General features: G+C 69.1%; 50 protein-coding genes, 1 tRNA gene and 1 pseudogene (1 of these 52 only partly in view). 25 read left to right on the top strand and 27 right to left on the bottom strand.

Annotated features, from left to right (window positions below; genetic code table 11):
* On the top strand, positions 1-1,914 hold the 3' portion of the coding sequence (locus HUA74_RS34715; RefSeq protein WP_174457976.1) for a hypothetical protein. The gene continues 6 nt to the left of window position 1, outside the view; 1,914 of the gene's 1,920 nt are visible here — the last part of the coding sequence; its start codon lies off the left edge, out of view; it ends in the stop codon at positions 1,912-1,914.
* Positions 1,915-2,822: 908 nt separating this feature from the next.
* On the opposite strand, the gene HUA74_RS34710 is transcribed toward HUA74_RS34715, so the two are convergent.
* The 4 genes from HUA74_RS34710 to HUA74_RS34695 all read right to left on the bottom strand — a co-directional run bounded on the left by HUA74_RS34710 (position 2,823) and on the right by HUA74_RS34695 (position 6,176).
* On the bottom strand, positions 2,823-3,560 hold the full coding sequence (locus HUA74_RS34710; RefSeq protein ID WP_174457975.1) for an immunity 49 family protein: 738 nt from the start codon (positions 3,558-3,560) through the stop codon (positions 2,823-2,825).
* 12 nt (positions 3,561-3,572) lie between these two features.
* Positions 3,573-4,160 carry an imm11 family protein gene (locus HUA74_RS34705; RefSeq protein ID WP_174457974.1) on the bottom strand — a complete coding sequence of 196 codons (588 nt, stop codon included), beginning with the start codon at positions 4,158-4,160 and terminating at the stop codon, positions 3,573-3,575.
* Positions 4,161-4,170: 10 nt separating this feature from the next.
* Positions 4,171-4,875, bottom strand: a complete 705-nt coding sequence (locus HUA74_RS34700) for a hypothetical protein (RefSeq protein WP_254625374.1) — start codon at positions 4,873-4,875, stop codon at positions 4,171-4,173.
* A gap of 221 nt (positions 4,876-5,096) precedes the next feature.
* On the bottom strand, positions 5,097-6,176 hold the full coding sequence (locus HUA74_RS34695) for a hypothetical protein (protein WP_174457972.1): 1,080 nt from the start codon (positions 6,174-6,176) through the stop codon (positions 5,097-5,099).
* Positions 6,177-6,651: 475 nt separating this feature from the next.
* Between HUA74_RS34695 and HUA74_RS34690 the strand changes: the two genes are divergently transcribed.
* Complete coding sequence (locus tag HUA74_RS34690) at positions 6,652-6,987, top strand: IS66 family insertion sequence element accessory protein TnpB (protein ID WP_174457971.1); 336 nt, start codon at positions 6,652-6,654, stop codon at positions 6,985-6,987.
* A 31-nt stretch (positions 6,988-7,018) separates the two neighbouring features.
* A pseudogene (locus HUA74_RS46925) lies at positions 7,019-7,213 on the top strand (hypothetical protein); the annotation flags it as partial.
* 1,277 nt (positions 7,214-8,490) lie between these two features.
* Here HUA74_RS46925 and HUA74_RS34685 read toward each other — a convergent pair.
* Together HUA74_RS34685 and HUA74_RS34680 are read right to left on the bottom strand one after the other, a co-directional pair.
* On the bottom strand, positions 8,491-10,146 hold the full coding sequence (locus tag HUA74_RS34685; RefSeq protein WP_174457970.1) for a hypothetical protein: 1,656 nt from the start codon (positions 10,144-10,146) through the stop codon (positions 8,491-8,493).
* A 178-nt stretch (positions 10,147-10,324) separates the two neighbouring features.
* Positions 10,325-10,401, bottom strand: a tRNA-Pro gene (locus HUA74_RS34680).
* 266 nt (positions 10,402-10,667) lie between these two features.
* On the opposite strand from HUA74_RS34680, the gene HUA74_RS34675 reads away from it, so the two are divergent.
* A complete protein-coding gene (locus HUA74_RS34675; protein WP_141646077.1) occupies positions 10,668-11,048 on the top strand; it encodes a two-component system response regulator in 381 nt (126 codons plus the stop codon).
* Positions 11,049-11,055: 7 nt separating this feature from the next.
* Here the strand turns inward: HUA74_RS34675 and rpe are convergent, their stop codons facing one another.
* Positions 11,056-11,712 carry a ribulose-phosphate 3-epimerase gene (gene rpe / locus HUA74_RS34670; protein ID WP_141646078.1) on the bottom strand — a complete coding sequence of 219 codons (657 nt, stop codon included), beginning with the start codon at positions 11,710-11,712 and terminating at the stop codon, positions 11,056-11,058.
* A 170-nt stretch (positions 11,713-11,882) separates the two neighbouring features.
* On the opposite strand from rpe, the gene HUA74_RS34665 reads away from it, so the two are divergent.
* Complete coding sequence (locus HUA74_RS34665) at positions 11,883-13,406, top strand: GAF and HD-GYP domain-containing protein (RefSeq protein WP_371745513.1); 1,524 nt, start codon at positions 11,883-11,885, stop codon at positions 13,404-13,406.
* 96 nt (positions 13,407-13,502) lie between these two features.
* On the opposite strand, the gene pyk is transcribed toward HUA74_RS34665, so the two are convergent.
* From pyk to HUA74_RS34645, 4 genes are all read right to left on the bottom strand, one after another.
* Entirely contained in the window at positions 13,503-14,933 is a 1,431-nt protein-coding gene (gene pyk, locus HUA74_RS34660; RefSeq protein WP_141646079.1) for a pyruvate kinase, read from the bottom strand.
* A 101-nt stretch (positions 14,934-15,034) separates the two neighbouring features.
* Positions 15,035-15,907, bottom strand: coding sequence for a hypothetical protein (locus tag HUA74_RS34655; RefSeq protein WP_141646080.1), 873 nt, complete (start codon positions 15,905-15,907; stop codon positions 15,035-15,037).
* Between the two features lie 153 nt (positions 15,908-16,060).
* Entirely contained in the window at positions 16,061-17,518 is a 1,458-nt protein-coding gene (locus tag HUA74_RS34650; RefSeq protein ID WP_174457969.1) for an NFACT RNA binding domain-containing protein, read from the bottom strand.
* Between the two features lie 98 nt (positions 17,519-17,616).
* Positions 17,617-17,814 carry an excinuclease ABC subunit A gene (locus HUA74_RS34645; protein ID WP_141646082.1) on the bottom strand — a complete coding sequence of 66 codons (198 nt, stop codon included), beginning with the start codon at positions 17,812-17,814 and terminating at the stop codon, positions 17,617-17,619.
* A gap of 363 nt (positions 17,815-18,177) precedes the next feature.
* On the opposite strand from HUA74_RS34645, the gene HUA74_RS34640 reads away from it, so the two are divergent.
* Positions 18,178-19,473, top strand: a complete 1,296-nt coding sequence (locus HUA74_RS34640) for a glycoside hydrolase family 1 protein (RefSeq protein ID WP_174457968.1) — start codon at positions 18,178-18,180, stop codon at positions 19,471-19,473.
* A gap of 45 nt (positions 19,474-19,518) precedes the next feature.
* Here HUA74_RS34640 and dusB read toward each other — a convergent pair whose 3' ends face one another.
* On the bottom strand, positions 19,519-20,535 hold the full coding sequence (gene dusB, locus HUA74_RS34635; RefSeq protein ID WP_174457967.1) for a tRNA dihydrouridine synthase DusB: 1,017 nt from the start codon (positions 20,533-20,535) through the stop codon (positions 19,519-19,521).
* A 96-nt stretch (positions 20,536-20,631) separates the two neighbouring features.
* On the opposite strand from dusB, the gene HUA74_RS34630 reads away from it, so the two are divergent.
* The 6 genes from HUA74_RS34630 (at position 20,632) to HUA74_RS34605 (ending at position 27,550) form a co-directional block, all read left to right on the top strand.
* Entirely contained in the window at positions 20,632-22,074 is a 1,443-nt protein-coding gene (locus HUA74_RS34630; RefSeq protein ID WP_174457966.1) for a site-2 protease family protein, read from the top strand.
* Between the two features lie 84 nt (positions 22,075-22,158).
* Entirely contained in the window at positions 22,159-23,187 is a 1,029-nt protein-coding gene (locus HUA74_RS34625; protein ID WP_174457965.1) for an acyl-CoA desaturase, read from the top strand.
* Positions 23,188-23,309: 122 nt separating this feature from the next.
* Positions 23,310-23,876, top strand: coding sequence for an RNA polymerase sigma factor (locus tag HUA74_RS34620; protein ID WP_371817353.1), 567 nt, complete (start codon positions 23,310-23,312; stop codon positions 23,874-23,876).
* Positions 23,873-24,691: a DUF1109 domain-containing protein gene (locus tag HUA74_RS34615; RefSeq protein ID WP_174457964.1), complete on the top strand. Its 819-nt coding sequence runs from the start codon at positions 23,873-23,875 to the stop codon at positions 24,689-24,691. Before HUA74_RS34620 ends, HUA74_RS34615 begins: the two co-directional genes overlap by 4 nt.
* A gap of 197 nt (positions 24,692-24,888) precedes the next feature.
* Positions 24,889-26,925: a chloride channel protein gene (locus HUA74_RS34610; RefSeq protein WP_174457963.1), complete on the top strand. Its 2,037-nt coding sequence runs from the start codon at positions 24,889-24,891 to the stop codon at positions 26,923-26,925.
* A 100-nt stretch (positions 26,926-27,025) separates the two neighbouring features.
* The gene (locus tag HUA74_RS34605) at positions 27,026-27,550 is read left to right on the top strand and encodes a GNAT family N-acetyltransferase (RefSeq protein WP_141646089.1); all 525 of its coding nucleotides are present in this window, start codon (positions 27,026-27,028) and stop codon (positions 27,548-27,550) included.
* Between the two features lie 11 nt (positions 27,551-27,561).
* On the opposite strand, the gene HUA74_RS34600 is transcribed toward HUA74_RS34605, so the two are convergent.
* Positions 27,562-28,104, bottom strand: a complete 543-nt coding sequence (locus tag HUA74_RS34600) for a peroxiredoxin (RefSeq protein ID WP_174457962.1) — start codon at positions 28,102-28,104, stop codon at positions 27,562-27,564.
* A gap of 48 nt (positions 28,105-28,152) precedes the next feature.
* Complete coding sequence (locus HUA74_RS34595; RefSeq protein WP_174457989.1) at positions 28,153-29,436, bottom strand: amidohydrolase family protein; 1,284 nt, start codon at positions 29,434-29,436, stop codon at positions 28,153-28,155.
* 518 nt (positions 29,437-29,954) lie between these two features.
* Here HUA74_RS34595 and HUA74_RS34590 point away from each other — a divergent pair.
* The 3 genes from HUA74_RS34590 to HUA74_RS34580 are packed head-to-tail and all read left to right on the top strand — an operon-like array spanning position 29,955 to position 33,933.
* Complete coding sequence (locus HUA74_RS34590; protein WP_254614233.1) at positions 29,955-32,144, top strand: protein kinase; 2,190 nt, start codon at positions 29,955-29,957, stop codon at positions 32,142-32,144.
* Positions 32,145-32,154: 10 nt separating this feature from the next.
* Positions 32,155-33,165, top strand: a complete 1,011-nt coding sequence (locus tag HUA74_RS34585; RefSeq protein WP_174457961.1) for a PHB depolymerase family esterase — start codon at positions 32,155-32,157, stop codon at positions 33,163-33,165.
* Positions 33,166-33,183: 18 nt separating this feature from the next.
* A complete protein-coding gene (locus tag HUA74_RS34580; protein ID WP_174457960.1) occupies positions 33,184-33,933 on the top strand; it encodes a ChbG/HpnK family deacetylase in 750 nt (249 codons plus the stop codon).
* A 21-nt stretch (positions 33,934-33,954) separates the two neighbouring features.
* Here the strand turns inward: HUA74_RS34580 and HUA74_RS34575 are convergent, their stop codons facing one another.
* On the bottom strand, positions 33,955-35,877 hold the full coding sequence (locus HUA74_RS34575; protein ID WP_174457959.1) for a hybrid sensor histidine kinase/response regulator: 1,923 nt from the start codon (positions 35,875-35,877) through the stop codon (positions 33,955-33,957).
* A gap of 196 nt (positions 35,878-36,073) precedes the next feature.
* Between HUA74_RS34575 and queF the strand changes: the two genes are divergently transcribed.
* Entirely contained in the window at positions 36,074-36,430 is a 357-nt protein-coding gene (gene queF / locus HUA74_RS34570) for a preQ(1) synthase (protein WP_141646096.1), read from the top strand.
* A gap of 43 nt (positions 36,431-36,473) precedes the next feature.
* Here queF and HUA74_RS34565 read toward each other — a convergent pair whose 3' ends face one another.
* The gene (locus HUA74_RS34565; protein WP_141646097.1) at positions 36,474-36,668 is read right to left on the bottom strand and encodes a hypothetical protein; all 195 of its coding nucleotides are present in this window, start codon (positions 36,666-36,668) and stop codon (positions 36,474-36,476) included.
* Positions 36,669-36,686: 18 nt separating this feature from the next.
* Complete coding sequence (locus HUA74_RS34560) at positions 36,687-37,697, bottom strand: serine/threonine-protein kinase (protein ID WP_246137526.1); 1,011 nt, start codon at positions 37,695-37,697, stop codon at positions 36,687-36,689.
* 187 nt (positions 37,698-37,884) lie between these two features.
* Between HUA74_RS34560 and HUA74_RS34555 the strand changes: the two genes are divergently transcribed.
* The 4 genes from HUA74_RS34555 to HUA74_RS34540 all read left to right on the top strand — a co-directional run bounded on the left by HUA74_RS34555 (position 37,885) and on the right by HUA74_RS34540 (position 42,329).
* Positions 37,885-38,094 carry a hypothetical protein gene (locus HUA74_RS34555; RefSeq protein WP_141649499.1) on the top strand — a complete coding sequence of 70 codons (210 nt, stop codon included), beginning with the start codon at positions 37,885-37,887 and terminating at the stop codon, positions 38,092-38,094.
* 81 nt (positions 38,095-38,175) lie between these two features.
* Positions 38,176-39,312: a phosphatidylserine/phosphatidylglycerophosphate/cardiolipin synthase family protein gene (locus tag HUA74_RS34550; protein ID WP_141649498.1), complete on the top strand. Its 1,137-nt coding sequence runs from the start codon at positions 38,176-38,178 to the stop codon at positions 39,310-39,312.
* Between the two features lie 113 nt (positions 39,313-39,425).
* On the top strand, positions 39,426-40,952 hold the full coding sequence (locus tag HUA74_RS34545; RefSeq protein ID WP_174457957.1) for a Ppx/GppA phosphatase family protein: 1,527 nt from the start codon (positions 39,426-39,428) through the stop codon (positions 40,950-40,952).
* Positions 40,953-41,108: 156 nt separating this feature from the next.
* Positions 41,109-42,329, top strand: coding sequence for a zinc-dependent alcohol dehydrogenase (locus HUA74_RS34540; RefSeq protein WP_174457956.1), 1,221 nt, complete (start codon positions 41,109-41,111; stop codon positions 42,327-42,329).
* Between the two features lie 4 nt (positions 42,330-42,333).
* Here HUA74_RS34540 and HUA74_RS34535 read toward each other — a convergent pair whose 3' ends face one another.
* Together HUA74_RS34535 and HUA74_RS34530 are read right to left on the bottom strand one after the other, a co-directional pair.
* Positions 42,334-43,359, bottom strand: coding sequence for an S-adenosylmethionine:tRNA ribosyltransferase-isomerase (locus HUA74_RS34535; RefSeq protein ID WP_174457955.1), 1,026 nt, complete (start codon positions 43,357-43,359; stop codon positions 42,334-42,336).
* Positions 43,356-44,084, bottom strand: a complete 729-nt coding sequence (locus HUA74_RS34530) for an SDR family oxidoreductase (protein ID WP_174457954.1) — start codon at positions 44,082-44,084, stop codon at positions 43,356-43,358. The genes HUA74_RS34535 and HUA74_RS34530 overlap by 4 nt, the downstream gene beginning before the upstream one ends.
* Positions 44,085-44,175: 91 nt before the next feature.
* Here HUA74_RS34530 and HUA74_RS34525 point away from each other — a divergent pair, with 91 nt between their 5' ends.
* Entirely contained in the window at positions 44,176-44,733 is a 558-nt protein-coding gene (locus tag HUA74_RS34525; protein WP_141649036.1) for a helix-turn-helix domain-containing protein, read from the top strand.
* A gap of 7 nt (positions 44,734-44,740) precedes the next feature.
* Here the strand turns inward: HUA74_RS34525 and HUA74_RS34520 are convergent, their stop codons facing one another.
* Complete coding sequence (locus HUA74_RS34520; RefSeq protein ID WP_174457953.1) at positions 44,741-45,343, bottom strand: 2OG-Fe(II) oxygenase; 603 nt, start codon at positions 45,341-45,343, stop codon at positions 44,741-44,743.
* Positions 45,344-45,427: 84 nt separating this feature from the next.
* Between HUA74_RS34520 and HUA74_RS34515 the strand changes: the two genes are divergently transcribed.
* Entirely contained in the window at positions 45,428-46,042 is a 615-nt protein-coding gene (locus tag HUA74_RS34515; RefSeq protein WP_141649033.1) for a DUF4230 domain-containing protein, read from the top strand.
* 17 nt (positions 46,043-46,059) lie between these two features.
* Here the strand turns inward: HUA74_RS34515 and HUA74_RS34510 are convergent, their stop codons facing one another.
* The 4 genes from HUA74_RS34510 to HUA74_RS34495 form a co-directional block, all read right to left on the bottom strand.
* A complete protein-coding gene (locus HUA74_RS34510) occupies positions 46,060-46,305 on the bottom strand; it encodes a hypothetical protein (protein WP_174457952.1) in 246 nt (81 codons plus the stop codon).
* A 71-nt stretch (positions 46,306-46,376) separates the two neighbouring features.
* Positions 46,377-46,718: a hypothetical protein gene (locus HUA74_RS34505; RefSeq protein WP_174457951.1), complete on the bottom strand. Its 342-nt coding sequence runs from the start codon at positions 46,716-46,718 to the stop codon at positions 46,377-46,379.
* Positions 46,719-46,864: 146 nt separating this feature from the next.
* Positions 46,865-48,139, bottom strand: a complete 1,275-nt coding sequence (locus tag HUA74_RS34500; protein ID WP_371817352.1) for a tetratricopeptide repeat protein — start codon at positions 48,137-48,139, stop codon at positions 46,865-46,867.
* A 478-nt stretch (positions 48,140-48,617) separates the two neighbouring features.
* On the bottom strand, positions 48,618-50,738 hold the full coding sequence (locus HUA74_RS34495; protein ID WP_254614156.1) for a hybrid sensor histidine kinase/response regulator: 2,121 nt from the start codon (positions 50,736-50,738) through the stop codon (positions 48,618-48,620).
* Between the two features lie 175 nt (positions 50,739-50,913).
* Between HUA74_RS34495 and HUA74_RS34490 the strand changes: the two genes are divergently transcribed.
* Positions 50,914-51,690, top strand: a complete 777-nt coding sequence (locus tag HUA74_RS34490; RefSeq protein WP_141648885.1) for a DUF2270 domain-containing protein — start codon at positions 50,914-50,916, stop codon at positions 51,688-51,690.
* 135 nt (positions 51,691-51,825) lie between these two features.
* A complete protein-coding gene (locus HUA74_RS34485; RefSeq protein ID WP_141648884.1) occupies positions 51,826-52,830 on the top strand; it encodes an isocitrate dehydrogenase (NAD(+)) in 1,005 nt (334 codons plus the stop codon).
* Between the two features lie 74 nt (positions 52,831-52,904).
* On the opposite strand, the gene HUA74_RS34480 is transcribed toward HUA74_RS34485, so the two are convergent.
* From HUA74_RS34480 to HUA74_RS34470, 3 genes are read right to left on the bottom strand one after another with little or no spacing between them, the layout of a single operon-like run.
* Complete coding sequence (locus tag HUA74_RS34480) at positions 52,905-53,291, bottom strand: translation initiation factor (protein WP_141648883.1); 387 nt, start codon at positions 53,289-53,291, stop codon at positions 52,905-52,907.
* Between the two features lie 21 nt (positions 53,292-53,312).
* Positions 53,313-54,677, bottom strand: coding sequence for a thioredoxin domain-containing protein (locus tag HUA74_RS34475; RefSeq protein ID WP_174457949.1), 1,365 nt, complete (start codon positions 54,675-54,677; stop codon positions 53,313-53,315).
* On the bottom strand, positions 54,674-55,000 hold the full coding sequence (locus tag HUA74_RS34470) for a cupin domain-containing protein (protein ID WP_174457948.1): 327 nt from the start codon (positions 54,998-55,000) through the stop codon (positions 54,674-54,676). The genes HUA74_RS34475 and HUA74_RS34470 overlap by 4 nt, the downstream gene beginning before the upstream one ends.
* A 38-nt stretch (positions 55,001-55,038) precedes the next feature.
* Between HUA74_RS34470 and HUA74_RS34465 the strand changes: the two genes are divergently transcribed.
* Positions 55,039-56,097, top strand: a complete 1,059-nt coding sequence (locus HUA74_RS34465) for a folate-binding protein YgfZ (protein WP_174457947.1) — start codon at positions 55,039-55,041, stop codon at positions 56,095-56,097.
* Positions 56,098-56,225: the final 128 nt, after the last annotated feature.

The following is a 56,225-nucleotide window of genomic DNA, read 5'->3' as shown; positions in this document are numbered from 1 at the left end:
TCCGTCAAACACACCCGCTCCCGCAGTGCATCCCGATGCGAGGCGGCGAGGTGGCTCTTCGCCGTGGGGCTGCTGGTCGTCCTCGCTGCCTGTAGTGACTCCGGCCCGCCGGTGTCTCCGCCGTCCGAGGAGAAGGAGATCCCCCTCCCTCCGCCCCCCTCGGTGGATCCCGTCCCGGAGGCCGTCGCCTATCCGGAGTCCCTGCTCTGCCCGGAGCCCCCTGGCACCGATGCCCGGTGCGGCACGCCCTACGTCCCAGCGAACGCGCTCACCGAGGAGGAGCTGGCGGCGCGCTATTCGGCGGGGCTCAACGCCTGGCGCTACGAGGGCACGCGAGGCGCGTGTGCTGGCTGCCACAGCCCGGACGCCATCGAGCTGGCGCGCGTGGGCTACACGGACGCGGACCTCCGCCGCCGAGCGGTGACACACGTCGACGAGGCCCGGGCCAGCGCCATCATCGAGCTGGTCCGGGTGGTGCGGCAGCGACACGGGATGACGCGCCTGCTCCATCCGGCGCGCTTCCGGCCGCTCCAGCCCGCCTATGAGCCCTTCGCCGCCCGGACGCCGGGCCTCCCCGTTCACGACTCGGCCGCGCAGAGCGAGCGCGACGAGGCCTTCATGGACCACCTCGTGGGTGACCGGCAGCTGCTGTGGGCTACCGGGCGCATCGACTCGCTGGCCAAGGCACGGCAGGCCTATGACGAGCTGCACGCCATCGACCTGCGCCACCTGCGGCTGGGGCTGCCCTTCGACCATCTCGCCGAGGATGGCTTCCATGGAAACGAGCACCGCTCCGTCTTCGAGTGGTTCCCCGACCTCGCCTCGAGCCCTCGCGCCGCCGTGCGTGAGGAGTGGTATCAGCGGGTGGACGCCTACCTGAGCCAGCCCACGGACCAGAACCTCTGGGGCTACTACGACGCCGCGAAGGACCTGACGGAGTGCAATCCGGACCTCGGCGGCGCGCGGCTGGAGGACTACCCACGCGCCTGCGAGTGGATGCGGCTGAAGTACCGCTCCCTCCAGGTGTTCCAGCACATGCTGCGGCACGGCACCCACCGCCACCCGGACTTCCTGGTGGATGTGGACTCGAGCGGCGGGACGCCCCGAATCCCCGACCACCTGGAGAAGGTCATCGCCCGCAATCCCATCTGGGAGACCGGAGACCACCTGCGCATCCAGCCGCTGGCCCGCCCCGCGCAGACGGCCTGCAACGCCACCAACCATCCCTGCACGTTGCTGCCGCCCATCATCGACCAGACCATCCACGACACGCCGTCCTACACCGAGGCTCGAATCAAGCAGAGCCAGGTCTTCCAGCAGACGTGGTTCGTGATGTCCTTCCTCAGGGACCCCGCGCTGCTCTACGAGGGAGACAGCTTCGCCACCTTCATCGGTGACTACCTGGAGTCGGTGCTGCTGCCCTTCTATGACGTCCACCACGCCTTCGTCTTCGCGAAGATGGCCGTGGAGAAGTCGTCCGCCCAGGGGTGGATGGAGGCGGAGGGCTTCCGGGCCGGGACGGGGAAGCTGGCCAGCGTGCGCACCTTCAGCTTCAAGCAATTGCGCGACAACTTCAGCCCGCCGCCCTCGGGCAATCGCAGACGTCCGGTCCATGACCGGATGTTCGCCAACTTCGCCCGGATGTTCATCTATCTCGTGGAGGAGGACCTGACGCGGACGGGTGAGGTTTTCGACCGCACCGAGGTGCTCTACGCCGTCCGCTTCATGCGGACCTGGATTCTCAGGCTGGAGGGCGCGGAGGACGCGGACATCAACGCGCGGGTGAGGTCCATCGAGGCGCTGGCCGCGGCGGCCCGGGAGCTGCGCACCGAGGCCAATCGCCGGGAGAATCCCGGCACGGGCCTGCAACCCAACAACCGCTGGGGTGAGTTCACCGCGCCCTATGGCGGGTGAGGCCACGCCTTCACGTGAAACGGCGCGCGTCTGAATTCAGGATGGGACGCGCGGGGTGTCGAGGTTGCAAGCGATGGCGGGTGGTATCTCTGGCTCCATCCGCGATTGCTTCAATAGCCTGATAGAGTAGGCACTTCATCTGAAGCACATTCACTCACTCCCCGACATCCATCCCATGCCATCCTCGAAGAACCGAACCTCCGCCAACCCGTTCCTCCTCCTCCTCGCCATCTCCGTCTCAACTGCCATTGGCTGTGGCAGTCCCGACCTGGGTCACGAGGAGTTAGCCGACGCACCGCTCGGCTCGGCTGAGAGTGCGCTCACCATCAATCAGTGCGGAGTGGGCTGCCCGGATGGGTACTATCCGTCGGCCGCATATACCAACGTCGCGGCCTGTGGCGCTGCATTCAACTACACCCGGACGACGTGCAAAACCGTCTCAGGCTCATCGTTCAACTCATGCGGAACGAGCTGTCCGTCTGGATACTACCCATCCGAATCCTACACCACGGGGGCCATCTGCGGGACACCGTATGACACCACACTGACGACGTGCAAAACCGTCTCTGGCTCATCGTTCAACTCATGCGGTGTTGGCTGTCCGGCTGGGTACTATCCCAAGGCCGCCTATTCCACTGCTGGAGTCTGTTCGACCTCCTTCGACTATACGCTCACGAGCTGCAACATCGTTTCCGGCTCAACGGTTCAGTCATGCGGAACCGACTGCCCTCCCGGATATCGCCCGACTGCCTCGTACACCAACGCAGGAGTCTGCGGAACGCCCTACAACTACGCTCTCACGACCTGCAAGCTGTAGAGCGTCTGGCCCCAAGGCCCAGCCAGCCTGGGACACCGTGTCGTCGGCACGGTTCACCGTGGACATGATGGCTTCGTGGAGGAGGCCACCCTCAACGCGCGGGGGCCGCAGCCTCCAAGGCGGGCGAGGGAATGAGCCGGTAGGACTCCTGGGTCTTCAGCTTCCGGCGCCTCGCCAGGTGGACGAGCGCCGCGCCTTCGACGAAGACAAAGGCAGACGTCTTGTGGAAGTACGGGTCGAAGAGACCGGAGCGCTGTTGCCGCTCCAGCCATGCCGCCTGCTCGGAAATCATCCCCTGCAGGCCCTTCTCGAATGCCTCATCGTCTCCGGCGGCCAGCGCCGTCATGGCATCGAAGCGGTACGACGCCCCACCCTTCAGACAACGCTCGAAAGCCTCCAACTGCACATCCACATCGGTGCGCTGGAGGAGCAGGGCAATGAGCACACCGAAGTAGTGGAAGTCTTCTTCAGCCTCCATCCGTGGCATCCAGACCGGAATCATTGCCGCGGCGATCTCCCGGGTCAGCTCCCAGGCCCCTGTGGCGAGTGCGTCGAAGAGCGGCGCGCCCTTGCTGCGCGCGAGGTAATACTGGTCGAACTCCGAGCATGCGCTCCGGCGAGGCAGCAGGTTCCGGTAGAGGGCCGCCGCCTGCTCGAGCCCCTCACGGTAGCCGTCCTCATCCAGTTGTGACAGCAGCAGCCCACAGCCGTACTGCCGCCAGAGGGCCGCGGTCTCCAGCGTCAGCTTCGCATCCGGCTTCGTCGAGGACTGGAGCCTGGGCATCCGCTGGCCCAGCAAGAAGAGAACGTTGTCGAGGACCGAGTCCATGGAGCAGGTGCCTCAGCCCGGAATTGTCGTGCCTGCGGGGTGGATCGCGAGTCCGGAGAGCCCCGCCTGCTGGAAGGCCTCGAGCAGGTCGGAGCGTAGCACCATGAGCCTCGGGAGCTCGCCCAGCCGGAAGAGCTGGGCATCTTCAGGGATGGCATCTTCTCGCACGTGCAGCAGCTTGACCTCGGCCAGCTCGTTCGGGTCGCTGGCGGTACGCCGGTACTTCGAGCGCTCGAAGTCCAGACACGACACCCGCACCAATGGGTTCACAATGGCATAAGACTCACGGACGCGACGGCCGCGCTTGTCCAGCAGGACGAAAGGCAGCAACTCGACAGCCGCGCCCACCAGTCCCCGGCTCTTCAGCACGTCCTGTACGCGCTGGGACACGTAGAGCATGCGGTCCGGGTTGTCGATGAAGTCCGTGAGCATGTCGCCCGCCCCCTCGTAGAAGCCAAGCTCTGTCGTTGGCGGCAAGTAGGAGGCACAGGGAATGCCATCGCTCAGGTAGAAGTAGTCCTCGACCCTGTCGGGCAGGTCGACGACCTGCACGGCGCGCGGGTCCAGGGAGGGCCCCAAGGAGTAATAGGAGAAGGTCATGGTTCGTGGCTCAGACGCTGGCGGCGGTGAGCTGCACCCCAGCGCTCATGCTCTTGACCTGCTCGAGCAGGTCCTCCGACAGGCTGTTCAGGTCCGCGAGGATGTCGGCCTTGAGGTCCTTGGGATGCTTCTCCTGCCGGATGGCACGGTCGATCTTCTGCCGCAAATCGCGCAGCCGGCTCTGCAAGGATGACTGATAGACACCGTGGGCAGGAACGCCCCACGGGCAGTGGGCAGGCAGCCCCACGATGAGCGCCTCGAACTCCTGCTGGGGCAGCAGGACCATGTTCTTCTCGTTGTGAATGTTCCACCGCGAGATGAGGATGAGTTTCACGATGAGGTCGGAACGCGACGAACTGCCCGATGCCCCCTTGCCGATGACCCATTCCTCAACGGCACCCACGGGGATGAGGTGGTGGTAGTTGTGTTCGTATGGATAGAATGCGCCATATCCGCCCTGCACTGTATTCTGACGAGGCTGGAAGCTGGGCCGGCCGCCCTTCTTCAATGGCTGGTTGGGCACAGGGACCAGGTGCTTCACCCCGATGTGCCAGCCTTCGGGTCCGCGGCGCAGCCAATAGAGGGACTGGCGTGCCTGGTCAAAGAAGTCCGACAGGGTGAGTTTTCGCGTCGAATTCGCGCTCACGGGGAAACGCTTCCAGATGCGCTTCTTGGCCTTGCTGCTCAACCCGAAGTCCTCATCGACGAGCTTCATCCGCCGGGCGATTTTTTGATGGTCTTTGTTGTAGAGAGAACCGCGCGCGCTCAGGGACACCTTGTAACAGTTGGACATGTGGTTGCAGGGATGGGAACTCCACCCTGCGTTGTCCGTGAGGGTGTGCCGCCAGAGACAGCCATACCCCGAAGGCCGGTCCGTGTGGTTGAGTGTCTTCGAGTCCCAGCCCAGATGCGAATCACCGGATGCCATATGTGTGCTCACTTCCCTGGGTGGATGAGAAGACCCGAAGCCACTGCACCTGAATCAGACCTGGACCAGACGAGAATCTCGTCTCCTCGCGCGTACTTCCTGACAAAGGAGCGCGTAGCCGCAGCCACGGAGATACCACCGCTGGCCGCACCGGTGTCACCCAGGGACACCGCTGGCCAGTGGGTCCGGGCGTCCTCCAGCACCGGCCTCGCACGCAGCCGAACCAGCGCGTTGCCCCACTCCATGGCACGCGCTTCCTCGCCGTTGAGATCGCCGTACACATCCCCGACTTGCGTGACTCCGGCCAGGGTGCCCTCCAGGACTCCTGCGAGACGAAGCATGGGAGGAGCCTCCTCCCAGTCCCGCTCCCTCCCGGGTGTGCCGCTCACGCGAACCGACTCGACACGCGCCTCGATTCTGGCCCCCCGCTTGCGAGCCACGGCTGCGTCCTCGAGCAACAGGGCCGACGCCGCCTCACCTGGCATGAGGCCCACCGGGTGCTCAGGGGTCTTCAGCCGCCTGCGCATGGCCAACGCCTCAAGCACACCCAGGTCACTCGTGAGACTGTCCACGCCGACGATGAGCGCCCGCTGGAATCGGCTCGCCGCGAAGCCCTCTGAGGCCTCTGCCATGGCCGCGAGGACGGACACGTGCCCGTAGGGCAGCACTCTTTGGGCGCTCGGATGGATGGCCAGCCGGGTACGCCGGACCACCAGCGGCGCGAGTTCCTCGAGCAGCAGGGCCGCGTCCTTCTCTTGCTCCGGCGTTCGAGCAGCGGAGATGCAGAGAAACAAGGCCGTTTCGCCCCAGAAGCACTCGTCCTCCGGGGCCAACCCTGAATAGGCCAAGACGTCCCGAATGGCGCCCTGTGCAAGCAGCGCATACAGCCCGAGACCCACGAAGCCATCACTGAAGTCCCGAAGGGGATGCCCCGTGACAGGCTCCACGCCAGGAATGTCGCCTGACGAGACGACCTGAAGCCCAAGCGGGCTGGGGCGGGCCATTCCGCACCGGAGCGCCGCGCAGCCAGAGACCACCTCACGGCCCAACGTACACACCAGGCCCAGCCCGGTGACAGCCATGGACATGGAGGCGACGCTATCACCACTCCCTTGGGCGGAGTTCCTCCGGGCGGGAGGCGAGCAGCGGCGTCACCTCCAATGCCTTCACGGCAACAGTGCGGGCCACTACAGCACGAACCCCCAAAACGAAAACGGGCTGGAGAACCGTGAAGATTTCCAGCCCGTCAATAGTGGTTGGGGAAACAGGATTTGAACCCGTGGGAAACGGGGTGCCCCAAACCCGCGACGGCACACGCCTTTAGCTGAGTCGTGAGTCAATCCGGGCACTTCGAGTCCACGGGGCAGTCCTCGACAGTCCCACCTGTCGCCCGGAGTCCCCTTCAGTCTTGGAGAAATTTTGGAGACGGTGCGGGGACCGCACTGCCACTTGGCGGGACCCGGTCGCGCCGCGATGAAGCCCTCTCGATAGACATCCCAGAGAGCCGTAAGCGGCCGACAGCCGACGTCCTGAACTGGGGTGGACCTGCCGGTTCACTCCGGCATGCGACGACCCAGTCCGGATGAGTGGAAGCAGTTGGTAGAAGAGTTCGAGGCGAGCGGGCTGACGCAGAAGCAGTTCGCGGACAGGCACGAGGTCTCGCTCAGCGCCTTCCAGTACAAGCTGAACAAGAAGCCGAGGTCCGCACTGGGGCGGAGGCCCGAATCGACAGAGGGGCCACGGGGGAGGTTCCTTCCCGTGGAGGTGGTCGCGTCCCCCGCGCCGCGGACGCGAGAAGGACTGATGCTCGAGGTGGCGCTGCCGCGAGGAGTGCTCATGCGTTTCCCGGAGGGCACGCAGGCGGAGTACCTCGCGCATCTCGTGGTGGTGCCCGGCTAATGCTGCTGTTGCCCCGGGCGGTGCGAAGGCAGCCCTGGGCCGGAAGAATTTCCTCTTCGTCAGGCATGCGGCCAACGGCGCCACAACCCCCAAGGCGTACCTGGCCGACGTCCTGCTCCGCGTCCAGACGCATCCCAACTCGCGCATCGCGGGGCTGCTGCCTCACGAGTGGAAGCACCGGCAGACCACGGGCCCACCCGAGTCACACCTCGATCCTCATCTTTGAATGACCCTCTGGTCGCGGCGCTCGCCGAGCATGGTGGCCGTCCGTCTTCAACCTCTCTCACCACCTCACTGACCGGACAGTTACAGTTCTCCAGCGTGCATCGCCGCGCAACATCGTTCAACGTGGACATGGACTGCTTGTCACGGGAACTGGGCTTGAACCACCTCGGTGGCATCTTCACCACATCTCGGACGCCCGAGGATGCGGGTGACGCTCACTCGGCGGTGCTCGGATGAAACCTGGCATGCGGAGACTGCCACGGGCGGCACCCGCTGGGGACGGGACCGCCCCAGGCGGAACGTGAGCATGCGTCCCGTGGCGGGGCAATCCACCACGGGACGCAGTTGGCGCGAGGTGGCCCAGGTTCTACATGTGCCCAGGCTGACACCTGGGCACTGAGTTGGAAGGACTCCGCAACGCAGAGTCCGACCTTCTCCTATCGAGCAAACTCCTCTGGAAGCTCCCAAACAAGAACAACAACACACCCAGCTTCGCGACCCACCACCACGCGATACCCGCCTTCAGGAAACTCCGCGACATCCCCAGCGGCGAGCTGAGCGACCTGCGTGCCGAATTCAATCTGGCAGTGCCCAGCCAACACGTAGCACGTACCGGCCCGCATTGCGCCACCGAAATTTGCCCCCGGCGAATACCGATCAACGCTCACCCGATACTTCCTCGCGGGCAAGTGCAGAGCACGCACACTCTCTTCCGAGAGTGGTTTGCTGGAGAGTTCGGACCAGCGTCGCACCGTGGCCTGTTTGGGTTCCATCATGCACCTCATTACGGTTGCGGGAAGGTGATGCCAAGCTTGGCGAACGCAGCCCAAGCATACGCCACGCTCTCCGCAGTCGGCATGAAATGGCCGCGTTGGTTGTTGATATTGACGCCAGAGTACGTGCGGCCGGCACGGGCAATTTGAGCCTCGCCCGCGGCAAGAACCGCGCGCCCACCGGATAGCACTGCGTGCTTGATTTCCACTCGCAGGCAAGTGTGAGGGGCGACGATGAGCTGACCAGACCCCGTCACTACGAACTTTATCTGCTCACCCCTGTCGACAAGCGCTCGGAAACCACGAGCGCCCGCCTCCATGATGGGGGCATTCACACTCGCCGCGTCTGCCAGCTCCCCCGCGAGTCTTTCGGGCATCGTATTTGGGAACAGTCGTCTCGCAATCGACGAGATGTTGTGAACCCACGGCTCCGACCGCGCCCATCATCCAGTCGGTCTGATTGCGAGGAGGTCTCCCTCAATCCGCCTGCTCCGCAACCGTCGAGTCAGAGGACCACAATCTTGTCGTACATCTCCGTGGCGGTGGAGTTGCTGCCCATGCTCAAGCGACGGCCCTCCCTGTCGCAAGTCTCTACCAACTCCGTGCCGAGGGTCAGGTTGTTCAAATCCCCGCCCACCGTCACATAGCCGCTGCGTTTCAGCTCCCCGGCGAGCGCGTCCTCCTTGCCGTTGAGGAGGTGCGTCATGGCGTGCAACTCATCGTTGGGCCCGTATTTCAACGTGAGCAGATTCTGTCGGGTGCCATCCGCGAGGGTCAGCAACGAGGCTTCGATTTCAATGCCGGGGGATGGGTTGCTGGTGTTCAGAAACAGGTACCCCGTCAAGGCGTGGACGCCCATGCCGGCGACAAGCTTCCCGCCCTTGTACTCGGACTTGCTGGCGTTCTCGAATCTCAAGTCGAAGTCCGGGGCCTGGGTCTTCGCGCCATACACGTTCACCGAGTCCGCGGAGACACTGTGGATGTCATTGAGGTCCAGGTCGTTCTGGACACGATACAGGATGCTCTCGAGGATGCCCTTGTGGATGGCGAGCGAGCACTCTCCTACGACGACCAGGACATTGGCCTGCTCGTTCCGGGCGATGCCGAGCAGGAAATCGAGTTCCTGATGGAGGCTGTCAAGGAAGGCCTCACGATGGTCATGCACGGCGAGCTTGGAGGACTTCTCGGGGTCGAACTTCCCCGAGCCCTGCTTGAAGAAATTGAGGCTCGACTGGGAGCCATAGTTCCACGCGGTCCGGGTGTTGGTGTGCTGATGCCCGTGCTCCAACGAGTGGTAATAGATGAAGAGGGGCGGGGCCCCCTGGCATGAGAATTTGGAGACGAAGCCCGCATGGTCGCTGAAGACGCTGGTGTCGAACTTCGGCGGGACCTGGTACTTCATTTCGATGGTGGTGCCCTGAGCAGTCTTCGCCCAGGTCATGCGCTCATCGGAGTTGTTTTTCTGGGTCGAAACCGCCAGCAGATGGGCGAAGGTGTTCTGCTTGTTCCTGTAGACATTCGACCCTTTCAGCAAAGGGAGGAGGGTCTGTCGGGGCGTGAGCGTAGAGAAATACTCGGAGACCTCGTCGTCCTCGATGGTGTGGCTGTACGCGACGTCGTAGCGGTCGAACAGCACGTTCATCAGTTGGAGCTTGGTCTCGGGGTCGGTGTTCATGCCGAAGATGGCCGCCGCCGCGTTCCGGATGGCCTCGGAGCTCTCCCTGCGGAGAAAGCCGAAGCACCGTTCGATTTCATCCAGGGCATCCTGGAACCGCCGCGCGGTGACACGGCTCTTCTCAAGCACGCCCTCGAGTTCCGGGCCGAACGGCTCGTCCTCGTCCCGCTCGACGGAGAGCGCGGCCTCGACCAACGCCCACATCTGCTGGCTGTAGGACTCGGTCAGGTCCGCCATCTTCACGCCAATGGCCCTCGGGAGCTTCGCGCGGTCCAGCAGCAAGCCCAGCTTGGGGATTCCGTTCTGGATGGGCTCCTCGAGGGAGAGCCGCTCCTGCTTTTCGAGCCGCTCCCGGAGGATTTTGTAGGACCGATCGGTGAGGGGCTGGGTCGTGTTTGCTCGCCCCGAGATGCCCTTCAGGTGGGGGGCGGTCGCCCCTTTGGGGTCCGTCAGCGGGGAGGCATCCGTCATCTTGGCGACAGGCATTGGCGTGGCCCTCGAACGCCTTGAGAGTACCACCCGAGCGGGGGCAGGGACCCTCGCCCCCCCCTCTGAGGGAGGGCCCGTCACCTGGCCCAAGGGTCAACGGACCCGGCAGATGAACATGACCGCCTGAAACGGAAACGGGCTGGAGATCCGTGAAGATCTCCAGCCCGTCAAAAAATGGTCGGGGAGACAGGATTTGAACCTGCGACCCCTTGGTCCCGAACCAAGTGCTCTACCAGGCTGAGCCACTCCCCGATACGTCCGTCCGCCGGTGGTCTTCCTCGGGACCGGCGAAAAGTGCGGGCGGTAATACCCGTGCCCCTTGGCTGAGTCAACGTCCTCGGATCACCTTTTCGTTCCCCGCCCCCTCGCCTGCCCCCTCCACGAGTCCCTGAAGACCCTCACTCGCCCCTTCTCCCACCCTCCCCCCTTTTAAACTCCCCGACATTCCGGTACTTCCGGATATATTCACGGATTCTCCGGGCCGAAAAAGGCAGTGGGCCGTGCAGCTCGAAACGAAAATGCCCCCCGTCGTCCTCATCTCCGATGATGAACCGCTCATCGTGTCGGCCCTCGCCCGGGAGGCGAAGCGGTCCGGCTTGACGTGCATCTCGGACACGACGTCCGAGCGCGTCCTGGAGCTGGCCCGCCTCCACCGCCCCGCCGTCATCATCCTGGACATCAACCAGCACCAGGACGGCCGCGACCTGCTCGCCCAGCTCAAGCAGGACCCGTCCACCCGCGACTGCAAGGTCATCATCCTCAGCGGCGTCGAGGACCAGTTCACCCGCCACGTCTGCTTCGAACTCGGCGCGGACGACTACGAGGTGAAGCCCTTCGACCCCACCTTCATGACCCGCGTCGCCCGGCTCGCCAGCACCGTCGCTCGCACCCGCGCCTGAAGCCCGCCTACGAGCGCAGTGAACGGATGGCCGCCGCCCGGTCCTTCGCCCCGAAGACGTAGCTGCCCGCCACCAGCACCGTCGCCCCCGCCGCCACGACGCGCTTCGCCGTGTCGGCGTTGATGCCCCCGTCCACCTCGATGTCCGTGTCCAGGCCGCGCGCGTCGAACATCGCTCGCAGCCGGCGCACCTTGTCCACGGTCGCCTCGATGAAGCCCTGCCCGCCAAAGCCCGGGTTCACGCTCATCAGCAACACCATGTCCACGTCCCCCAGCACCTCTTCAATCGCCGACAGCGGCGTGCTCGGGTTCAACACCACCGACGCCTTCGCCCCCGCCTGACGAATCTGTTGCAGGGTGCGGTGCAGATGAGGGCTCGCCTCCACGTGCACCGTCAGCACGTCCGCCCCCGCCTTCACGAAGGCCTCCACGTACTTCTCCGGCTCCACAATCATCAAATGTACGTCCAACGGCTTCGTGGCCGCTCGCTTGATGGCCTCCACCACCACCGGCCCAATCGTGATGTTCGGCACGAACCGGCCATCCATCACATCGACGTGAATCAGGTCCGCTCCCGCGGCTTCGATGTCGCGGACCTCCTCGGCCAGGCGACCAAAGTCAGAGGACAGGAGCGAGGGGGCAATGCGCACAGGGCGACGGCTCATGGGGGCGCTACATACCCGCTTCCCACTCCCTCCGGCACGGGCTGAATTCCAGGACGTCCACTCGAAAGCAGGAAACCGAGCAGGTCGGGCCTGAAGGCAGTCACCTGGCTGGACATGTTACAACCTCGACGTCCTGCACGGCCGCAGGCCACGTCGCCCGGAGCCGCTCGGTGCTCTCACGCTCTCCCGCCGTTCCGCAGCCACTCCCCGACCTCAATCGACGACTGGCGAAGCTCACGTCCATCCTGGACGTCGCCAAGGCGATGAGCGCCGAGAGGGATTTGGACCTGCTGCTCCCGCTCATCCTCTTCGAGGCCACCAAGGTGGTGGAGGCGGACCGCTGCTCGCTCTTCATCCTGGACCGCGAGCGCAATGAGCTGTGGAGCAAGGTGGCCCAGGGCTCGAAGAGCGAAATCCGGCTCCCCGTGGGCAGCGGCATCGCCGGACAGGTGGCCCACACCGGCGCCATCATCAACATCCCAGACGCCTACGCCGACACCCGCTTCAACCGCTCGTTCGACGTCTCCAGCGGCTACCAGACGAAGACCATCCTCTGCGTCCCCATGCGCGACGCCAACGGCGAAGTCACCGGCGTCATCCAGGCCCTCAACAGGCTCGATGGCCAGGGCTTCAACTCCGAGGACGAGGAGCTGCTGCTCGCCCTGGGCGCCCAGGCCGCCGGCGCGATTGAGAACGCCCTGCTCCACGAGGAGATCAACCGCCTCTTCGAGGGCTTCGTCTCCGCCTCCGTCGTCGCCATCGAAGCGCGGGACCCCACGACGGCCGGTCATTCGGGCCGCGTCGCCGACCTCACCGTGACCCTGGCCCAGGCCCTGGAGCACCTGTCCACCGGCCCCTATGCCCGGACGCACTTCTCCTCCACGGAGATTCAGGAGATTCGCTACGCCTCGCTGCTCCACGACTTCGGCAAGGTGGGCGTGCGGGAGAACGTTCTCGTCAAGGCGGAGAAGCTCTACCCGCATGAGCTTGAGGGACTTCGCGCCCGCTTCCAGCTCGCGCGCAAGGACCTCCAGCTCCAGAGCTACCGCCGCCGCTTCGAGGCCGTGAAGCACCGCGGCGACAAGCACCTGGCGGAAATCGAGGCCGAGGAGACCGAGCGACTCGGCACCGAGCTGAAGCACCTGCACGAGGTGTTCGACTTCGTCCTCACCTGCAACCGTCCCACGGTGCTCGCCCAGGGCGGGTTCGAGCGCCTGAACGAGCTGGGACACCTCCAGTTCGAGGACGCCGACGGCAAGACCCAGCCGCTGCTGCTGCCTCGCGAAATCCAGTCGCTCTCCATCACCCGGGGCACCCTCTCCTCCGAGGAGCGCCGCGAAATCGAGAGCCACGTCGAGCACACCTACCGCTTCCTCACCCAGATTCCGTGGACGCGCGCCCTGCGCCGCGTGCCCGAAATCGCCTACGCGCACCACGAGAAGCTCGACGGCACCGGCTACCCGCGCGCCATCCCCGAGCGCACCATCCCCGTCCAGTCGCGGATGATGTCCATCTCCGACATCTACGACGCGCTCACCGCCAGCGACCGGCCCTACAAGAAGGCCGTGCCCCATACCCTCGCGCTCGACATCCTCAAGCGCGAGGCCGACAACGGGCAGTTGGACAAGGAGCTGTTCCACATCTTCGTGGACGCGGAGATTCCCCGCCGCGCGCTGCCCAACGCGCCGAAGTAGCGGCCCAATGATGCACGAAGGGGAAGCCCCGACCACGGGCCTCCCCTCACGGTGCTTCGATGAGACTCAGGCCCAAGCCTTCGATTCGACGTCGACTCAGCCTTCGATGGTGTGCAGCCGCAGGCTGTTGATCTTCCCGGGCTGTCCCACCGGCGCGCCGTACACGATGACGATGCGGTCGCCCTTGCGACCCAGGCCCCGCGCCACCAGCTCCTCACCCACGCGGCGCACCATCGCCTCGGTGTCCTGGATGGGCTCCAGCACTCGCGGCACCACGCCCCACAGGAGCGCCAGCCGACGACGGACTTCCTGGTTCGGACTGAAGGCCACAATCGGCACCGACGGCCGGTAGTGCGACAACAACCGCGCCGTCACGCCAGACAGCGTGAACGCGGCAATCAGCGACGCGCCACTCGCCTTCGCCGCCTCGCACGCCACGCGCGCAATCACATCCGGGAAGTGCGTGGGCAATCCCAGCGGCGCGTCGATGTTGCGCAACACCGGCTGCACCCGCTGCGACGACTCCGCCGCCAGGATGATGCGCTCCATCATCTGCACGGACTCGATGGGGAACTTGCCGCTCGCCGTCTCGCCCGAGAGCATCACCGCGTCCGCGCCATCGAACACGGCGTTGGCCACGTCGCTCGCCTCGGCGCGCGTGGGCCGCGGGTTGTCAATCATCGAGTTCAACATCTGCGTCGCCACGATGACCGGCAGGCCGCGCAGGTTCGAACGCCGGATGATGTCCTTCTGGACGGCCGGGACTTCCTCGGGCGGAATCTCCACGCCCAAATCGCCTCGCGCCACCATCACCCCGTCCGTCTTGTCCAGGATGGCGTCCAGCCGGGCAATCGCCTCCGGCTTCTCCAGCTTCGCGATGATGGGCACCGTCCGGCCCACCTCCGCCATCGCCTGCCGAGCCGCGTCCAGGTCCGACGGCTGCCGCACGAAGGACAGCGCGATGAAGTCCACGCCCGCCTTGATGCCGAAGACCAGGTCCTCGCGGTCCTTCGGCGTCAGCGCATCCGCGCGCACCGCCACACCGGGCAGGTTGATGCCCTTGTTGTTCTTCAGCGCGCCGCCGTGGATGACTTCCGTCTTGATGAGCTTCTGCTTGTCCGTGTGCAGGACCTTCAGCTCCAGCAAGCCGTCGTCCAACAGGATGCGGTCGCCCGGATTCACGTCCGCCGCCAGGAACGGGTACGTGGTGGACACGATTTCGTCCGTGCCCGGCACCGTCTCGTCCGTGGTGATGTGGAAGATGCCGCCTTCCTTCAGGTCCGTGCTGCCCTTGGTGAAGCGGCCCGTGCGAATCTTCGGGCCCTGCAAGTCACCGAGGATTCCCACCGCCTTGCGCACCTTCAGCGAGGCCGCGCGCAGCTTGGCGATGTTCTCCGCGTGCTGCTCATGGCTGCCGTGCGAGAAGTTCAATCTCGCGACGTCCATGCCGTTCTCCAGCAGCGCCTCCAACATCTCCTGGCTCTGACTCGCGGGCCCGAGGGTGCAGACAATCTTCGCTCGTCGCATATGGCTCGGGAGGATGGGTGTCCCTCACGAACGCGTCAAGCACGCACCACGCGTCGCTTCGCTCGGTAAAACGGTAAATGAGCCAGCGAGCAACGGAGCCATCAACCGCGCAACAACACGCCCAGATTCTCCCGCTCCCAGCGCAGCGCCGCCGCGTAGTGAGGGTACGTGCGCTCGCGCTCCCGGAAGGCGCGCGGGTGGTGGACCCGACGCCCGCCTCGCCCCGTGCTCGGGAAGAGCTGATGCAGCATCTCGTGGTAGACGATGAACTCCACGAAGAAGGCCGGCACCTCGGGCCTGTCCAGCGCGGGATGGATGCGAATCTCCCGCGTCTGATGGTCGTACACGCCCAGGCGGATGGACTTGCGCCGACGCCTCGGAGGCATCCGTCCCCAGCCGATGCGCGCCTGGATGACGTTCTCGAAAAAAGTGGCGTTGACGTTGTTGTAAAGCGCCGTCAGGTCGAAACAGCGCCCCAACGGGTTGAGGTCCGCGTCGGATTCACGACGCACCTGGCGGATTCGCGGCTGCTGTCCCCGGATGTACTCGTCCAGCAGCACGCCCGCCGTCCGGTGTCCCCGGCCCGCGTAGTCCGCCACCGCGCGGACGATGGACTCCGGCGCGTCCAGGAACATGTGGTGCAGCCGCAGCTGGAGCGCGTTGCCCCCTCGACGGAAGGACACCATGGTGGAGCGGTTGTCCGTCACCGCCAGCTTCACCGGCATCCCCAGCTCCGCGCTCAGCCTCCAGGCCAGGGACTCCGCGCGGGTCCACATCTCCTCACGAGGAGAGGGAACCGTGAGCATGCGCGGTGCTTCTTCCGGTGCCCGATGCCGGGGCGGAGGCGGCCGGAGCTGCGGAACGGGCTCGAGCCGCGGAACAACCTCCGCGACCTCCTTTTCCAGGGCACGAGGCTCCGCGACCGCCGCCGTGGCCCGACTGGCCGCGGAGAGGCCGCGTGGAAACAGGGACATCTGACGGAAAAACTCGGAGGTCACTCGGCGCGCATCGTACCCGGCAACCTCCCGGACTCAAGGCCGCCGGCCTTTGCCCGCCTGCTCTCCGTCAGCCCGTCAACCGCGCCCCACCCCTCCGCGCTGAGGTTCACACTCCGGGGGGAAGTTTCGTCACGGAGCGGGCAACTCGGTGTGACGGGACTTGAGCAGTCGCTCCAGCCGCTCCGCCTCCATGCGCACCACGAAGGTCTTCTCGCGCGTGTACGTCACCTGCCCCGGCGCCCCGCCCTTCACCTTCCGCACGAACTTCGCCTGCACGTAGCTCACCTCGCCCCGCGGCTCGCCCTTCGCCCCCGAGTGGTGCAGCGCCAGGTGCGCCGCGTCCAGGAGCACCTCCTGCGTGGGCTCCTGCCCCTTCTCCAGGGGAAGCACCACGTGACTGCCCGGCACACCGCGCGCGTGGAACCACAGGTACCAGGGCCGGGCCACCTTGAAGGTGAGCGTGTCGTTGTCCTCAGAACCCCGCCCCACCCAGATGCGCGAGCCCGCGTGGCCCACGTACTCCTTGAAGGGCTTGCCCTCCGGCGTGGCCTCCCCGCCCACGGGCACGTGCAGCACCTGCGCCTGCGCGAGCAACATCGCCTCGTCCATCCGCTCCACCTGCTCCAGCGACAACTGGGCGTGAGCCACCTCCCGCGCCAGCTCCGCCTCGCGGTGGCGCGCCTGCTCCACGCCTCGCAGCAGCCGGCGATACTGGTGGAAGTTCCAGTCCGCCTCCTCCTTGGGCGTGCGCTTCGGGTCCAGCTTCACCTGGACCTCCTCCGCGCCGGCCTCGGTGTACTCGGTGAGCGTAACCTCGGTGGCGCCCCGCTTGAGGCGGAAGAGGTTCTGCGCGAGCAGCTCCCCCATCCGACGGTGCTTCTCCGCGTCCGGCCCGCGCCCCGCCTCCGCCCTCACCTTCTCCAGGGTGCGCGAGGAGCGCTTGAGGCGAGCGCGGTACGGCTGCGCCAGTCGGCGGCGGATGGACTCCGCGCGGCTCGCCTGGTCCTTGGCCCCGAGCAGCAGCTCCGCCGCGTGGGAGTAGGGAAGCGTGTCCCCCTCGGCGGGCACCAGCCGAGAGGGCGCGAGGCGCGCCTTGGCCAGCGCGTCCGGAGGCAGCGACTCCGGAGGTGTCCACGCCGCGCCCGCGTAGAGATTGCGCCGGGGACCGAAGCCCTCGCCGGACAACATCAGCACCCGCCCCTGCTCACTCAAGAGGAGCAGTCCGCCCGGAGAGCCCAGCTCCATCACCAGACGACGGCGCACCTCCTCGCGCTCGAAGTCCAGCTCCACCACCCGCTCCGCGTCGCGAAAGCGCGCCGCCAGGAGCTTCGCGCCAGTCAGCTCGTGCCGCAGCCACCGCTGGAAGGGCGCGGGCTCTCCCGGTGTGGGGAAGCGCGTCTCGGCGACGGCCACCCGGGACAGCTCTCCCTCGGCGCACAGACATAAAAGGATGGAGCGCCCGGGGACTCGCAGCTCCAGGTAGGCCAGCCTCGGCAGCGGGCACCAGGCCTTCTGGGCCACCGCTCCCGTCAGCTTCGCCCCCACCTCCGCCACCACCTGCTCCAGCTCCGAGGGACGCAGTGACATGGGCAACCTCCTGTCCGGACAAAAGAAAAACGGCCCGGCGGATTTCGCCGAGCCGTTCACCGGACGTCAAACACCGTCCGCGAATGACGCTTTACTGCTCAGGACTCCGGGGTCGCCGGGGCCGCCGCCGTCTTGGCCTTGCTCGCGCGCTTGCGGGCAGGGGCCTTCTTGGTGGCCTTACGAGCAGTCGTCTTCTTCGCCGCCGCCTTCTTCGCGGTCTTGCCAGCCGTCTTGCGGGTGGTCGTCTTCTTCGCGGCGGTCTTCTTCTTCGCGGCGGTCTTCTTCTTAGCGGCCATCAGAACCCTCCATGTAATTGGCCCCAGTGAACCGAGGGCCTGCACTCTTCTTTTGATGGAGTGAGTGCTTGAAGTGAATGGTACGGGCGACACACCAGTGTGTCAACGCATGGTGATGTATTGCATCGCGCGGCGAGGCCGATTTTTCGGCATCGGGCGGTGCCGGAGGTCGCGAAAGGCGCTTCGAGGACACTTCCGAAGCGACGCGCGAAAACGCGCGCGAGGCCGAATTCTAGGCTCCGGACGCGACGGAGCCGTTCGCGGCGCGCGCCTCGCGAGCGCACTGTCGGCTGCCGCGCACTGGCCTTCGAGGCACTCCGAACTTTTCGCGATGGAGGGTCGCGTCTACGGTGCGCGGCCACGATGAGGACCTCCGAGATGACCTTCCCCGCGGACTTCACCTTCGGCGTCGCGACCTCCGCGTACCAGGTGGAGGGCGGCATCGAGAACGACTGGGCCGAGTGGGAGCGCGCGGGAAAGTTGAAGGAGCCCCACGCCCGTTGCGGGCGAGCGGTGGACCACTGGCGCCGCTACGAGGAGGACTACGCGCTGGCCCGCGCCGTGGGCGCCACCGCCTTCCGAATCTCCCTCGAGTGGGCGCGAATCGAGCCGGAGCGCGGGAGGTTCGACGAGGCCGCGCTGGAGGCATACCGGGAGCGGCTCCTGAAGATGAAGGCCCAGGGCCTGCGGCCGGTGGTGACGCTCCACCACTTCACCCATCCGACATGGTTCCACCGGGAGACGCCGTGGCACTCGCCCGAGAGCGTGGAGGTCTTCCGCCGCTATTCCCGCCGGTGCGCCGCGTTGCTGGAGGGCCTGGACGCGCTCGTCATCTCCTTCAACGAGCCGATGGTGCTGCTCCTGGGCGGCTACCTGCAGGGCGCCATCCCCCCGGGCATCGCCGACGGGGCGCTCACCATGAGGGCGCTGGAGAACATGGTCCGCTCCCACGCGGCGGCGAGGCAGGAGCTGCTGGAGCGCCTGGGCCGGGTGGAGCTGGGCATCTCCCAGAACATGCTCGCCTTCGCGCCGGACCGCTGGTGGAACCCGCTGGACCGCGCCCTCGTGCGGCTGGCCTCGCCCGCCTACAACCACGCCTTCCACGAGGCGCTCTCCACGGGGAAGCTCCGGGTGAACATGCCCGGGGTGGCCACCACCCGCGCCGACATCCCCGAGGCCCGGGACTCGGTGGAGTTCATCGGGGTGAACTACTACAGCCGCGCGCACCTGCGCTTCGTGCCGCGCCCGCCCTTCATCGAGTTCAAGTACCGCGACACCCGGGGCCGGGGCCTCACCGACATCGGCTGGGAGGACTGGCCCGAGGGCTTCCTCCAGACGCTGCGCGACGTGAAGCGCTACGGCAAGCCGGTGTGGATTACGGAGAACGGCATCGATGACCGCGCGGGGGCCCGCCGCCCCCACTACCTGCACTCCCACCTCTCCCAGGTGCTGGCCGCCCGGGCCCAGGGCGTGGACGTGCGCGGCTACCTCTATTGGAGCCTGCTCGACAACTTCGAGTGGCTGGAGGGCTGGGGGCCGCGCTTCGGCCTCTACCACGTCGACTTCGACACGCTGGAGCGGCGCCCCACCCCCGCCTGCGACTACTTCCGCGCGGTCGCCACCGGCCGCGTGCTCGTGCCGCCCGGTGCGGCCCTGTAGGAACTTCCGCGCCCCTCGGGTGAGAACCCGTGGGGCCCGAAGTCGTCAACCGAGCGCCGCGCGGTAGTCGACGTCCTGCTCCTCGGATGAGTCCCCGGAGCGGTCCGAGTCGGCGGCGGAGAAGAAGGCGCGCACCGCGTCCGCCACCGCCTCCGGTGCATCCAGGGTGTTGGCGCGCGCACGGAAGGCGGCGGCGCCCGCGAGGCCATGGGCGTACCAGCCCAGGTGTCGGCGGAAGGAGCGCACGGCGCCGAGCGGGTCCCCCACGAAGGCCAGGTGCGCGTGGAAGTGCTCCAGCACCAGGGCGCACCGCTCCTCGGGCGAAGGTGCGTCCCCACCCGCGAGCTCGCGAAATATCCACGGGTTGCCCAGGGCCGCGCGGCCAATCATCACGTAGTCGCAGCCGGTCGTCTCCAGCATGCGCCGCGCGTCCTCGGGCGTGCGCACATCCCCGTTGCCGAACAGGGGCAGCTCCGGGAAGTGGCGCTTCAAGTCGGTGATGACGCTCCAGTCCGCCTGCCCCGAGTAGCCCTGCTCCCGGGTGCGAGGGTGGATGGCCAGCCCCGCGCAGCCGGCCTCCTGGAGCGCGGCGGCCATCTGGAGGTAGTTGCGCGTCTTGGCGTCCCAGCCCGAGCGAATCTTGCAGGTGACGGGCAGGCCCGAGGCCTCGCGCATCGCCCGGACGATGGCGGCGGCGCGCTCCGGGTCGCTCAAGAGCGCGCTGCCCGCCCCGTTCTTCGTCACCTTCTTCACCGGGCAGCCCATGTTGATGTCCAGCATCTGGGCGCCATGGGACTTGCCGACCGCGGCCGCGAGGCCCATGGCCTCCGGGTCGCCTCCATAGAGTTGGAGCGAGTAGGGCTTCTCCACCTCCGCGTCGAAGCGCAGGTACATGAGGGTGCGCTGGTTGGCCCGCATCAACCCCTGGGAGCTGACGAGCTCGGTGGGGCACAGGGCGGCGCCCATGCGGAAGGCGAGCACCCGGAAGGGCATCTCGGACACCCCGGCCATGGGGGCGAGGACAAAAGGATTCGGAAGGGAATAAGGGCCGAGTCGCAGCATGGGGCTTCTGGGAACCTACCGAAATGAAGAGGAAGCGGTTGCGGGATGTGCGCTACGGACTGCGCATCCGCGCCTCAACGGTTAAGGTCCGTGCCCATGTTCCGCTTTCGCCTCGGGAGCATTCCCGTCGACGTCCACCCCAGCCACCTGCTGGTCTCCGCCGTGCTCGCCTACAGCTCGGTCCGCGCCTCGCAGGATGGCTGGCCCTTCCGCCAGGTGTCCGAGGCGCCCGCCCTGGGCCAGGCCAGTGCCATGGTGGTGTTCGTCCTGTCGTGGATGCTCATTGTCTTCGTGTCCGTGCTGGTCCACGAGCTGGGCCACGCCCTGGCCAGCCGCCTCTTCGGCTACCACCCGAGCATCGCGCTCGTCTGGCTGGGCGGGCACACCCTGCCCACCGACATGCCCGGCCCGCTTCCATGGAAGAGGGATTTGGTCATCACCGTGGCGGGGCCCCTCTTCGGGCTGCTGCTCGGCGTGGTGAGCCTGGTGGGCTACCTGGTCTTCAACGGGCACTCCCCCGCGCTGGACTTCTTCCTGCGCACCTTCGCCGGCGCCAACTTCATCTGGGCCATCTTCAACCTGCTGCCCGTGCTGCCGCTGGACGGTGGGCGGCTGGTCTCCACGCTGGCCACCCGGGTGCTCGGCCCCCGGCGGGGGCTGCTCGCGTCCCAGGGACTGGCGCTGCTGGTGTGCGTGGCCGTGGTCGTCTACAGCCTGAACATCGGGTGGCTCTTCCCCGCCATCTTCTTCGCCATGTACGGCGTCCAGGCGTTCCGCACCGTGGCGGAGGCCCTGAGCTCCGGCGGCAACGCCCCGCGCGTCGGTGGCACAGGCTCGCTGGACAGCCCCGTGGCGGGGAAGCTTCGCGAGGCGAAAATCGCGCTGGATGCGGGCCGGCTGGATGACGCACGCCGGCTGGGCGCCGCGGTGCTGGAGGGCGGCGACGGCCTCACCCCCGAGCTGGCCAGCCACGCCCACCACCTGCTCGGCTGGGTGGCGCTGAAGGAAGGCCAGGGCCGACAGGCGCTGGACCACTTCTCCCAGGTGCAGGGGCTCCAGGTGGAGCCGCATGCGGTGGCCGCGTCCTTCTCCCTTGTCGGTGACGACGCGCGCGCGCTGGATTGGTGGAAGCAGGCCTGGCAGACGTCCTCGGACCGCACGGTGATGCACGAGTACGCCGGGACGTTGATCCGCCTGGGCCGGACGCCGGAGGCCCTGAAGCTGCCCGGCGTGGAAGCCGCCGCGGCGTTCAGCTGCGCGGAGCGGGTGCTCTTCATCCGAGGCGTCTATTCGGAGGCCGCCGCGATGGGCGAGGCCGCGCTGGAGCACGCCCCGAGCGCCAGCATCGCCTACGACGCCGCGTGCGCTTATGCCAAGGCGCGCAACGTGCCCGACGCGGTGCGCCTGCTGCGCCGGGCCAGCGAGCTGGGATTCAAGGACGGGGCCTATGCCGCCTCGGACGCGGACCTGGCGCCCCTGCACGGCCACCCCGCTTTCGAGGAGTGGTTGACGGAGCTGCGGCAATCCGCCGCCTCCTGACAGAGCGATGACAGGAGGGGGTGTTGATGCGGGACGAGGCTGCGCACCTTCGGGCGCGCTCCTGCTCCAGCTCAAGAGGCTCCCTTGCAGACTTCCTCTCCTGCTCCCGCCCTGCCCTCGGACAACGAGCGCCTGAACTGGCTGTCGTCCATCCCCTTCTTCGCCGTCCACATCATGTGCCTCTTCGCCTTCTCTGTCGGGGCGAAGCCAGTGGACGTCGCAGTCTGTGTGGGGCTGTACATCCTGCGCATGTGGGGAATCACGGTGGGCTTCCACCGCTACTTCTCCCACCGGGCCTTCAAGACGGGCCGCGTCTTCCAGTTCATCCTCGCGCTGGTGGGCACCCTGTCGACGCAGAAGGGCGTGCTGTGGTGGGCGGCCAACCATCGCCACCACCACCGGACGTCGGACCAGGCGGACGACATCCACTCGCCGGTGCAGAAGGGCTTCTGGTTCAGCCACGTGGGCTGGATTCTGTGTGACAAGTACGGGCCCACGCGCATGGAGGGCATCAAGGACTTCGCGCGCTTCCCGGAGCTGGTGTGGCTCAACCGCTTCCACCTGGTGCCGCCCGTCCTGCTGGCGGTGGCGCTCTACTTCATCGGCGGCTTCTCCATGCTGGTGTGGGGCTTCTTCGTCAGCACCACCCTCTTGTGGCACGGGACGTTCACCATCAACTCCCTGAGCCACATCTTCGGCAAGCGCCGCTACAAGACGACGGACACCAGCCGCAACAACTGGCTGCTGGCGCTCATCACCCTCGGCGAGGGCTGGCACAACAACCACCACTACCACCAGAACACCGCCAACCAGGGCTGGTTCTGGTGGGAGGTGGACCTGAGCTTCTACTCGTTGAAGGTCCTCTCCTGGTTCAATGTCGTGGAGGGCCTGCGGCTGCCCTCCGACTCGGTCAGGTACGCGTACCGGAAGTACTCGGCGGAGGACCGCGCGGCGCTGGCCACGCCCACCCGCTTCTTCGGCGCGGGAGGCGCGCGCGCGCAATTGGTCGCCGCCAGGACGGCCGCCGAGGGCAAGGTTCGCGAGGCGCTGGCCGCCGCCGCGGATCACCTTCCCTCCTCCGCACCCACACCGCAGCCCATGCTCAAGCAGTGATGGCAGCGGGGCCGAGGCACACCCACCCTGGGTCTCATGCAACCGGCTAGAGTGCCGCGCGCGTGTCACCGCCTTCATCGATGAAACCAGCCTCCGCGCCCGTGCGTACCGGAGACGACTCGGTGCGCACGTGCGTCGCACCCGAGTCCGACGAGGTGCTGATGGCGCGGTTTTGTGAAGGGCAGGCTCCGGCGTTCGACGCGCTCTTCCAGCGTCACTCCCGACAGGTGCGCGGATACCTCACCCGCCTGACGGGCAGCGCGTCCACCGCCGAGGACCTGGTGCAGCTCACCTTCATGTCCCTGGTCCGCTCGCGAGGGCGCTTCCAGGCGGGCTCCCGCTTCAAGCCGTGGCTGTATGCCATCGCCACCAATGCCGCGCGAGACTCCCAGCGCCGGGGCCGCCGCACCGAGGAGCTGACGGCCGAGGGGGAGCTGCCCACGGGCATCGCCGACGAGAGCCCCGCGCCCCGAGACGTGGGACTGGAGCGCGCGGTGCGACAGGCGCTCGACATGCTCCCCGAGGGCCAGCGCATCCCCATCCTCCTGCACCGCTTCGAGGGCATGGGCTTCGCCGAAATCGCCGACACCCTGGGCCTCACCGAGAGCGCGGTGAAGGTCCGGGCCCATCGAGGCTATGAGCGACTGCGCGAGCTGCTCGCCACCCTGCGCACGGAGACCTTGGAATGACCCCGGAGTGTTCACGGGTGATGGACTGTCTGGGCGAGCCCCTGCCCCCGGAGCTGACGAAGCACGTGGCGTCCTGTGAGGACTGCCAGGTGGTGACGGGCGGCTTCGACCTCCTCGGCGGTCCGAGTCACGCCGCGGCGTCGACGCTCCCCACGGCCTTCGCGTCCTCCGAGGATGACGAGCAGACGCTGCCCGGCCACGACACCGCGCGACGCTTCGCCCTGGAGACCCTGGCGAAGCAGCCCATGGCGCGTCCCTGGTGGCACGGGCTGGCGCTGCTGGTGGGCGTCCACGCGGCGATGGTGGGCGTGGGGCTGACCCTGCTGAGCCGCCGAGGCGGATGGGTGGGCAACGCGTCACCGCCAGGGCTCGTGGTGGGCGTGGGAGTCTTCATCCTCGCGCTGCTTGGCGCGGGCGCCTTTGTCGCGCTGTCGCCCCGCCGCGGGGTGGTGCCCTGGACGAAAGTCCTCGCCTTCGCGGGAGCCCTGGGCGTCACCGTGGTGCTCACCGGGTCCGGACAGCAGGGCCGGGCCTTGCTGGCCGGCGTCCTCGGCTGCGCGGGCACGGAGCTGGCGGTGACGGTGGTGCCGCTGGCCGTCACGCTGGTGCTGCTGAGCCGCTCCGCCTACCACCCCGCGCGAGCGCTGGCCGCCGGGCTGTCCGCCGGCTCGGTCAGCCTGCTCGTCCTCCACGTGCATTGCCCCGACGGGACGGCGGCCCACCTGCTCTGGGGCCATGTGGTGCCCTGGCTGGGGCTCGCGGGAGTCGCCGTGCTGCTGCGCTCGCTGCTGCCCACGCGCAGCTACGCCCCCTGAAGACAGGCCACCCGCCGCCCTCCCGCTCGCCCCCTCGCGCCGTGTGGCCGCGAGGAGTGCCACCGGCCCGACAGGCCGCTCTCGAACGTTGAAGCTTCCCCGTTCGGGATGGGTTAGTGGGAGGACCAATGAATGTCGATGAACCTCCCCCTGGGGTGATGCCCCAGCGCGCGGTGTGGGTCCGCGCTCGGGAGCACATGAGCCGATTCACGCACGCGGCGCTCCAAGCCTCCAACCGTCTGCGACTGCCCGGTCCGTCGGTGCTGCCCGTGGCGGGCGCGGTGGTGGGGCTCTACAGCGGCCTGGCCGCGGGCATCTTCTCCAACCTGATTGGCTTGGTGAGCGGGCTGACGTTCGGCGCGGCGGAGCTGGCGCACACGCTGCGCCGCAGCCAGTTGCTGACGTTGATGGACGCGTTCGGCTCGGCGCGGTGGCATCTGGAGTACGCCATCGTCGGAGCGCCGCTGGCGCTCGGCGCGCTGCTGCTGGCTCGGGTCATCGAGCCCGGAGGCCCTCGGGACGAGGTGAAGCGACGGCTGCGCCTGCTGGCGCTGCTGACGCTGGGCGCGCTGTCGCTCTACTACCCACTGGTGGCGCTGGCCGCGCTCAACAGCGTCTTCGGCCACCCCCACGCCCTGGCGGAGGCGATTCCCCACCTGCCCTGGTGGCTGATGCTGCTGGCCCCCACCCTGGGCGGCGTGGCGGTGGGACGGCTGCTCCGGGACAGGCCGGAGACGCATGGCCACGGCGTCCCCGAGGTCGTCCGGGCGGTGAAGAGCGGCGCCAACGTGGTGCCCGCGGACCGGGGCCTGTTGAAGCTGGTGGCGTCCGCCATCACCATCGGCAGCGGCGGTTCGGCGGGCCGCGAGGGCCCCATCGTCTATGGCGGCGCGGCGTTCGCCTCCAGCGTGGGCCGGGTGCTGGGCTTCAGCCGCAGGGAGCTGTCCATCCTCCTGGCGTGCGGCGCGGGCGCGGGCATCTCCGCGTCCTTCAACGCCCCCATCGCCGGCGCGGTGTTCGCGATGGAAATCATCCTCCGCGAGTTCGAGCTGCGCGTCTTCTCGCCCATCATCCTGGCCAGCGTGGCGGGCACGCTGGTGAGCCAGGGTGTGCTGGGCGAGGCGCCCATGCTGCGCAGCGTGCCGTACGAGCTGGTGAGCGGCTCGGAAGTCCTGGCGTACGCGGTGCTGGGCATCGGCTGTGGCCTGCTGGCCTTCACCTTCGTGAAGCTGCTGCACGGGGTGGAGCACTTCTTCCAGGGGCACATGGGCGGGACGCTGTCGCCGTGGCTGGGCCGCAAGTCGCTACCCTTTCGCGCGGGCCTGGGCGGACTGTGCGCGGGGTTGATGGCCTTCGTCAGCCCCACGGTGTGGGGCAGCGGGCACGACTTCATCAACCTGGCGGCGGTGGGAAAGCTGCCCTTCTTCTTCCTCGTCACTGCCTGCGTGTTGAAGCTGGTGGCGACGGCCATCACCATCGGCTCGGGGGGCTCGGGCGGGACGTTCTTCCCCGCGGCCGTCATCGGCGCCATGGCGGGTGGAGCGTTCGGCACGCTGGTGCACTACTTCTTCCCGGCCAGCACCGGCCCCAGCGGGGCGTATGCGCTGGTGGGCATGGGCGGCGCGGTGGCGGCGCTCAACCGGGGTCCGCTCACCGGGATGATGATGATGTACGAGCTGAGCGGGAACCACGACATCATCCTCCCGCTGATGGTGACGTGCACCATCGCCTCCGCGCTGTGCCACTACCTCATCGAGCGCAACGCGCCCAAGGCCCCCAGCGACACGGACCTGCTGGAGAGCACGCCCGTGCAAGCGCTGATGGAGCACGTGGCGCCCGTGCCCGCGGGCCTGCCGATGCGGCCCCTGGCGGACCTGCTGCTCACCTCCGAGACGGGCGCGCTGCCGGTGCTGGACACCCACGGCGAGGTCTACGGCATCGTCCAGGTGGAGCAGCTGCGCGAGGTGTGGCGCGACGAGGCCATGTACCCGCTGCTGGTGGCCAGCGACCTGGCGCGCAAGCTGCCGCTCCTGGCGCCCAATGCCGACCTGGCCCAGGCGCTGCGCATCATGGACCAGGAGGACGTGGACTCCCTGCCCGTCGCCGCTCCCGGGGGCATCGCCACCCGGGGCCTGCTGACGCGCGCCGCGGTGAGGCGCTTCCTCTTCGCCCAGCACGCCAAGGCCCATGCGCGCGGCGACAGCCCCGTCAGCGCCACCGAGGTGACGCACTGACGTGCGGGGCCTGGGGTCCGGGATACCCCCCTTTTTACGAGGGAGGCTCGTCCTGTTCGCGGCGCATGGGATGGGACATGCTGGGCGCCCGGAGGCGTCCGTGGAGCTACTCCGTGCGAGTCCAGCCGAGCACCCGCTGCTGCGAAACCTGTACCCGCTCTACCTGCACGACTTGAGCGAGTTCGGGGTGGAGTACCGCCTGGACCCACAAGGGCAGTGGGTGCCCAACTTCCTGCCCACGTGGCTCGCGGCCTCGGACGAGGTCCATCCGCTGCTGCTGCGCTGGGAGGGCCGCACGGTGGGCTTCGCCTTCGTGGCGCAGGCCCCCTTCCCGTACATGACTCCCGGGCGCGACTTCCGGATGAGTGAGTTCTTCATCCTGCGCGGCGAGCGGGGCTACGGCCTGGGACGGCGCGCGGCCATGGCCGTGTTCGACCGCTTCCGGGGCCTGTGGGAGGTGTCCCAATTGCCCGCCAACCACGCGGCCACCTCGTTCTGGAGGAAGGTCATCCGCGAGTACACCGGCGGCCAGTTCGAGGACAGCTACGTGGAGGACTCCCCGGCCCAGCTCTTCGACAACCGGGGACTGCCACCCCTTCGCCTTGGACCGCCCACGACGCGATAGCCGGGTGCGCGCTACGGCTTCGCCTCGGGAGCCGGCGACGGCTCCTTCGTGGCGGGCGGCGTCGCGGGCTTGCCCTGCGAGCACGAGGTGATGGCGCCCGCCGGGTCGATGGCGTCACCGCCGGAGTCCACCTTGAGGACCTTGCGCCCCTCGCCGACGACGAAGGTGTAGCGCTTGGACACCGTCACCAGCGGCATCTTCACGTCGTAGGACTCGACGACCTTGCCGTCCGGGTCCGGGATGAAGGGGAACGGCGCCTTCAGCTCCGCCTTGAAGCGCTTGAGCGTCTCCGCGTCATCCGTGCTGAAGGCCAGCACGCGCCCCTGCAGCTTCTCGATGTCCGCGTGCCGGGCTGTGTACGCCTTGAGTTCCTTCGTGCACCCTCCCGTGAAGGCCTTGGGGAAGAAGGCGACGATGACGGGCCCCTGCTTCACCAGCTCCGACAGGATGTAGACCTTGCCGTCCGTGTCCTTCACGGTGAAGTCCGGGGCGGTGTCGCCCACGTTGGGGATGGCGGCGACCAGAAGCCCTGCGAGCAGTACGGGAGCGAGCATGCCGGGGATTTGAGCGGACCCGCCCCTCCCAGGCAAGCGACGCCCTCGCTACTTCGACTCGGCCATGCGCGCCCACACGGCCGACGCGGCCTCGCGCGCCTGCTCGGCCACCACGGAGGGGTTCACGGACAACGGGCGGCGCGCCCACATGCGCCACACCCCATCCACCATCACCGCCTCCACGTGCCGGCTGCCCAGGCCGAACACCACGTGCCACGCCAGGTTCTCCGCCGTCAGCGGCGTGGCCGGCAGGTAGTCGAGCACCAACAAGTCCGCCAGCGCTCCTTCGCGCATCGGCCCCAGCGGCACCCCGAAGTGCTGCGACACCAACCGATGCCCGTTCGCCAGGTAGCGCAGCACGTCGATGGGCTGCCCCGCCTCACGCGAGCGCAGATACGCCGCCTGCGCCTCCGCGAACAGGTCCGCCGACACGCCGTCCGCGCCCAGCGTCGCGCGCGCGCCGAACTTCAGCGCCGGCGCATACCCCACCTCCAACCCCTGATTGGCGCGCGGCGTGTGGACAATCCACGCCCCCGTCGCAATCACCTGCGCCAGGTCCGCCCACGCCAGGTGCCCCACGTGCGCCAGCTGACTCCGAGGCGACAGCAGCCCCGCGTCCAGGAGCCGTGGCACCGGCGAGGCCCCATGCCGCTCGTTCGACAGCCGCTCGTCCAGCGGGTCCTCCGCGAGCGGCAGGTGCAGGCCGGTGTTCGCCGCCTTCAGCGCCTCGGCGAGCCCCTGGAGCGCGTCCTGCCCCAGCGTGAAGCAAGGCCCCGCGCCCACCTGGCCCCGGAATCTCCCCTTCGCCTTCTGCGCGAAGCCCACCGTCTCTTCCAGCCCCTCCTCGCGCCCCACCGCCCCGCTGCGGTCCGACACCGCGTAGGCGAGCACGCCGCGCACCCCCACCTCGTGGAGACCTCGCGCCAGCCGCACCAGCGAGCCCGACACCGCCTTGGGCGAGGAGTGCAGGGTGCACACCGTCGTCGTGCCGCACTGGAGCGCCTCCAGGCCGCCCGCGCACCCCGCCACCTGGACGGCGTCCAAGTCCAGCGCGTCCTCGTAGGGCCAGAGCACCTTCTCCAGGATGTCCTGGTAGGTCTCCATCGCCGTGTTCGGCATGCCTCGACCCAGGACGGCGTGCAGCCGGTGGTGCGCGCTGACCAGCCCCGGGAAGACGAGCTTGCCGGAGAGGGCCACCACCTCGTCGTCGGCCTCGGGCGTCAGGTCCGGCCCGCGCGCCACGATGCGCTCTCCTTCGACGCGCAAGTCCACGCGTTCCACCACCGCGGGCTCCAGCTCGACGACGTAACCACCCTTGAGGACGGTGCCCAACATCCCTCCGAGGAACGAAGAACGAAGAACGAAGCGCGTGGCGGGTCAGCGCGGCGCGAGGTTAGCACTCCACCCGACCCATCGCGCGAGCCTGCAGATGGCGCGCCCACACCCCGCGTAAGGCCCACCGCACCCCGCGCGACGTGTCGGTGCGCAGCGGGGCCCCGGAGCGTCACGGGGTCGAACCCACCCCGGAGCACCTCACCGCCACCACCACATCAGGGCCCCTCCACGCCTTCCATGCGGGCACCCCCACGCCACCACCGTGGGCCTCCTCGATGACGCGGGTGATGCGGCGGCCGTGGTGGAAACCCACACCTGGCCCGGGCCCGCGAGCCACGGTGGCGCATGCGCCGGGCGGCCGAGTTCGGGACGGAGACGGGCAGGCTTCCCCCCTCGAACTTCTGAGGGGGGACGCGGGGCGGCTCTGCACATAGACTGGCGCCATCTTGGAGTCGGGTCCGAACACCTATTGGGTCGGTCGCTATCGGCTGTCCGCGCGTATCGCGACGGGCGGCATGGCCGAGGTGTACCTGGGGCGCCGCTTCGAGGATGACGGCGCGCGCGGGCCCGCGGTGGCGGTGAAGCGGCTGATGCCGCACCTGGCCTCGGACCGGCGCGTGGTGCAGATGTTCCTCAACGAGGCGCGCATCACCGCGCAGGTGCGCCACCCCAACGTCGTCTCCATCCTCGAGCTGGGCATGGAGGGCACCGAGCCCTTCATCGCGATGGAATTGCTGGAGGGCCGCTCCTTCGCGGAGCTGCGCCAGGAGGCCGCGGAGCGGGGCCAGCGCGTGCCGCTGGGCATCACCCTGCGCGTGCTGGTGGAGGCCTGCCGGGGCCTGGACGCGGCCCACCGCGCCGTGGACGAAGCGGGGCGGCCGCTGCGCATCGTCCACCGCGACTTCACCCCGGACAACATCCATGTGGGTGTGAATGGCGCGGTGAAGGTCATCGACTTCGGCATCGCCAAGGCGGACGCGCTCGGTGCGGGCACGGAGCCCGGCGTCCTCAAGGGCAAGTTCTTCTACATGTCGCCGGAGATGATCGCCGGCAAGCCGGTGGACCACCGCGCGGACCTCTTCGCCGCGGGCGTCATGTTGTACGAGCAACTCTGTGGCCGCAGGCCCTTCACCGGCATGACGGCCGAGGAGGTGCTGGGCCGCATCGCGGAGGGGCGCGCCCGGCCTCCCACCGCGTTCGACCCGTCCGTGCCCGCCGCGCTGGAATTGGTGTGCCTCACCGCGCTCCAGAGAGACCCGGCCGCGCGCTTCGACAGCCTCGAGTCCTTCATCGACGCCATCGAGGCCATTGGAGGCCAGGCCGAGGTCGCCACCGGAGAGCAGGTGGCCGCGTACGTGGACACCCTCTTCCCGCCGGACCGGGACCCGAAGCGACAGGCCCTGCGCCGCGCGCGGATGGCCGACCCGTCCCATGGCGGCACGCCGCCGATTCCTCGCGCCTTCGACCCCAACGCCGCGCCCCACAACGCCATGACGGTGCCGGCCGCGTGGCCCAAGGTCTTCCTGCCCGACGTGGGCGCCACCCTCCACGGCGGCGAGCCCCCGGACTCCGTGCGCCCGCCCACGCCCACGTCCCCGGGCTCCACCGAGGCCGCCACCGTCACCGGCTTCCGCGCCAGCTCTCCGGGCGTGGTGCCGCCGTCTCGACCTGCCTCCCCGACGGACTCGACGCCTCCCGCGCGCAACCCGACGGACTCGACGCCGCCCACTCGCAACGACTCCGGCATCACCCAGGGCGGCCCTCGACGCCGCTCGCGGTGGGGTCTCGTCCTGGGCGGAGTGCTCGGACTCGCGGCGCTCGGCGCCGGAGGCACGTGGTACCTGACGCGCACGGAGTCGTCTCCGACGGAGCGGCTGGCGAAGGCACAGGCCGCCGACGCGCCCACCGCGAAGGTTTCACTGCTCTCCGGCCTGGGCGAGGACACTCGCGCCACCGCCGAGGAGCTGGCCCAGGCGGGGACGGTGCTGCTGACCGCGGGCGCACACTTCAAGGCGCTGGAGCTGGCGGAGGCCTACGTCGCGCGCTTTCCGAAGGACGTGGAGGCGCACCTGCTCGCGGCCCGGGCGGCGACGGAGCTGAACCGGGGCAAGCGGGCCGAGCGGGCATTGGACGAGGCCCTCACGCTGGCGCCCAAGGACCTGCGCCCCTCGCTGATGCTGGCGGACCTGCGCGAGCGCCAGGGCGACCTGCCCGGCGCGGTGGCGGCGCTGGCGAAGGCGTACGCCCAGAAGCCAGGCGTGGCGCGGGTGGCGCCTCGCTACGGGCGGATGCTGTCGCAGAATGGCCGGCTGGACGAGGCCGCCTCGGTGCTGTCCGCCTGGACGCGGGAGCATGACGACGCGGCCAGCCTGGCGGAGCTCGGCTTCGTGCGCTTCCGGCAGGAGCGCGTGGACGAGGCCGCCGCGCTGCTCAAGCGCGCGCTGCGCAAGGACGGCAAGCTGGCCGTGGCCCACTACTACCTGGGGGCCGTCCTCTTCCGTCAGGGCGACAGCACGGGCGCCGAGCGCGCCTATCGGGAGGCGGACAGGCTGGCCCCGGAGGACCCTCGGGCCCTGGCGGCGCGATGCCAGCTCCATGCCCATGGTGGCAATGAGACGGCCGTCGCCGAGGTGAAGCGTACGCTGGAGGAACGATTCCCCGAACGGGCGAACGTCCTCGCGGCAGAGTGCAAGGCGGGGAATTAGCTTCCCGCCCATGCGCCTCGTGCTCGTCGCCCTCATCCTGGGGGCGCTCGGCTGTTCATCCTCCCTTGCCTCGCGCCCGGAAGACCCGGGCGACACCGGCCCGGAGCCCTCCAACGAGGAGCCCTCCGTCCCGGAGCGCGCGTCCTGCACCGGACTCTCAGAAGGGCCCGGCACCCACGAATGGACAGTGAGCCACGCCGGACGGGCGCGGACCTACCGCGTCCACGTGCCCCCCGGCTACGACGCCACGCGGCCCACGCCCACCGTGGTGGCCTTCCATGGCTTTGGCTCGAACCCCGAGCAGTTGGAGGTCCAGACGGGCCTGTCGACGCTCGCGGACACGGAGGGCTTCCTCGTCGTGTACCCGCGCGGGCTGAGCGCCCAGGAGATTTCCGGCGGCACCGCCCCCCCGCGAGACAACACCCGGGGCTGGAACGCGGGGGCGTGCTGCGGGACGGCCCAGCTGTCCAACATCGACGACGTGGGCTTCGTGGACGCGCTCCTGGCGGACCTGGACACCCGCGTGTGCGTGGACCCGCGCCGCACCTTCGCCACGGGCTTCTCCAACGGCGGCTTCTTCTCCTACCGGCTGGCCTGTGAGCGCGCGGGGCGCTTCGCCGCCGTGGCGCCCGTCTCCGGAATGTCGCCCCTGAATGGGTGCCGCCCCTCCCGCCCGGTGCCCGTGCTGCATATCCATGGCACGGCGGACACCGTCATCCTCTACGAGGGTGGCAACAACATCCCCTTCGGCCGCGCCTACCCCTCGGCCGAGGACTCCGTCCGGAGCCAGGCGGAGCGCAATGGCTGCGGCGGCGCGGTGGTGGAGACGTACCGCCAGGGAGACAGCACTTGTAGCGCCTTCACCGGATGTTCTCCGGAGAACGCCACCGCGTCGCTCTGCACCGTGCGGGGCGGCGGACACACCTGGCCTGGCAGTCCGGTCAGCGCGGGCAACCCCACGCAGGACCTGAACGCCACGCTCGAGGCCTGGCGCTTCTTCCAAACCCGGCCTCGGCCCTGAAGCGCAGGAGAGTTCTTCGTGAGCACACGCGCCCTCATCATCAACGCCGACGACCTGGGGTATGACCCCGCCGTCACCCGAGGCATCCTCCAGGCCATGCGCGACGGCATCGTCTCGTCGGCCTCCCTCCTGGTGAACACCCCGTTCTCCGAGGCCTCCGCCCACGAAGCCGAGGGCCTGTCGCTGGGACTGCACCTGAACCTGGCCCGGGGCACTCCGGTGTGGAGCGACTTCCCGCGCGAGCTGCTCGGCGCCAATGGGAACTTCGTGGAGTCGCGCGCCGCCAGCATGCCCGCCGAAGTCGTGGAGGCGGAGACCCGCGCGCAGCTCGAGCGCTTCACGGCGCTGACGGGGCGTCCCGCGACACATGTGGACGTGCACATGCACCTGCACCTGCAGCCCACCGTGCTGGAGGGACTGTCCCGCGTCGCGCGGGAGATGAAGCTGCCGGTGCGCTCCATCGACTCCATCATGCGCCACGCGCTCAAGGCGCAGGGCATCCCCACCAACACCCACTTCCTGGGCGACACGGGCTCGGATGCGTACTGGACGCTGGAGCGCCTGGAGGCGGAGCTGGTGTCGCTGCCCTCCGAGGGCATCATCGAGTTGATGTGCCACCCGGGCTACCGGCCGGAGACGGTGAAGAGCGGCTACGGCGCGCAGCGCGAGGTGGAGCTGGCCACCTTCCAGAACCCTCGTGCCCGGGAGACCCTGTCGCGCCTGGGAATCACCCCCGTGGACTACCGGGTCCTCACGCCCGCGAGCTGACGGCCTCTTCGCCGCGCGCGCCTAGATTCGGGGGCCGAAGCCCACGTGCGGCGGCGAATCGCCCACGGCGGGCGTCCCCCCGGAGGGCCTGCGCCGCTCCTGCGTGAGCACGTTGCGCACGCGCGCCACCAGCTCATCGGCGACGTACGGCCGCGTGCACAGGGACGTCTCCTCCTGCGCCCACCACGGCCGCGCATCGCCAGCCAGGAGGATGGGCACCGGCCGCGCGCGCGGCAGCGTGGCGAAGGTCTCCAGGAACAGCCCCGCCTTCCCATGCGTGACGGAGGTGGACAGCACGATGAGGTCCACCGGCAGGTGCGTGGCCCGCCGCAGCGCCTCCGCGCCGTCCCGCGTCGTGAGCACCTCGAACCCCTCCGCGCACAACACGCGCTCGGCCAGGGCCTCCTGCGCGGAGTCCTCGTCGAGCAGCAACACCCGCCGGGGCAGCCGCTTCACCTCGTGCGACGGCATGCGCGGCAGGCTCATCGTGAAGGTGCTGCCATGGCCCTCCGCGCTCGCCAGCGACAGCGAGCCCCCGTGCAGCCGCGCGATGGAGTGGCTGATGAACAACCCCAGCCCCAGGCCTCCGAAGTTGCGGTGCGACACGTTGCGCGCCCGGTAGAAGCGCTGGAACACCTGGGACTGGTCCGCGCCGGGGATTCCGATGCCATGGTCCCTCACGTGGATGCGCGCCTCCCCCGCGAGCCGCTCCACGCACACGGTGATGGGCTCGCCCGGCGGGCTGTACTTGTGCGCGTTCTCCAGCAGGTTCACCAGCACCTGCTCCAGCCTGTCGCGGTCCCCTCGCACCCAGACGCGCTCTCGGGGGACCTCCACCGCGAAGGGCCTGTCGAAAGCCGCGCGGAAGTGGTCCACCACCTCCGCCACCAGCTGCCCCACCTCCAGCGGCGCCAGGTCCAACGCCAGCTTCCCGACGTCCAGCCGCGAGGCGTCCAGCAGGTCATCCACCAGCCCCGCCAGCCGGTCCACCTGCCGCTTGGACTTCAGCACCGTGGACAGCTCCAGCGGCTGCCCCGCGGTGAGCCGCTTCTCCATGGTGTACAGGCCCAGCTTCAGCGGGGTGAGCGGCGTCTTCAGCTCGTGGCTCGCGATGGACATGAACTCCTCGCGCACCTGGAGCGCCGCCTTCGCTTCGCGCAGGAGGCGCGCGTTCTCCACCGCCACCGCGAGCTGGTTGGCCGCCGCCGTCCACAGCTCCAGCTCCCGGGCGGAGAAGGACGTGCCCTGCTCCTTGTAGAGCAGCAACAGCCCCACCGTCCGGCGCGGCGCGCACAGCGGCACCGCCGCGAAGATGGAGCCCAGCGAATCCCCATACCCCCGCTGGATGCCCAGCTGCGCCTGACGCAAGGCCATGGCCTGTCGGAACGGGTCGTCCTCGGGGTCGAACGTGTCCTCGGGAGACTCCGTCCCCGCCAGGTCCGACACCGCCGAGCGCCGCAGCTCCGAGCCGTCCTCCTCGCACAGATAGACCTCCGCGCGCCGCACCTGGGCGCAGCGCACCAGCGCCACGACGGCCGCCGCGCAGACGGTGTCCACCTCCAGCGTCTCACCCACGGCCCGGGCAATCTCGCGCACCGCCAGCGAGAAGGCGCCCTCGTCATCCACCCCGGAGGGCTCCACCACCAGCCAGGCGCCAGGGGACTCCGCCTCCCTGCCCGGCTTCACCTGCACTCGCACCTGGTGCAGCGCGCGGGTGATGACATGGCCCGTGTGCGGGCGACCCTCGCGGATGGCGAGCTCCACGGCATCCAGGCTCCTCCCCCGCTCGAGCGCGTCCAGGAGGCTGGTGCCTGGGCGCAGGGTCATTCCCGTCTTGCGGGCGAAGCCGTCCTCACACCACTGGACGCATAAATCGGGTCCAACGCGCACCAGGGCTTGAGGGAGACACGAGAAGGCTTCTTCGGCGTCGAGGGGAAGCGTCATGTGCTCGGGAGGTGGCGGGGGGCCTGCTCGGGATTATGAACCCCGCTCCGAGCGCGCAACCGGCCCGCCCCCCGCATTCCCCGCTGGTGGACGACCGCCGCGTTGAGGGGCCGACAGAACCCTCCGGAGGCAGCCTGGAGGGCTGGGTGCCACGTCGTGGATGACACGTAGCGATGGTGTGGTAGACGACACCGCCATGCCTTCGCAGCCGACCAAGGAACTCCAGACCTTCCCCAACCCGGCGCCCGAGCGCGATTACGAAATCGCGTTCGACTGCCCGGAGTTCACGTGTCTGTGCCCGCTCACCGGGCAGCCGGACTTCGCCCGGTTCAAGATTACGTACGTCCCCGACCAGCTCTGCATCGAGCTGAAGAGCCTGAAGCTCTACATGTGGGCGTACCGGAACGAGGGGGCCTTCCACGAGAAGGTCACCAACACCATCGCCGACGACATCATCAAGGCCATCCAGCCGCGCAAGCTGACGCTGGTAGGTGACTGGTTCGTGCGCGGCGGCATCGGCACCATCGTCACCGTCACGCACGAGAAGAAGTAGCCGGATGGAGGAGGGAGCGCCGCTCGCACGGCGCTCTCGCGACTCACTCCACCTTGTCGAAGATGGCGTCGGCGTTCTTGTTCAGGTCCGTCTCGATGCGGTCGGCGGCCTTGTGCACGTTCTCCAGCTTGCGCGCGGCGGCCGCTTCAGGGTCCGTGCGCGCCGGGCGGTTGAGGACGTACCAGGCCGCCGCGGCGAGAACGCCAATACCCAGCACGAAAGTCACGATGCGTCCCATGGACTGCCTCCTCCCGCCTCAGCGGGTGAGTTGCTGAACGAGCGGCGCCCACTGCGCCTGGGTGAAGTAGAGGCCGGTCCCCGCCGCCGAGGCGAGGATGAGCGCGACGAGCGCCCACTTGAAGGCGCCGCCGGAGCGCGAGCGCGAGGTGTCGAAGACCTCCACCGCCGCGTCCAGCTCCTGGGGCCGCAACAACTGCTGCGCCTCGGTCTCCGTCAGCTTCTGGCGGTGGCGCAGGAAGGCGACCAAGAGCCCCGCATGCGACACCTGGACTTCCTGGGCGAGGAAGACGTCCAGCTCGCGGCGCATGGCGGCGGCGTCCGGGAAGCGGTCCTCCGGCTTCACCTCCATGGCGCGCTGGATGATGCGCACCAGGGGCATGGGCACGTTGGGCGCCACCTTGTTGAGCGGCGTGTACTTGCCGTCGCGAATCTTCGCGAAGACCTCGCCCGCCGTCTTGCCGTGGAAGGGCCGGGCGCCGGAGAGGGCCTCATAGAGCAGCACGCCGAGCGAGAAGATGTCGGTGCGGCCATCCAGCGGCGCGCCCGTCACCTGCTCCGGGGACATGTACGAGGGCGTGCCCACCGCCATGCCCGCCTGGGTGAGCGCCTCCAGCCCCACGTCCTTGGCGATGCCGAAGTCCATCAGCTTCACGTCACCGGACTTGGTGAGCATGACGTTGGCGGGCTTCAAGTCGCGGTGGATGATGTGGCGGAAGTGCGCGTGGTCCAGCGCGCTGGCGATGCGCGCGGCGATGACGCCCGTGACGTCCGGCGGCAGCGGCCCTTCCTTGATGAGCGTGTGGAGGGTGGGCCCGTCCACCAGCTCCATCACCATGAACATGCTGTCGTTCTTCTCCACCAAATCGTAGAGGGTGACGATGTTCTGGTGACGGAAGGCGGCGAGCGCGAGCGACTCCCGGCGGAACCGAGACAAGGTTTCCCTGTCTCGCTTGCCCTCCGGCAGCAGTTCCTTGATGGCGACCTCGCGCTGAATCATCTCGTGGAGGCCGCGATACACGACGGCCATCCCACCTCGGCCCAGCTCTCCGAGCACTCGATACGCGCCAATCTTGCGATGACGGACGGCTTTCTCTGCGGCAGGCACGGGCGAAGGGTACAGAACTGGACGCGGACCGTCGATGTCTCACGTGGCCACCCCCGGCGCCGGCGGGTCTGGACCATGGGCTCCCCCCCGATTCCGGCCCCCCTCCCCCATGAACCTCCGTCTCCTCGTCCCCCTCCTCGCCCTCTGGTCACTCGGAGGATGCATCGTCCACCGAGACATCCACGGGCACGACTCGCATCCGCCCAAGTCGAAGAAGTCCAAGCGCAACAGCAAGGACTGTCACCCGAGCCAGTACTGGGATGGCGACGAGTGCCGCCACAAGGGCAAGGGCAAGGGCGCTCGCAAGCACGACGGGTGAAGTCCCGGCGCGTGGGGCAGGCCCGCCGTCACTGGGGGCGTGTCCCGTGCCGCCCGGGAGAGTTGTAGGGTGGGTGTGCTCATGCGCACCGAAGCCTCCGTCGTCCCGCAGCCCGTGCCTCCGCTGGCCCCGTCGTTCTCCCGGGAGCATGCGAGCGAGCACTGCACGCTGCTGGATGGGGGCGCGGAGGCGTTTCCCCGGATGCTGGAGGCCATCTCCTTCGCCCGGCACCGCATCCACCTGGAGGTCTACACCTTCGAGCGCGAGGGCGTGGGCGCGCTCTTCCTGGACGCGCTGGTGGCCGCGGCGAAGCGGGGCGTGTCGGTGAAGGTGGTGGTGGACGGCTGGGGCAGCATCGGCGCCAGCAAGTACCTCACGCAGACGCTGCTGGCCGCGGGCGCGAAGGTGCGGGTCTACAACCCGCTCACCTCGCTGTGCCTGGGCCGCTCCTGGCGCAACCACCGCAAAATCCTCCTCGTCGACGACACGGTGGCGTTCCTGGGCGGCATCAACATCGGTGATGCCTACGCGGCGCACGGCGACGTGCCCGGCTGGGCGGACCTGGCGGTGGAGCTGCGGGGGGACATCTGCCGGCAGTTGGGCGCGAAGCTGACCGCGGGCACGGCGGCGCTGACGTCCGGCGCGGTGAGCCTGTACCTGTCCGGCATCGGCGGCGGGCACCGGCTGCGCAAGCGCTACCTGTCCGCCATCGACGGGGCGAAACACGAGGTCATCCTCGCGCACGCGTACTTCCTCCCGGACACGGGCTTCGTGCGAGCGCTGACGCGGGCGGCGCGGCGGGGCGTGAAGGTGTCGCTGCTGCTCGCCGGAAGAAGCGACGTCATCTTCGCCCGCGCGGCGACGATGCGGCTGTACGGCACCTTCCTGCGCGCGGGGGTGAACATCCACGAATGGACCGCCTCCACGCTGCACGCCAAGGCGGCGGTGGTGGATGGGAAGACGCTGCTGGTGGGCAGCTTCAACCTGGACCCGCTGTCGCTCGTGAATCTGGAGACGCTGGTGGAGGCCCAGGAGCCCGGCGTGGCGGCGCAGGCGGCCCTGTGGCTGGACAAGCACGTGGCCCTGTCGCGACACGTGCAACTGGAGCAGTGCGGCCGCTCCAGCCTCCAGCGGTGGCTGCTGGACGTCGTGGGGCTGGCGGTGGCGCGCTTCGCGGAGCGCTTCGCCAGCTTCATCGGCCGGCGGCGCAAGCGGTGAGGCCGTCACGCTGGCGTCACGCGAGCGCGTGAAGAGGCCCCCGCCCGGCCGCAGCCCCCTCATGTCGTGCTGCGCGAGCCGTCACGGCGCTCTACACTGTCCCACGTCCAACCATGCCCACTCGCCGCCCCGCCCTCCCGCCCGTCCTCGCAGCCATCGATGTGGGGACCAACGCCGTGCGACTGGAGCTCGCCCGGCCGGACGCCGACGGGGCGCTCGAGACACTCCACCAGGAGCGCGACCCCATCCGCCCCGGTGAGGGCGTCTTCGCCACCGGCACCATGCCGGAGGCCACGGCGGAGCGGCTCTTGTCCACGCTCCGGCGCTACTCCGCCCTCTGCCGTCGCCACAAGGCCCAGGTGCGCGCGGTGGCCACCAGCGCCCTGCGCGAGGCCCGCAACAGCCCGGACATCGTCCGGCGCGTGCGCGAGGAGTCCGGCCTCAACCTGGAGGTCGTCAGCGGCAAGGAGGAGGCGCGCCTCATCTGCCTGGGCGTGCTGCACCGCAAGCCCCCGGGCACGCGCTCGCTGCTCATCGACATTGGCGGAGGCAGCACCGAGGTGGCCACCGCCGTGGGCGAGAAGCCCGACAACCTGTGGAGCCTGGGGCTGGGCTCGGTGCGGCTCACCGAGGTCTTCGAGGCGTCGCGCACCGTGACGACGAAGCAACTGCGCATCATGCGAAGCTTCGTCCAGGAGGTGCTGGGCAAGACGCTGCCGGAGAAGCTGCCGCTCCTTCCCCGGGTGGCGCTCGGCTCGTCCGGCACCATCAACGCCGTGGTGTCCTTCGCCTCCAGCGAGAGCAGCGGCAACGCCACCGTGCGCCAGCTCACCCAGACGGTGGAGACGCTGGCGCAGATGCCCGCGGACCGGCGGCGCAAGCGCTTCGACCCCAAGCGCGCGGACATCATCGTCTCCGGCGCCGTCATCCTGGAGGGCGTGGCGAAGTACCTGGGCATCGAGTCCGTCAGCGTCGTCAACCGGGGCCTGCGCGACGGCATCCTCGTGGACCTGCTCTACCGACAGGACGCCCACCACCAGCCCGACGACCACAGCCTCGCGGACGCCGCCATCGCCATGGGCCAGCGCTTCTTCTTCGACGAGAAGCACGCGCGTCAGGTGTCACGGCTCGCGCTGACGCTCTTCGACGACCTGGCCGCCCTGCACCAGCTGCCGCTGTCGGTGCGCCCGTACCTGGAAGTCGCCGCGCTGCTCCACGACATCGGCCATGCGGTGAACTACGAGCGGCACCACAAGCACACGTACTACCTCATCCGCCACGCGGACCTCCCCGGCCTCGCGGACCGCGAGCGAGAGCTGGTGGCCCGCGTCGCCCGCTACCACCGGCGCAGTCCTCCGGAGCTGGCCCACTCGGGCATGGCGGGGCTGACTCCCGCCGAGGCCCGCACCGTGCGAAAGCTCGCCACCCTGCTGCGCGTGGCCAACTCGCTGGACCACAGCCACCACCAGCCCATCAAGGACTTCAAGGCCACCAACGGCCGCGACGGGGTGGCCCTGCACCTGCACGCGCGCCAGCCGGTGGACCTGGAATTGTGGAACGCGGAGCACGAGGTGGCCTCCTTCCGCCGCGTCTTCGGCAAGAAGCTCTCCTTCCACGTCCATCAGGCCGCCGCCCGCTAGTCGCCCGGCGCTCCGCCTGCTGACCGGCAGAGGAGACGTCGCGCCCTGCCCGCGTTGCTCCAGATGCCCACGCTCAAAATCGCACGGGTCCGTCGTCACCAGACGGGCCTCTTCGACTTTGGACGCAAGGGCCCCTCACGGGGGAAGGAGCGCGCGATGAAGGCCGTCGTATTCCATGGGATTGGGGACATCCGGCTCGACGACGTGGCGGAGCCGCGCATCGAGAAGCCGACGGATGCCATCGTCAAGCTGTCGGCGAGCGCCATCTGTGGCACGGACCTGCACATGATTCGCGGGACGATGCCGGGGATGAAGCCGGGCACCATTCTCGGGCACGAGGGCGTGGGCTACATCGAGGCGCTCGGCGACGACGTGCGCAACTTCAATGTGGGCGACCGCGTCGTCATCCCCTCCACCATCGCCTGCGGCAACTGTGTCTACTGCCGCGCCGGCTACCATTCGCAGTGCAACGACGCGAACCCCCACGGCGCCTCCGCGGGCACGGCGTTCTTCGGCGGGCCGGAGCAGACGGGCCCCTTCCATGGCATGCAGGCGGAGAAGGTGCGCGTTCCCTTCGCGCACGCGGGCCTGGTGAAGATTCCAGAGGGCGTGAGCGACGAGCAGGCCATCCTCGTCTCCGACATCTTCCCCACCGGCTACTTCGGGGCGGAGCTGGCGGAAATCAAGCCGGGCGACACCGTGGCGGTGTTCGGCTGCGGGCCGGTGGGGCTGTTCGCCATCGTCAGCGCGAAGCTGCTCGGCGCCGGCCGCGTCTTCGCCATCGACTGCCATGAGGACCGGCTGGAGCTGGCGCGCGGCCAGGGCGCGGAAATCATCGACTTCGACCAGGAAGACCCGGTGAAGACGCTCCTGCGCCTCACCAACGGCATCGGCGTGGACCGCGCCATCGACGCGGTGGGCGTGGACGCCGAGCACGCGCACACGGGCCCCGCCGCGAAGCAGGCCAGCGCGCAGAAGGCGGAGCTCAAGCGCGAGGCGAAGGAGGCCGCGCCGAAGACGAAGCCGGACGGCGACAACTGGGTGCCCGGCGACGCGCCCGCGCAGGTGCTGTCCTGGGCGGTGGAGGCGCTCGCCAAGGCGGGCACGCTGTCCATCATCGGCGTCTACCCGGCGCAGGTGCGCACGTTCCCCATCGGCATGGCGATGAACAAGAACCTCACGCTGAGGATGGGCAACTGCAACCACCGCAAGTACATCCCCCGGCTGCTGGAGCTGGTGCGCACCGGCGAGGTGGACCCCACCGCCATCCTCTCGCATGTGGAGCCCATGAGCGGCGCGCTGGACGCCTACCGCAACTTCGACCTGCGCAAGCCGGGCTGGGTGAAGGTGGAGCTGGAGCCCAATCAGCTCCAGTGAGCCCTCACGCGTCCAGCACCAGGCTCGAGTCCCCGAACTCGTGCCCCAGGTAGCCGCGCGCCTCCGCGTGCGCGGCCGCCTCCTTCAACAGCAGTGACGGCGCGAAGGCATGGAGCAGCGCGTGGTGGCTGCTGCCCGGCTCGTGCATGCCGGTGAGGAGCCCGTGCACCACGCGGGGCACGAAGCCCGGCCCCAACAGGAGGTCCGTCACCGCTTCGCCCGCCACCAGTCGCCCGCCGTTCATCGCCGCCCGGCCCTCCAACGCCCGCACCACCGTGGTGCCCACCGCCACCACCCGCCCTCCCGCCGCGCGGGTCGCCTCCACCTGCGCCACCGTGGCCACGGGGATGTCCGAGCGCTCGGGCCGGGGCAGCGCCGCGTCCAGCACCGCGTCCCCGGTGGACGACAACCCCGCCGCGTGCGTGAGCGACGCCAGCCGCACGCCCCGGCGACGCAGGGCCAGCAGCACGTTCCAGGTGAGGGGCAGTCCCGCCGAGGGCGCCTCCGTGGCCCAGGGCCGCGCGCCGTAGCCCGTCTGCACGTGCCACAGCGACAGCGGGGCCACGGTGTACGCGTACTGCACGGGACGGCCTCCCTGGTACAGCGCGGACCAGAGCGCGGCGCCGTCCTCGTCGAAGGCCACGCGCAGGAGGCGGGGCGAGGGCGGCAGCACCTCGACGACCTGGACCGGCAACCCGATGACGGTGAAGCGCGTGCCCACCGGCAGCACGGGCGGAGGAGGGCGGTCCTCGGTGCGCTTGCGCCAGTCTCCCGCGCCGAAGAGGACGGCCGTCCAGGTGCCGTCCTCCTCGCGCGACACCAGCCGCAGCTCGACTCGCTCTCCCGAGGCCGTGCGCCCCAGGAGCGAGGCGGGGAACGTGGCGGCGTCGTTCACCACCAGCAGGTCTCCGTCGCGCAGGAGCGACGGCAGGTCCGCCACGCGGGCGTCGGAGAAGCGGCGTCCTCGGGGCTCGATGTGCAGGAGCCGTCCTTCCTCGGGATGGTCCACGGGCCAGCGCGCGGGCTTCATGCGGCCTCCAGACTCTCCGCCACCAGGCGGGAGCCCGAGGGCAGCGACTCCGCGCGGCGCTCCACCATCGCGACGATGCGGGCCGCCACGTCCTCCGGCCGGGCCAGCGTCGAGCGGTCCGCCTCCGGCATGGCGTCCGCGTGCATGCGCGTGTCCATCTCCCCCGGGTCCACGTTGAGGAAGCGCACGCCCGTGCCCTCCAGCTCCGCGGCCCAGAGGCGGCCCAGGTGCTCCAGCGCGCCCTTGGACACGCTGTAGGAGCCCCAGCGCGGATACGCGGAGAGGGCCGCGTCCGAGCTGATGTTCAGCACCAGCCCGCCCCCTCGCACCACCATGTTGCCCACCACCGCCTTGGTGAGCCGGAAGGGGCCCACCACGTTGACCTCCAGCACGTGCTGGAAGTCCTCGCACGCGGTGTCGAGCAGCAGGGGCAGCGGCGTGGGGCCCAGGATGCTGGCGTTGTGCACCAGCACGTCCAGCGGGCCCACCAGCGACGTGGCCACGCCCACCAGCCGGTAGATGGACTCCTTGTCCCCGACGTCATAGGCCACGCCGTGCGCCTCCAGCCCCTCGGCTCTCAGGGACTCGGCGGCGGCCTCCATCTCCGGGGCGTGTCGGGCCACGCCCACCACCCGCGCGCCTCGCCTCGCGAACCCTGCCATGAGGGCTCGCCCCAGCCCCCGACTCGCTCCCGTCACCAGGACCGCTTTTCCGGTCAGCGTCATTGGAATGTCCTCCTTGCCTGGAGGGATACGTCCGTCGCGTTGATGAAATGGCGTCTCGGACAATCCTTTGGCAGATTGCCAACCCATGGCCATCGACGAAGAGGACCTGCCGAGCAGACTGGCGCGCAACATCCGGACCCTGCGGGAGACGCGGGGCGCCACGCAGGCCCAGCTCTCCAAGCTCGCGGGAGTGCCCCGGGCGACGTGGGCCAACCTCGAGTCGGGCACCGCCAACCCCACGCTGTCGGTGCTGCACCGCGTGGCGGCGGCGCTCCAGGTGTCGCTGGAGGAGCTGGTGGCGAGGCCTCGGGCCAGTGCGCGGCACTACCCGCGCGACAGCCTGACGACGCGCATGCGAGGTGCGGGGCAGTTGCGCAAGCTGCTGCCGGACCCGCTGCCCGGCATGGAGTTCGACCGCGTGGAGCTGCCCTCCGGCGTGCGCATCACCGGCGTGCCCCACACGCCCGGCACCCGCGAATACCTGGCCTGCGAGTCCGGGGAGATGGCCCTCGTCGCCAGCGGTGAGCGCTTCGTCCTCAAGCCCGGAGACGTCGTCGTCTTCCGGGGGGACCAGAAGCACTCGTATGAGAATCCAGGGACGCGCACGGCGGTCGGCTACTCCGTCGTCCTGCTCGCGCCCCCGCTGTGATGACGGCTCAGCCCGCGTCGCGGCCGTAGTACCAGGCGGTGAGGGCCAGGCGCGAGGCGTGGGCGGGCAGCACCTCGTGCTCGATGCGTTCGCTCAGGAAGACGACGAGCGTGTCGAGCATGGGGGCCACGTCCACCGGCGCCGAGCCCTCCGGATGCAGCCGCAGCACGCCTCCGTGCTCGGGCACCCAGCCCGCGTTGGCGTACCAGATGGCGGTGGCGCGGCGGTTGGACTGTCCGGGAAATGAGTCGAAGTGACGCGCGTAGCGCGCTCCGCCGCCGGGGTAGCAGGCGAGCTGGAGGTCGAAGCGTCCCAGGCCGAGATAGGCCGCCGACGAGAGCGCCTGACCGAGCCTGGCGAAGTGTTCCCACAGGACGCCGAGTCCTGTTCCTGCTTCCGGCTCCACCCAGCCGATGAGGTCTCCTCTCACGCGGGAGTCCAGGGTCCGCTCGGCGCCCCGGCGGATGCCCGCGGCATGCAGCACTCCAGATTCAGCCCTCGCCAGCGCTTCAGCCCGCGCGGCGAGGGCGGCCACATCCCCGAGGAAATCAGGGCGCGTGAAATAGCCACGCGTCCCCAGTGCCTCCACCTCTACATCGGTCAGCTCCACACGTGCTCCTTCCAGCAACGTGCCGCCCACACGCGCGCACCGTGCCCCAGACGCGTGCCGCGAGGAAGGAGATACACTGGGCCCATGGCGCACCTCTCGCGAATCCTCGCGGTCCTGCTGGGCATCGTCGCCGGAGCCCTGGGCGCGGGCTGGCTCTTGAGGCCCACCTCCCCCGCCCTGCCGGACACCGCCTCCGTGGTGCAGCAGATGCGCGAGGTGGCGCGGCTGGAGACGCTCGACGTCGCCCTCTACAAGAAGGTGACGTTCTCCCCCGAACCCAAGGCCACGGATGCGCTGTGGAAGGACGTGGTGAACTGGGCGGCGTACACCCTCCAGAACCCGCACGGCCGCGCCATCGTCTTCGCGGACGCGCACCTGGGCTTCGACTTCCAGCGCCTGGGCCCTTCGAGCCTCCACGTCGCCGGCACGAAGGTCCACGTCGTGCTGCCCCCCATCGACGTGCGCGTGGCGCTGCGGCCCGGGGAGACGGAAATCATCGACTCCAACCTGGACAGCGCGCAGACGGCGCAGTTGTTGGAGAAGGCGCGCCTGGCCTTCGAGCATGACGTGCGCGCCGACACGAGACTCCAGCAGCGCGCCCGGGACTCCGCCGAAAGGGCCCTGCGTGCGCTGCTCCTCACGCTGGGCTACCGCGAGGTGGTGTTCGTGGACCGGCTGCCCACCGGCACGGCGGGGTGAGCCGGCCCCACGGACGTTCACGGCTCTGACAGCAAGGCGCGTTCAGCGTCCTGGAGCCAGCTCTCGAACGCCTCGCGCTGGGCCTGGGCGTACTCGGGGGCCTTCACCCGGATGTCCGCGTCGAAGAGGAAATGCCAGACGATTTCCTCCACGTCGAAGCTCGCGCGGACGGTGCGAAGTCGCAGGCACAGCGCGATGGACGCGTCCACCCACTCCTTGAGGCTCTTCTTGTCCGTGGGGTCATGGTCAAAAAGCCTCCTCATCTCCTTTAGCGCAGCGGACCACTCGGCTGATGACACGGGTATGCCTCCTACGTTTCCCACCGTTGGAGCCTTCACTCCGGTGGCGCACCATGATGGATCAGGATGACCGGGTCGCCATCGTGTGAAATCACGAGCGCGGACCGGGATGACGCCACGGCGCTCGCGAGCCCCGCGACAGGCCCGCCAAACAGGTTCGGATGTTCCGGGTCCGTGAGGGCCCCGATGGCGACCCTGTCGTAGGCGGGGAAATGCTCCGGGACCGCGAGCTCGTCATCCAGGAGCAAGACCGAGAGCGCGTCTCGCCTCATCGCCTGGACCACGTCGCCTCGCCCGGAATCCCCTCCCAGGGGAACAGCCACCCTCATCGACACGACGAAATCACCGCGTTCAGTGGGTCTGTCGAAGATGAGCACCCCCGAAGCAGTCCTCCTGAAGGCCTCACTCGACATGAACTTCTCGACCGCATCCCATCCAGGATGCGTGGCGCGGGGTCCGAGCGCCCATTCCTCGTATGACAGGACTGTTGCCCTGGTCATTGCCACCTCCAGAGCGACCTGTATCAGTCCCCAGCAGCCTGGTCCCGGGTGAGCCCCTCGTCCGACAGAAAGAACAAGCCGGCGATTCCCTCCGGAGTCGGCTCCAGGTCCGCCAGCACTTCCCAGGCCGAGGGGTCGGAGACTCGGGCCACGAGCGCCATCTCACGCCGCACCAGGGAGCCATAGAGGGGCTCGTCTCCCGCCTGCTCCGCCAGCAAGCGCCGCTGGGACGCGGTGAGCAACCGCGCACCGTCGAGCCCGTCTCCCGCGGCCACCGCCCACAGCCCCGAGAAGCTCTCCGCGAGACGGACCTCGCCCCGGTCGATGACGACGGGCCGCACGGGCGCCGGATGCGCCTCCAGGTTCCGCCACGCCGCCGTGTCCACCGCCTCCCGCGTCAACCCAGCCGACCCCAGGGCGGACTCGGGCAGGTAGCGCACGAAGTCCGCGTCCTCCAGCACATAGAAGACCTCCAGCCTCGCCGGCCCCTGGCGGTGCAGCGCGCCCACCGCCTTCGCCTCGAAGTCCGCCGGACGCAGCACCGGACGAAGCCGAGCCTCCAGCGACGCCCCCTCCGCGCCCAGCCCCGAGTCCAACCCGCCCAATCGCGCGGCCAGGGCCTCCACGTAGGGGCCCAACCCCGCTGAGCCGGGGGCCTCGCGATACGCCGCGTACAGCGAGCCCACGTCGACGCGCCCCACTCCGCCCGTGGCCAGCTTCACCAGCAGGTCCTTTCCCTGCCGCCGGAAGACCACCCGCGCCCGTCCCAGCGCGCCCGCCAGCGCGGCGGTGAACTCCGGCCGGAGCACCTGCTCCTCGGGCACGGCCGGGGGCGGGAGCTCCGCCGCCTCCAGCTCCGCCTTCAACAACCGCGTCTCCGCGTCGAACGGGTCTCTGGCCAGCGCATCCGTGACGTACGCCTGCGCCTTCTCCACCTCGCCCCTGCGCAGCGCCAGCACCGCGAGCACCTTGAGGACCTCCGGGTCCCCGGGCTCCTGCGCGCGCGCCTGCCGCAGCAGCGCCTCCGCGTCCCCATTTCGCTCCAGCCCGAGCAGCGCCCGAGCCAGCCCCAACATCACCGGCACGTCCCGAGGGAAGTCGCGCCGCAGCGCCTCCAGCAGCGGCAGCGCCTCCCGGTCCGCGCCCGCGTTGATGAGGGCGTGCGCCAGCGCCAGCCTCGGCGTCGGCCCCTCACTGCCCTGTGCCTGCGCGCGGAGCGCTTCCAGCTCCGCGTCACTCAGGACCTCACCCGCCTCCACCTTGCGGCGGATGCGCTCCACTTCCAGCAAGACGCTCACCCACACGACTCTAGACGCCCGGCCGTGATTCACGAACCCACCCCGCACCGGACTCCGAGTTCCATTGGCAGACAAGCATTCCAACCCACCCAGACACGATGGGCTTTCGACATACACAGACATCGCCCCAGTCGACACCCACATGCCCTGGGGTTGGATGGTTTGAGCAAAACCCGTCAGGCAGGATGCGCCTGCTTCGCAGCCGGATACCGCACCCCGAGCCATCCCGAGTTCAGCTTCGTGGACGTGGCGAAGTCCCTCGGCGTTCCGCATGACCAGGTGATTCACCACCGGGACGAAATGAAGACCGCGCCGAAAGTCGCGGTGGAGCACGTTCTGACCCGACATGAGCCGTAGGTGCGCACGGCTCAGGTGACGCCGCGACCGTCCGCGAGGGCGGCCGGCGAGGGTCTCCAGGCGACGGCGGCCCCCGTTGCCCCTCCTTCCTTGGACCTCGGGGTGGTCCACCCGCGGGGCCTCAGTGCCGTGGCGGAGTATCCGGACTGTCGCCGGCGTCGGGAGACGACTCTCCGGCGGCCTGCGCGGCCTCACCGCCCGAGCCGCCCTCCGTCTGCGCGAGGAAGTCATCCAGCGCGCCCACGTCGATGGGCTTGCGGAACACTGCGTCCACCAGCGCGAGGCTGGCGCGGTTCTGCCCGCGTACGTCCATTCCGGTGACGATGGCGAGCAGCACGTGGGGCGTCTTCTCGCGAAGCGCGCGCGCCAGCTCCCAGCCGCTCATCTCCGGCATCACCGCGTCCAACAGGGCCGCGTCGAAGCGGCGCCGGTCCCACATCTCCAGCGCCACATGGGGGTCATGGGCCACCTGCACCTCGTAGCCCTCCTCCCCCAGGACTTCGGCCATCATCCGCGCGTTGTCCAGGTCGTCGTCCACCACCAGCACGCGGCGCGTCTGCTGGAAGCGCCGGGGCGCCGCCGGAGCCACGGCCTTCGTGCCGCTCGGCGGGGTGCGCGTGGGCTCGTACGTGGACGACTGCTCGTGGACGCGCGGCAGCCGCACCACGAAGGCCGCGCCCTTTCCCGTCGTCGCGTTCTCCGCCGTCAGCTCGCCGCCCCAGCGTTGCACCTGCGCGCGCGCCACCGCCAGGTACAAGGAGAGCTGCGGCGCTCCCGGGTCCCTGCGCAGCGGGTCGAACAGGTGCGAGAGTTCCTCCGCCGCGTACGTCGGGCCCTCGTCCTGGATGCGCAGGATGAGCCACTCCCTGCCTTCCGCGCGCGTCGTCAGCTTCAGGTGGCCGCCCTCCTCCATGCGGTCCCTGGCCGCCAGCAGCAGGTTCACCACCAGCTCGCGGAAGAAGGCCGCGTCCGCGCGCACCGCGCCCGGGTCATGCAGGTCCAGCTCCACGTAGACCGGGTGCTCGCGCTGCTCCAGCTCGCCGCGCGCCAGCTCCAGCGACTCGCGCACCGTCTGGTCCACCTTCACGTCGACGGGCCGCTCCTCGGTGCGCTGGACGTTGAATTCTTGAAGCCGCGCCACCAACTCGCCAATCTGCTGCACCGTCTTGTCCAGCGCCTCCAGGTGCTCGGGCTTGTATTCACGCTGGAGCAAGGTGATTCGCAGGCGCAGCACGTTGAGGAAGTTGTTGAGTGCATGCGCCGCGCCCCCCGCCAGCTGTCCCAGCGCCTGCTGCCGGGTGCGCTGGAGCAGCCGCCCCTGGAGCCTGCGCAGCTCTCCGTAGGCGCTCTCCAGCGCCTTGGTCTTGTTCGCGGACTCGGTGCGGTCGGTGAAGGTCTGGATGGCGCCGGCCAGTTCGCCTTCTTCCTCCCAGACGGGCGTGGCGCTCATCTCCAGCGTCACCTCGCCGCCGCCGGGACGCTCCACCACCATCATCACCCCGCGCACCGGGCCCTGCTCCTTCAGCGCGCGCACGAAGGGCATGTCCGCGACCTTGAAGGGCTCGCCCGTCAGGTGCCGGGCGTTCACCTGCGTGAGCACCGGGGACACGGTGTTCACCGCGCGCCCGCCCACCACCGCGCGCATGGGCACGCCCATCAGCCGGCTCACCGGCGGCGTGGCGAAGGACACGGTGCCGTCCACTTCGGCCAGGAGGATGCCCACGTCGACGTGGTTGAGCACCGACTCCATCACCGCCGCCTCGCGGAAGCGCACCTCCTCCGTCTTCAGGATGCGCGCATAGGACGCCTGCGCCGCCGCGTCCCCTTCCCACACCAGCTCCGCGATGAGGCCGGCGACCTCCGGCTCTATCAGCCCGCCGTGGTGGCGCGCGTAGACGTGCAGCAGCACCGACTCCAGGGACTTGAACTCGCGCGTCAGGTCCTCGGGCTCGAAGTTCTGCGTGTACCGGTCCGCGCCGTGGGAACGGGCGACCTCCGGCCACAGGCGCACCGCGTCCTCGCCCCGGTCCTTGAGCAGGCGCGCCATCTCCCCCACCAGTCGCCGCAGTGGGGCACGCAAGTCCCTGCCCGGAATCTCCACCTCGTAGACTTCCGCGCGCAGGCGTTTGGCCCACAGGCGCGCCACGCGCTCCTGCTCCCCCTGGAGCAGCTCCGACAGGGCTTCGATGGGATTGAGCCGGGCCACGTTCAAGTCGCCAAGGTGGGCATGCCCGCCCGCCATGGCCACCCGTGCCCCCGCCTGTCCGCCCGCTCCAAGGGACCGATGCCGCCGGTGTCCCAGGCCGCCTGCTCGCCCACCGGGAGGCAGGGCGTGCGCGCGGGCGCGCTCACATGGGGGCGATCATCCGGACGAGCCGTTGCATCGACCCGCGCCCCGTCCCACCTTCCGGGAACGGATGCCCCTCAACGAGCCCATCAAGAACGACCTCTTGGAGTCGCCCTGGCTGTCGCAGCAGGCCATGGCGCAGCTCTTCCGGGGCGAGCTGAGCCGCTCCGACACCTGGCGCACGCGCCTGGACACGACGACGAACTGGGCGCTGACGACGACGGCGGCCGTCATCTCCTTCGGCTTCGCGACGCCGCAGAGTTCCCACGTCACCTTCCTCGTCGGCATCTGGATGGTGGTGTCCTTCCTGCTCGTCGAGGCGCGGCGCTACCGCTACTACGACTTGTGGAACCGCCGCGTGCGCCTGCTGGAGGACGGCTGGTGGGCCCCCATGCTGCGCCGCGAGCCGGTGGACCCGGACGCCCTGCGAGAGCTGGCGGTGGAGATGTCCCGCCCTCAAATCCAGCTCTCGTTGCTCTCCGCCATCTCCACGCGGCTCAACCGCACCTACGGGCCCATCCTGATGGTCCTGTTGGTGACGTGGTTCTTCAAGGTCTACAGCCACCCGAAGCCGCCGGTGGACTTCCTGGAGTTCGTCACCCGGGCCCACGTGGCCTGGATTCCGGGCCCCATCGTGATGTTGATCCTGGTGTTCATCACCATCACCGCGACCTACCTGTTCATCTCCTCGTTCTTCATCCGGGCGCCCCTGGGCGAGTTGCGCACACGCCCCCGGGGGCGACGCGCCGCGCTGTGGGAGTCGTTCTACCGGCCCTACGCCATCCGCCGGCGCCACCGGCCCACCCGCCGGCCCGCCCGCCGGCCAGACTCCGCGTCCGAGCACTGAGGGGCCCTTTCCTCCCTGGGCGGTCTCCGGGTGGCCTAGGGCCAGGGCCTGGCTCATGGACCCCATGCCTGGCCCTGTACGCCGGAAGTTTTCGTCCTTTCGGGTCCAGGGGTTTTGTGCTGTGAATCCGCACCCATGGCGAACACCCGCACTGTCACGGTCATCAATGGAGACGGCATCGGCCCCGAGGTGATGGCGGCCACCATCCGCGTCCTCGAGGCGCTCAAGGTACCGCTCGAGTTCGAGCACAAGGACGCGGGCGCGGAAGTGGTGGCCAAGTACGGCACCAACCTGCCCCACGAGACGGTGGAAGCGGTGCTGCGCAGCGGCGTCGCGCTGAAGGGCCCCACGGGCACGGTGGTGGGCGGCGGTCTGCCCTCCGCGAACGTGGGCCTGCGCAAGCGGCTGGATTTGTACTCGTCGCTGCGGCCCGTGAAGAGCGTGCAGAACGTGAAGACGCGCTACGAGAACGTGGACCTCGTCGTGGTGCGCGAGAACACGGAGAGCCTCTACGCCGGCCTGGAGCACATCATCGTCCCGGGCGTGGTGGAGTCGCTGAAGATCATCACCGAGAAGGCGTCCACGCGGATTGCCCGCTTCGGCTTCGAGTACGCCCGGAAGCACGGTCGCAAGAAGGTGACCGGCGTCCACAAGGCGAACATCATGAAGCTGTCGGACGGCCTGTTCCTGGACTGTTGCCGCAAGGTGGGCCGTGAGTATCCGGAGATCCACTACGAGGAAGTCATCGTCGACAACCTCTGCATGCAGCTGGTGAAGGACCCGACGCGCTTCGATGTGATGGTGCTGGAGAACCTCTACGGCGACATCGTGAGTGACTTGTGCGCCGGTCTGGTGGGCGGCCTGGGCATGGTGCCGGGCGCGAACATCGGCGAGCGCACGGCGGTCTTCGAGGCGGTCCACGGCACGGCGCCGGACATCGCGGGCAAGGGCATCGCGAACCCCACCGCGCTGATGATGTCGGCGGTGATGATGCTGGACTACCTGGACATGCGCGAAGAGGCCCGGCGCATGGAGGGTGCCCTCCACAAGGTTTACGGTGAGGGGAAGATCCGCACCGGCGACCTGGGTGGCAGCGCGACGACGCGCGAGTTCACGGACGCCCTCATCGCCGCGCTGTAGCAGTCACGACGGCCCACGCCGTCACACGAGCCCGGGTCGCCTTCAAGGCGCCCGGGCTTTTTCGTGTCCGCGCCTCAGCCCACCGTCACCTTGCGCACGCCGCGCGCCTCCAGCAGCGCGGGCAGTCGCTCGCGCTGGTCTCCCTGGAGCACGAGCGTGTCGTCCTCCACCACGCCTCCGCAGCCCAGCGAGTTCTTCAGCGCCTTGAGCCACACCTCGCGCTGGGGCACGGGCAATTCCAGGTGCTCCACCACGGTGACTTCCTTGCCACCCCGCCCCTTGCGCTCCATCCGCACCACCGCGCGCGCGGGGCCCTTCGGCTCGGGCTTGCGCGCGGGTGCCGCGACGGGCGCCGCGGGGCCCACCGGCAACGCCTCCCGCTTCGCCGCCAGCGCGGCGAAGGGATTGTGGAACGGCCCCACCGGTGCCGCTGGCTCGTCCTTCTTGTCACGCTTGCCCATGACGAGACCGCCCGCCGTTGCTCAGTGGTTGTGGCCCGCGTGGTCGTCCTGCGGCATCGCGCGCGGCGGAGGCAGCACGTCGAACGCGGGCGCGCTCGGATTCCCATCCGCCATCACCAGCGCGTACAGGAACGGCGCGGACGGCATCGCCTGCCGCCCGTTCACCACCACCAACGGCGTGCCGGTGAACTGGTAGCGAAGCGCATACGACGTGTCCTCTTGAATCTTCGCCGCCGTGGCCGCGCTGGAGATGCACGCATCCAACTGCATCCGCGACATCGAGCCGGACGAAGCAATCTCCATCACCCGCTCCGTATCCAGCACCGCCTGCGCCGCGAAGAGCTTCTCCCGCAGCTCCCAGAAGTCCGGCGCGCCCTCCAGGCAGATTTGCGCCTTCGCCGCCACGCACCGCACGCTGGGCGCGTCCGGCCCGCGCTTGGGCATCGCCGGATTGCAGGAGCCATCCAACGGGAACTGCCGGGCCTCCAGCGACAGCTTGCCTTCCGGCACGCGCTTCTTCAGCACCGCCAGCTCCTCCACCAACGCCTTGCAGTGGGGGCACTTGCTGTCGGTCCACTCGACAATCTTCACCGGCGCGTCCACCGGCCCATAGCGGTGACGCGCGGGCGCGGCGGCGGCCTTCGGCACGTCCCGCCGGTACAACGCCAGCGCGTTGGAGATGAACTGCTGCTGCTCCATCGGCAGCCCGCGCAGGTACGCCTCCAGCGACGCGGGCGTGGCCGCCTGCGTCGTCGTCGACGACGAAGCCACGGGCAACAGCGACCCCGCCTTGGGCTGCGGCGAGGACAGCGAGCGGCCCGGCAGCAAGACGGCGATGAACACCGCGACGGTGACGCCCACCGTCCACTGCAGCGCGGGGACCCACTGGCCCGCACCGGCGGCCGGCAGCCCCTTCCACGCGACAGCCGCGATGGCCGCGACCAGCGCATACGTCCCCAGGCAGGTGGGGCACACCACGCCCGTCTGGAAGCTCGCGAACGCGAAGACGAGCACCGACGCGATACCCGCGCCGGCCGTCAGCTTCAGCCCCTGCGCCGCCGGAGCCACGGGCTTGCCCGAACGAGCGCGCGCCAGGTACAGCGCCGACAGCGCCACCACCGTCAGGCCCCACACCAGCCCCAGGCCGGCCACGGGGATGCCAAACAGCTCATGCAAGCGGGTGGCGAACGGCGAGTTCCACACCGTCTCGCAGTTCACCGTGTCGGACACGCCGCACACGGTGGAACCACCGGCGCGCAGCGTGAGCAACTGGCTCCACTGGAAGACGGACAGGACGCTCGCGGCCACGCCCAGCACCAGCAACACCACCCCGACACGGAAGGGAACGGGGGTGGCGGCTTTCTGGGGAGAGGACTTCGGACTCATGCGTGCTCCGGGGGCGGGGTCATCAGGACGAGCAAACGGGCGGAGGCGGGGCCATCATTGGCGACACCGTGCTCGGCACCCGCGGGGGCGAAGACAGCCGCGCCCACACCATGGACCTCCTCCTCGGCACCGACGCGGAAGCGGCAGCGACCGTCCAGGACGACGTAGACCTTGTCGGAGGTGGCGTGGTGATGCGGCTTCTGCGCCTGCCCGGGCGCCAGGCAGTAGACGTCGAGGAAGAAGCGCTCGGACTGGAAGACGTTGAGCTTCCGGAGCTTCTCCGGGGAGAAGTCCTGGAAGGACGACAGCTGCTTCACATCCATCGTGGCATTCGCTCCTTCGCCTCTATATAGCGACGGACATGGAACCGCTGTCTCTGCATTTTCTTCACGAAGAAGCGGGGGCCCGCTTCATCGATGTGCGCGGCCGGGAAGTCGTGGCCGGATATGGCAACGGCGAGGACGGCTACCGCGCCGCCCGGGAGGCCGTGGCGCTCCACGACGCCTCCTACCGCGAAATCCTCCGGATAACGGGGGAGGACAGGGCCTCCTTCCTACATGGAATGGTGACCCAGGAGGTGAACAACCTCCCCGTCGGAGCCGCCACCTATGCCGCCCTGGTGAATGTGAAAGGGGCCATGGTGGCGGATGCCCGCATCCTCAAGCGGGAGGCAGACCTCCTGATGGATGTGGAGCCGGGCCATGGCGCCAAGGTCCGGGAGTTCCTGGAGAAATACCTCATCTCCGAGGACGCGGAGCTGCACGAGGCGACGGGCGAGTACGCCATCCTCCGGCTGCTCGGTCCCCGGACGGCGAGCGTGCTGGGCGAGGGCTTCTCCCCCCTGGCGCACCACGCCACCCGGACCCTGACGCTCGCCGGCCAGGACGTCATCCTGGTGGGCAACACCTCGGTGGAGCCCCACGGTGTCGATGTGTGGGTGCCACGCGCGGGCGTCGAGGCCGTGTGGCGCGCATTGAGCCAGGCGGGCGCGGAGCCAGGCCTGAAGCCGCTGGGCTTCGAGGCGCTGGAGCTCCTGCGGGTGGAGGCCGGAGTCCCCCGGTACGGGCAGGACATGGTGGACACCACCATCCCCATGGAGGCCAACCTCACCGGGGCCATCTCCTACAACAAGGGCTGCTACATCGGGCAGGAGGTCATCGCCCGGGCGACCTTCCGCGGGCACATGAACCGCAAGCTGACGGGCCTGCTCCTGGGCGAGGCCGACGCCGCGCCCGGCACGGAGCTGCGCCGGGGCGAGAAGAAGGTGGGCTGGCTCACCAGCGTGGTGCGCTCCCCGTCCCAGGGACAGCGCGTGGCCCTGGGCTACGTGCACCGCGACTCGCTGGAGCCCGGCACCGAGCTGACGCTGGCCGGTGGGCCCGACACCGTGAAGGTCGCACCACTGCCCTTCAAGGGCTGAGCGCGACACGGCTGTCAGTGAAGCCGTGAGCCACTGACGACTTTGTCACCCGAGCCCCGGGGACTTCCCCCTGGGGCCGCGGAGTTACGGGCTGTTGAGTATGGAACGGGCCTTGCTCATCCGGCCCC

Source organism: Myxococcus sp. CA051A (assembly GCF_013336705.1).
GTDB lineage: Bacteria > Myxococcota > Myxococcia > Myxococcales > Myxococcaceae > Myxococcus > Myxococcus llanfairpwllgwyngyllgogerychwyrndrobwllllantysiliogogogochensis.
This window is presented reverse-complemented; position numbering and strand designations above follow the sequence as displayed.

Coding starts and splice junctions, on each gene's coding strand:
- HUA74_RS34610 (WP_174457963.1), top strand. CDS start 24,889: ATGAGCCGATTCACGCACGCGGCGCTCCAAGCCTCCAACCGTCTGCGA.
- queF (WP_141646096.1), top strand. CDS start 36,074: ATGCCTTCGCAGCCGACCAAGGAACTCCAGACCTTCCCCAACCCGGCG.
- HUA74_RS34495 (WP_254614156.1), bottom strand. CDS start 50,738: ATGGCGGGCGGGCATGCCCACCTTGGCGACTTGAACGTGGCCCGGCTC.
- HUA74_RS34630 (WP_174457966.1), top strand. CDS start 20,632: ATGTTCCGCTTTCGCCTCGGGAGCATTCCCGTCGACGTCCACCCCAGC.
- rpe (WP_141646078.1), bottom strand. CDS start 11,712: ATGAGCCGTCGCCCTGTGCGCATTGCCCCCTCGCTCCTGTCCTCTGAC.
- HUA74_RS34655 (WP_141646080.1), bottom strand. CDS start 15,907: ATGTCCCTGTTTCCACGCGGCCTCTCCGCGGCCAGTCGGGCCACGGCG.
- HUA74_RS34560 (WP_246137526.1), bottom strand. CDS start 37,697: ATGGCCGTCGTGTATCGCGGCCTCCACGAGATGATTCAGCGCGAGGTC.
- HUA74_RS34615 (WP_174457964.1), top strand. CDS start 23,873: ATGACCCCGGAGTGTTCACGGGTGATGGACTGTCTGGGCGAGCCCCTG.
- HUA74_RS34645 (WP_141646082.1), bottom strand. CDS start 17,814: ATGGCCGCTAAGAAGAAGACCGCCGCGAAGAAGAAGACCGCCGCGAAG.
- HUA74_RS34585 (WP_174457961.1), top strand. CDS start 32,155: ATGCGCCTCGTGCTCGTCGCCCTCATCCTGGGGGCGCTCGGCTGTTCA.
- HUA74_RS34530 (WP_174457954.1), bottom strand. CDS start 44,084: ATGACGCTGACCGGAAAAGCGGTCCTGGTGACGGGAGCGAGTCGGGGG.
- HUA74_RS34675 (WP_141646077.1), top strand. CDS start 10,668: ATGCCCCCCGTCGTCCTCATCTCCGATGATGAACCGCTCATCGTGTCG.
- HUA74_RS34695 (WP_174457972.1), bottom strand. CDS start 6,176: ATGTCCATGGCTGTCACCGGGCTGGGCCTGGTGTGTACGTTGGGCCGT.
- HUA74_RS34550 (WP_141649498.1), top strand. CDS start 38,176: ATGCGCACCGAAGCCTCCGTCGTCCCGCAGCCCGTGCCTCCGCTGGCC.
- HUA74_RS34515 (WP_141649033.1), top strand. CDS start 45,428: ATGGCGCACCTCTCGCGAATCCTCGCGGTCCTGCTGGGCATCGTCGCC.
- HUA74_RS34650 (WP_174457969.1), bottom strand. CDS start 17,518: ATGTCACTGCGTCCCTCGGAGCTGGAGCAGGTGGTGGCGGAGGTGGGG.
- dusB (WP_174457967.1), bottom strand. CDS start 20,535: ATGCTGCGACTCGGCCCTTATTCCCTTCCGAATCCTTTTGTCCTCGCC.
- HUA74_RS34575 (WP_174457959.1), bottom strand. CDS start 35,877: ATGACGCTTCCCCTCGACGCCGAAGAAGCCTTCTCGTGTCTCCCTCAA.
- HUA74_RS34705 (WP_174457974.1), bottom strand. CDS start 4,160: ATGACCTTCTCCTATTACTCCTTGGGGCCCTCCCTGGACCCGCGCGCC.
- HUA74_RS34685 (WP_174457970.1), bottom strand. CDS start 10,146: ATGCCTGTCGCCAAGATGACGGATGCCTCCCCGCTGACGGACCCCAAA.
- HUA74_RS34700 (WP_254625374.1), bottom strand. CDS start 4,875: ATGAAGCTCGTCGATGAGGACTTCGGGTTGAGCAGCAAGGCCAAGAAG.
- HUA74_RS34565 (WP_141646097.1), bottom strand. CDS start 36,668: ATGGGACGCATCGTGACTTTCGTGCTGGGTATTGGCGTTCTCGCCGCG.
- HUA74_RS34535 (WP_174457955.1), bottom strand. CDS start 43,359: ATGAAGCCCGCGCGCTGGCCCGTGGACCATCCCGAGGAAGGACGGCTC.
- HUA74_RS34710 (WP_174457975.1), bottom strand. CDS start 3,560: ATGGACTCGGTCCTCGACAACGTTCTCTTCTTGCTGGGCCAGCGGATG.
- HUA74_RS34640 (WP_174457968.1), top strand. CDS start 18,178: ATGAGGACCTCCGAGATGACCTTCCCCGCGGACTTCACCTTCGGCGTC.
- HUA74_RS34590 (WP_254614233.1), top strand. CDS start 29,955: ATGGCCGAGGTGTACCTGGGGCGCCGCTTCGAGGATGACGGCGCGCGC.
- HUA74_RS34475 (WP_174457949.1), bottom strand. CDS start 54,677: ATGAGTCCGAAGTCCTCTCCCCAGAAAGCCGCCACCCCCGTTCCCTTC.
- HUA74_RS34470 (WP_174457948.1), bottom strand. CDS start 55,000: ATGGATGTGAAGCAGCTGTCGTCCTTCCAGGACTTCTCCCCGGAGAAG.
- HUA74_RS34485 (WP_141648884.1), top strand. CDS start 51,826: ATGGCGAACACCCGCACTGTCACGGTCATCAATGGAGACGGCATCGGC.
- HUA74_RS34545 (WP_174457957.1), top strand. CDS start 39,426: ATGCCCACTCGCCGCCCCGCCCTCCCGCCCGTCCTCGCAGCCATCGAT.
- pyk (WP_141646079.1), bottom strand. CDS start 14,933: ATGCGACGAGCGAAGATTGTCTGCACCCTCGGGCCCGCGAGTCAGAGC.
- HUA74_RS34480 (WP_141648883.1), bottom strand. CDS start 53,291: ATGGGCAAGCGTGACAAGAAGGACGAGCCAGCGGCACCGGTGGGGCCG.
- HUA74_RS34510 (WP_174457952.1), bottom strand. CDS start 46,305: ATGAGGAGGCTTTTTGACCATGACCCCACGGACAAGAAGAGCCTCAAG.
- HUA74_RS34465 (WP_174457947.1), top strand. CDS start 55,039: ATGGAACCGCTGTCTCTGCATTTTCTTCACGAAGAAGCGGGGGCCCGC.
- HUA74_RS34490 (WP_141648885.1), top strand. CDS start 50,914: ATGCCCCTCAACGAGCCCATCAAGAACGACCTCTTGGAGTCGCCCTGG.
- HUA74_RS34540 (WP_174457956.1), top strand. CDS start 41,109: ATGAAGGCCGTCGTATTCCATGGGATTGGGGACATCCGGCTCGACGAC.
- HUA74_RS34600 (WP_174457962.1), bottom strand. CDS start 28,104: ATGCTCGCTCCCGTACTGCTCGCAGGGCTTCTGGTCGCCGCCATCCCC.
- HUA74_RS34690 (WP_174457971.1), top strand. CDS start 6,652: ATGCGACGACCCAGTCCGGATGAGTGGAAGCAGTTGGTAGAAGAGTTC.
- HUA74_RS34555 (WP_141649499.1), top strand. CDS start 37,885: ATGAACCTCCGTCTCCTCGTCCCCCTCCTCGCCCTCTGGTCACTCGGA.